At 74.3% G+C, this 56661-nt stretch carries 49 protein-coding genes, 1 tRNA gene and 1 pseudogene (1 of these 51 only partly in view); 37 read left to right on the forward strand and 14 right to left on the reverse strand.

Annotated features, from left to right (window positions below; translation table 11 throughout):
* Window positions 1-89: 89 nt before the first annotated feature.
* Window positions 90-257 (reverse strand): hypothetical protein, encoded by a 168-nt coding sequence (locus ACFPZN_RS30540; protein WP_378285712.1) that lies wholly within the window; start codon window positions 255-257, stop codon window positions 90-92.
* Window positions 258-580: 323 nt separating this feature from the next.
* Between ACFPZN_RS30540 and ACFPZN_RS30545 the strand changes: the two genes are divergently transcribed.
* The 5 genes from ACFPZN_RS30545 to ACFPZN_RS30565 are packed head-to-tail and all read left to right on the forward strand — an operon-like array spanning window position 581 to window position 5156.
* Entirely contained in the window at window positions 581-1363 is a 783-nt protein-coding gene (locus ACFPZN_RS30545; RefSeq protein ID WP_378285713.1) for an ABC transporter ATP-binding protein, read from the forward strand.
* Window positions 1350-2039 carry an ABC transporter ATP-binding protein gene (locus ACFPZN_RS30550; RefSeq protein ID WP_378285714.1) on the forward strand — a complete coding sequence of 230 codons (690 nt, stop codon included), beginning with the start codon at window positions 1350-1352 and terminating at the stop codon, window positions 2037-2039. The genes ACFPZN_RS30545 and ACFPZN_RS30550 overlap by 14 nt, the downstream gene beginning before the upstream one ends.
* 13 nt (window positions 2040-2052) lie before the next feature.
* A complete protein-coding gene (locus ACFPZN_RS30555; RefSeq protein WP_378285715.1) occupies window positions 2053-3291 on the forward strand; it encodes an ABC transporter substrate-binding protein in 1239 nt (412 codons plus the stop codon).
* 9 nt (window positions 3292-3300) lie between these two features.
* Window positions 3301-4164 carry a branched-chain amino acid ABC transporter permease gene (locus tag ACFPZN_RS30560; RefSeq protein WP_378285716.1) on the forward strand — a complete coding sequence of 288 codons (864 nt, stop codon included), beginning with the start codon at window positions 3301-3303 and terminating at the stop codon, window positions 4162-4164.
* Window positions 4161-5156, forward strand: coding sequence for a branched-chain amino acid ABC transporter permease (locus tag ACFPZN_RS30565; protein WP_378285717.1), 996 nt, complete (start codon window positions 4161-4163; stop codon window positions 5154-5156). Before ACFPZN_RS30560 ends, ACFPZN_RS30565 begins: the two co-directional genes overlap by 4 nt.
* A 53-nt stretch (window positions 5157-5209) precedes the next feature.
* Here the strand turns inward: ACFPZN_RS30565 and ACFPZN_RS30570 are convergent, their stop codons facing one another.
* Complete coding sequence (locus ACFPZN_RS30570; protein WP_378285718.1) at window positions 5210-7090, reverse strand: helix-turn-helix domain-containing protein; 1881 nt, start codon at window positions 7088-7090, stop codon at window positions 5210-5212.
* A gap of 11 nt (window positions 7091-7101) precedes the next feature.
* Window positions 7102-7875, reverse strand: coding sequence for a 3-hydroxybutyrate dehydrogenase (locus ACFPZN_RS30575; RefSeq protein ID WP_378285719.1), 774 nt, complete (start codon window positions 7873-7875; stop codon window positions 7102-7104).
* A 146-nt stretch (window positions 7876-8021) separates the two neighbouring features.
* On the opposite strand from ACFPZN_RS30575, the gene ACFPZN_RS30580 reads away from it, so the two are divergent.
* The 3 genes from ACFPZN_RS30580 (at window position 8022) to ACFPZN_RS30590 (ending at window position 10233) form a co-directional block, all read left to right on the forward strand.
* Window positions 8022-8972, forward strand: coding sequence for an alpha/beta fold hydrolase (locus ACFPZN_RS30580; protein WP_378285720.1), 951 nt, complete (start codon window positions 8022-8024; stop codon window positions 8970-8972).
* A gap of 29 nt (window positions 8973-9001) precedes the next feature.
* Window positions 9002-9721, forward strand: coding sequence for a helix-turn-helix transcriptional regulator (locus ACFPZN_RS30585; RefSeq protein ID WP_378285721.1), 720 nt, complete (start codon window positions 9002-9004; stop codon window positions 9719-9721).
* A gap of 125 nt (window positions 9722-9846) precedes the next feature.
* Window positions 9847-10233, forward strand: a complete 387-nt coding sequence (locus ACFPZN_RS30590; RefSeq protein WP_378285722.1) for a VOC family protein — start codon at window positions 9847-9849, stop codon at window positions 10231-10233.
* Window positions 10234-10274: 41 nt separating this feature from the next.
* On the opposite strand, the gene ACFPZN_RS30595 is transcribed toward ACFPZN_RS30590, so the two are convergent.
* On the reverse strand, window positions 10275-11024 hold the full coding sequence (locus ACFPZN_RS30595) for a hypothetical protein (protein WP_378285723.1): 750 nt from the start codon (window positions 11022-11024) through the stop codon (window positions 10275-10277).
* Window positions 11025-11547: 523 nt separating this feature from the next.
* Complete coding sequence (gene aceE, locus ACFPZN_RS30600; protein WP_378285724.1) at window positions 11548-14331, reverse strand: pyruvate dehydrogenase (acetyl-transferring), homodimeric type; 2784 nt, start codon at window positions 14329-14331, stop codon at window positions 11548-11550.
* A gap of 334 nt (window positions 14332-14665) precedes the next feature.
* On the opposite strand from aceE, the gene ACFPZN_RS30605 reads away from it, so the two are divergent.
* The 6 genes from ACFPZN_RS30605 (at window position 14666) to ACFPZN_RS30630 (ending at window position 18319) form a co-directional block, all read left to right on the forward strand.
* Window positions 14666-14890 carry a DUF1918 domain-containing protein gene (locus tag ACFPZN_RS30605; RefSeq protein ID WP_378285725.1) on the forward strand — a complete coding sequence of 75 codons (225 nt, stop codon included), beginning with the start codon at window positions 14666-14668 and terminating at the stop codon, window positions 14888-14890.
* A 92-nt stretch (window positions 14891-14982) separates the two neighbouring features.
* Entirely contained in the window at window positions 14983-15390 is a 408-nt protein-coding gene (locus tag ACFPZN_RS30610; protein ID WP_378285726.1) for a secondary thiamine-phosphate synthase enzyme YjbQ, read from the forward strand.
* 205 nt (window positions 15391-15595) lie between these two features.
* Window positions 15596-16024: a DUF3052 domain-containing protein gene (locus ACFPZN_RS30615; RefSeq protein WP_378285727.1), complete on the forward strand. Its 429-nt coding sequence runs from the start codon at window positions 15596-15598 to the stop codon at window positions 16022-16024.
* 113 nt (window positions 16025-16137) lie between these two features.
* Window positions 16138-16596, forward strand: a complete 459-nt coding sequence (locus ACFPZN_RS30620) for a peroxiredoxin (RefSeq protein WP_378285728.1) — start codon at window positions 16138-16140, stop codon at window positions 16594-16596.
* Window positions 16597-16706: 110 nt separating this feature from the next.
* Window positions 16707-17069, forward strand: coding sequence for a hypothetical protein (locus ACFPZN_RS30625; RefSeq protein ID WP_378285729.1), 363 nt, complete (start codon window positions 16707-16709; stop codon window positions 17067-17069).
* 131 nt (window positions 17070-17200) lie between these two features.
* The gene (locus ACFPZN_RS30630) at window positions 17201-18319 is read left to right on the forward strand and encodes a potassium channel family protein (RefSeq protein ID WP_378285730.1); all 1119 of its coding nucleotides are present in this window, start codon (window positions 17201-17203) and stop codon (window positions 18317-18319) included.
* Window positions 18320-18573: 254 nt separating this feature from the next.
* Here ACFPZN_RS30630 and ACFPZN_RS30635 read toward each other — a convergent pair whose 3' ends face one another.
* Complete coding sequence (locus ACFPZN_RS30635; RefSeq protein ID WP_378285731.1) at window positions 18574-19548, reverse strand: phosphoribulokinase; 975 nt, start codon at window positions 19546-19548, stop codon at window positions 18574-18576.
* A 183-nt stretch (window positions 19549-19731) separates the two neighbouring features.
* On the opposite strand from ACFPZN_RS30635, the gene ACFPZN_RS30640 reads away from it, so the two are divergent.
* Together ACFPZN_RS30640 and ACFPZN_RS30645 are read left to right on the forward strand one after the other, a co-directional pair.
* Window positions 19732-20388: a response regulator gene (locus ACFPZN_RS30640; protein ID WP_378285732.1), complete on the forward strand. Its 657-nt coding sequence runs from the start codon at window positions 19732-19734 to the stop codon at window positions 20386-20388.
* The gene (locus ACFPZN_RS30645; RefSeq protein ID WP_378285733.1) at window positions 20385-21566 is read left to right on the forward strand and encodes a sensor histidine kinase; all 1182 of its coding nucleotides are present in this window, start codon (window positions 20385-20387) and stop codon (window positions 21564-21566) included. The genes ACFPZN_RS30640 and ACFPZN_RS30645 overlap by 4 nt, the downstream gene beginning before the upstream one ends.
* Here ACFPZN_RS30645 and ACFPZN_RS30650 read toward each other — a convergent pair.
* The gene (locus tag ACFPZN_RS30650; protein WP_378285734.1) at window positions 21563-22780 is read right to left on the reverse strand and encodes a saccharopine dehydrogenase family protein; all 1218 of its coding nucleotides are present in this window, start codon (window positions 22778-22780) and stop codon (window positions 21563-21565) included. The two genes, ACFPZN_RS30645 and ACFPZN_RS30650, sit on opposite strands and share 4 nt — an antisense overlap.
* A gap of 136 nt (window positions 22781-22916) precedes the next feature.
* Between ACFPZN_RS30650 and ACFPZN_RS30655 the strand changes: the two genes are divergently transcribed.
* Window positions 22917-23093, forward strand: a complete 177-nt coding sequence (locus tag ACFPZN_RS30655; RefSeq protein WP_378285735.1) for a hypothetical protein — start codon at window positions 22917-22919, stop codon at window positions 23091-23093.
* On the opposite strand, the gene ACFPZN_RS30660 is transcribed toward ACFPZN_RS30655, so the two are convergent.
* A complete protein-coding gene (locus ACFPZN_RS30660; RefSeq protein ID WP_378285736.1) occupies window positions 23090-23980 on the reverse strand; it encodes a LysR family transcriptional regulator in 891 nt (296 codons plus the stop codon). The genes ACFPZN_RS30655 and ACFPZN_RS30660 overlap by 4 nt on opposite strands.
* A gap of 123 nt (window positions 23981-24103) precedes the next feature.
* Between ACFPZN_RS30660 and ACFPZN_RS30665 the strand changes: the two genes are divergently transcribed.
* The 5 genes from ACFPZN_RS30665 (at window position 24104) to ACFPZN_RS30685 (ending at window position 28000) form a co-directional block, all read left to right on the forward strand.
* Window positions 24104-25537 carry a form I ribulose bisphosphate carboxylase large subunit gene (locus ACFPZN_RS30665; protein WP_378285737.1) on the forward strand — a complete coding sequence of 478 codons (1434 nt, stop codon included), beginning with the start codon at window positions 24104-24106 and terminating at the stop codon, window positions 25535-25537.
* Window positions 25537-25956 carry a ribulose bisphosphate carboxylase small subunit gene (locus ACFPZN_RS30670; protein ID WP_378285738.1) on the forward strand — a complete coding sequence of 140 codons (420 nt, stop codon included), beginning with the start codon at window positions 25537-25539 and terminating at the stop codon, window positions 25954-25956. Before ACFPZN_RS30665 ends, ACFPZN_RS30670 begins: the two co-directional genes overlap by 1 nt.
* Entirely contained in the window at window positions 25953-26891 is a 939-nt protein-coding gene (gene cbbX / locus ACFPZN_RS30675) for a CbbX protein (protein ID WP_378285739.1), read from the forward strand. The genes ACFPZN_RS30670 and cbbX overlap by 4 nt, the downstream gene beginning before the upstream one ends.
* Window positions 26892-26964: 73 nt before the next feature.
* On the forward strand, window positions 26965-27876 hold the full coding sequence (locus ACFPZN_RS30680; protein WP_378285740.1) for a proteasome assembly chaperone family protein: 912 nt from the start codon (window positions 26965-26967) through the stop codon (window positions 27874-27876).
* A 52-nt stretch (window positions 27877-27928) separates the two neighbouring features.
* A tRNA-Val gene (locus ACFPZN_RS30685) sits at window positions 27929-28000 on the forward strand.
* A 55-nt stretch (window positions 28001-28055) separates the two neighbouring features.
* On the opposite strand, the gene ACFPZN_RS30690 is transcribed toward ACFPZN_RS30685, so the two are convergent.
* Complete coding sequence (locus ACFPZN_RS30690) at window positions 28056-28694, reverse strand: hypothetical protein (RefSeq protein ID WP_378285741.1); 639 nt, start codon at window positions 28692-28694, stop codon at window positions 28056-28058.
* A 284-nt stretch (window positions 28695-28978) separates the two neighbouring features.
* On the opposite strand from ACFPZN_RS30690, the gene glnII reads away from it, so the two are divergent.
* Window positions 28979-29992 (forward strand): glutamine synthetase, encoded by a 1014-nt coding sequence (glnII, locus tag ACFPZN_RS30695; RefSeq protein ID WP_378285742.1) that lies wholly within the window; start codon window positions 28979-28981, stop codon window positions 29990-29992.
* Between the two features lie 80 nt (window positions 29993-30072).
* Here the strand turns inward: glnII and ACFPZN_RS30700 are convergent, their stop codons facing one another.
* Complete coding sequence (locus ACFPZN_RS30700; RefSeq protein ID WP_378285743.1) at window positions 30073-30444, reverse strand: DUF2203 domain-containing protein; 372 nt, start codon at window positions 30442-30444, stop codon at window positions 30073-30075.
* Between the two features lie 164 nt (window positions 30445-30608).
* Here ACFPZN_RS30700 and ACFPZN_RS30705 point away from each other — a divergent pair, with 164 nt between their 5' ends.
* Window positions 30609-30851 (forward strand): hypothetical protein, encoded by a 243-nt coding sequence (locus ACFPZN_RS30705; RefSeq protein WP_378285744.1) that lies wholly within the window; start codon window positions 30609-30611, stop codon window positions 30849-30851.
* Window positions 30852-30916: 65 nt separating this feature from the next.
* The gene (locus ACFPZN_RS30710) at window positions 30917-31528 is read left to right on the forward strand and encodes a hypothetical protein (protein ID WP_378285746.1); all 612 of its coding nucleotides are present in this window, start codon (window positions 30917-30919) and stop codon (window positions 31526-31528) included.
* Here the strand turns inward: ACFPZN_RS30710 and ACFPZN_RS30715 are convergent.
* Together ACFPZN_RS30715 and ACFPZN_RS30720 are read right to left on the reverse strand one after the other, a co-directional pair.
* Window positions 31525-31968, reverse strand: a complete 444-nt coding sequence (locus tag ACFPZN_RS30715; RefSeq protein ID WP_378285747.1) for a universal stress protein — start codon at window positions 31966-31968, stop codon at window positions 31525-31527. The genes ACFPZN_RS30710 and ACFPZN_RS30715 overlap by 4 nt on opposite strands.
* A 9-nt stretch (window positions 31969-31977) precedes the next feature.
* Window positions 31978-33738, reverse strand: a complete 1761-nt coding sequence (locus ACFPZN_RS30720) for a RelA/SpoT family protein (protein WP_378285748.1) — start codon at window positions 33736-33738, stop codon at window positions 31978-31980.
* Between the two features lie 266 nt (window positions 33739-34004).
* Between ACFPZN_RS30720 and ACFPZN_RS30725 the strand changes: the two genes are divergently transcribed.
* The 9 genes from ACFPZN_RS30725 (at window position 34005) to ACFPZN_RS30765 (ending at window position 53632) form a co-directional block, all read left to right on the forward strand.
* Window positions 34005-34970, forward strand: a complete 966-nt coding sequence (locus tag ACFPZN_RS30725) for an alpha/beta hydrolase (RefSeq protein WP_378285749.1) — start codon at window positions 34005-34007, stop codon at window positions 34968-34970.
* A gap of 227 nt (window positions 34971-35197) precedes the next feature.
* Window positions 35198-42757 carry an SDR family NAD(P)-dependent oxidoreductase gene (locus tag ACFPZN_RS30730; RefSeq protein WP_378285750.1) on the forward strand — a complete coding sequence of 2520 codons (7560 nt, stop codon included), beginning with the start codon at window positions 35198-35200 and terminating at the stop codon, window positions 42755-42757.
* Window positions 42758-42806: 49 nt separating this feature from the next.
* The gene (locus ACFPZN_RS30735; RefSeq protein ID WP_378285751.1) at window positions 42807-47504 is read left to right on the forward strand and encodes a beta-ketoacyl synthase N-terminal-like domain-containing protein; all 4698 of its coding nucleotides are present in this window, start codon (window positions 42807-42809) and stop codon (window positions 47502-47504) included.
* Window positions 47501-47803: an acyl carrier protein gene (locus tag ACFPZN_RS30740; RefSeq protein ID WP_378285752.1), complete on the forward strand. Its 303-nt coding sequence runs from the start codon at window positions 47501-47503 to the stop codon at window positions 47801-47803. Before ACFPZN_RS30735 ends, ACFPZN_RS30740 begins: the two co-directional genes overlap by 4 nt.
* A 4-nt stretch (window positions 47804-47807) precedes the next feature.
* Entirely contained in the window at window positions 47808-48545 is a 738-nt protein-coding gene (locus ACFPZN_RS30745) for an alpha/beta fold hydrolase (protein WP_378285753.1), read from the forward strand.
* The gene (locus ACFPZN_RS30750; RefSeq protein WP_378285754.1) at window positions 48533-49459 is read left to right on the forward strand and encodes an alpha/beta fold hydrolase; all 927 of its coding nucleotides are present in this window, start codon (window positions 48533-48535) and stop codon (window positions 49457-49459) included. Before ACFPZN_RS30745 ends, ACFPZN_RS30750 begins: the two co-directional genes overlap by 13 nt.
* Window positions 49456-50709, forward strand: a complete 1254-nt coding sequence (locus ACFPZN_RS30755; RefSeq protein WP_378285756.1) for a glycosyltransferase — start codon at window positions 49456-49458, stop codon at window positions 50707-50709. Before ACFPZN_RS30750 ends, ACFPZN_RS30755 begins: the two co-directional genes overlap by 4 nt.
* Window positions 50706-52643, forward strand: a complete 1938-nt coding sequence (locus ACFPZN_RS30760; protein ID WP_378285757.1) for a class I SAM-dependent methyltransferase — start codon at window positions 50706-50708, stop codon at window positions 52641-52643. The genes ACFPZN_RS30755 and ACFPZN_RS30760 overlap by 4 nt, the downstream gene beginning before the upstream one ends.
* A gap of 8 nt (window positions 52644-52651) precedes the next feature.
* Entirely contained in the window at window positions 52652-53632 is a 981-nt protein-coding gene (locus tag ACFPZN_RS30765) for a hypothetical protein (RefSeq protein ID WP_378285758.1), read from the forward strand.
* On the opposite strand, the gene ACFPZN_RS30770 is transcribed toward ACFPZN_RS30765, so the two are convergent.
* Together ACFPZN_RS30770 and ACFPZN_RS30775 are read right to left on the reverse strand one after the other, a co-directional pair.
* Window positions 53616-54014, reverse strand: a complete 399-nt coding sequence (locus ACFPZN_RS30770; RefSeq protein WP_378285759.1) for a hypothetical protein — start codon at window positions 54012-54014, stop codon at window positions 53616-53618. The genes ACFPZN_RS30765 and ACFPZN_RS30770 overlap by 17 nt on opposite strands.
* Before the next feature lie 67 nt (window positions 54015-54081).
* Window positions 54082-54405 carry a DUF6191 domain-containing protein gene (locus tag ACFPZN_RS30775; RefSeq protein ID WP_378285760.1) on the reverse strand — a complete coding sequence of 108 codons (324 nt, stop codon included), beginning with the start codon at window positions 54403-54405 and terminating at the stop codon, window positions 54082-54084.
* Window positions 54406-54697: 292 nt separating this feature from the next.
* Between ACFPZN_RS30775 and ACFPZN_RS30780 the strand changes: the two are divergent.
* From ACFPZN_RS30780 to ACFPZN_RS30790, 3 genes and pseudogenes are all read left to right on the forward strand, one after another.
* A pseudogene (locus ACFPZN_RS30780) lies at window positions 54698-55489 on the forward strand (Nif3-like dinuclear metal center hexameric protein); the annotation flags it as partial.
* A gap of 173 nt (window positions 55490-55662) precedes the next feature.
* The gene (locus ACFPZN_RS30785; RefSeq protein ID WP_378285761.1) at window positions 55663-56406 is read left to right on the forward strand and encodes a zinc ribbon domain-containing protein; all 744 of its coding nucleotides are present in this window, start codon (window positions 55663-55665) and stop codon (window positions 56404-56406) included.
* Window positions 56403-56661 carry the start of a bifunctional RNase H/acid phosphatase gene (locus ACFPZN_RS30790; protein WP_378285763.1) on the forward strand. The gene runs 857 nt beyond the window's last position, so only the first 259 of its 1116 coding nucleotides appear in the window; the start codon lies at window positions 56403-56405; the stop codon falls past the right edge of the window. The genes ACFPZN_RS30785 and ACFPZN_RS30790 overlap by 4 nt, the downstream gene beginning before the upstream one ends.

A 56661-nucleotide genomic window follows, 5' to 3' on the forward strand; every position in this document is an offset into this window, starting at 1 on the left:
CGAACCCGGCGTCCCAGATTGCGCTACTGAAAGTACAGGGACCAGCACAAACCGTCAAGCCGGATCACTTGGATTGCCCGCATGTTCACTTAACCGACCTCACAGGCGAACAGTTCGCACCCCTTGGCCAGCACCCAGTCGGAGATGGTCACGTCGCCGCCGGCGGCGTGCGCGGACGCGGCGGCGGCCGGTGGGAAGGGCGCCAGGACGGCGGTCAGCGCCGCGGCTGCGGCGGTCGTTCCGCGGAGGGTGGGCATTCGACGCTCCCGGGGGGTGGGGGATCCCGCCATCGTTCAGGACCGGCCACCGGCCCGGCCACGTGTGCGGGCGCCACTCTCGGCGCGGCCGCTGTGGGCGGCGCCCCCATGCCGGTGCGGGCACCCCCGCCGCACCGTCCACATGCCCGCAGGTCACGGCATGGGCGCCCAGGACGCCCGGGATGTGGTGTGGCTCACATCCGTATCGAGCCGTCCGAATGTGTGGACCGGTCACATGGCCGGGTCACCTTGCGCGACCTAGCGTTCACGGTCACGGCGTCCCGGATGTGGTCCGGGTCACCTCACGGACCCGAGGAGGGCGCATGGCAGAGGAACGCGGGGACGCCCCGGCCCCCGTTCTGGCGGCGCGGGGACTGGTCAGGGAGTTCCGGGGGTTCCGCGCCGTGGACGGCGTGGACCTCGACGTCGCGGAAGGCGACGTGCACGCGCTCGTGGGCCCGAACGGCGCCGGCAAGACCACGCTGTTCAACCTGCTCACCGGCTTTCTGCGGCCCACCTCGGGCAGCGTCGTCCTGGAGGGCCGGCGCGAGCTGGCCGGGCGCGCCCCCGAGGCGATCGCGCGCCTGGGCGTGGCCCGCTCGTTCCAGATCACCAGCCTGTTCGCGGAGATGACGCCGCGCCGGCACGTGGAGCTGGCACTGGCGAGCGGCACCGGACTCGGCTGGCGGTTCTGGCGCTCGGACAAGGCGCTGGGCCGGTTCGCCGCGCGCGCTTCCGAGCTCCTCGACCAGGTGGGGCTGGACGAGCACGGCGACATCCCCGCCGGGTCCCTCTCGTACGGGCGCAAGCGCGCGCTGGAGCTGGCCCTCGCACTGGCACTCGACCCCAAGGTGCTGCTCCTGGACGAGCCGACCGCCGGAATGGGCGTGGAGGACGTCGACCGCACCATCGAGCTCGTCCGCCGGATCCGCACCGGCCGCACCGTCGTCCTGGTCGAGCACAACATGAACGTCGTCGCCAGCCTCGCCGACAAGGTGACCGTGCTCCAGCACGGCGCCGTCCTGGCCGAGGGGCCCTACGCCGAGATCCGCCACGACCCGCGCGTCATCACCGCCTACCTCGGAGACTCCCATGCTGCGCGTTGACGGACTGTCGTCCTGGTACGGCGAGGCGCAGGCGCTGCGCGAGGTGTCGCTGGAGGTCGGCAAAGGCGAGATCGTCACGCTGGTCGGCCGCAACGGCGCGGGCAAGACCACGCTGCTGCGCTGCCTGATGGGCCTGCACCCCGCGTCCGGCACGGTCTCCTTCCTGGACGAGGACATCACCGCGCTCGGCCCGCACCGCAGGGCCCGGCGCGGCCTCGGCTACGTCCCCGACGACCGCGGCATCTACGCCACCCTCTCCGTGGAGGAGAACCTGCTCCTGCCGCCGGAGACGGGGCCGGAGCCGTGGTCTCTGGAGCGGGTGTACGAGGCGTTCCCCCGCCTGCGTGAACGCCGCCGCTTCCCCGGCACCAAACTCTCCGGCGGCGAGCAGCAGATGCTCGCCCTCGCCCGGGTGCTGCGCATGGGCGCCCGGCTGCTGCTGTGCGACGAGCCCACCGAGGGCCTGTCGCCGCTGATCGTCGCCCAGATCGGCGACATCCTGCGCGAGGTCAAGGCCGCCGGGGTCACCGTCCTGCTGATCGAGCAGAACGTCCACTTCGCCGCCACCGTCGCCGACCGCCACTACCTGCTCGCCGAGGGCCGGATCGTCGAGTCGCTGGACAACGACGAGGTCCGCGAGCGCGAACACGAGCTGCTCGACTATCTCGGAATCTAAGAGGAGAACCCCGATGAGACTCATGGGCTGGGGCGGCCTCGCCGCCGCGGGAGTGCTGCTGGCCGGCTGCGCGGGGGGACCGGGCGGCGGCGGAGGGAAGATCAGCGACGGCAAGGTGGTGCTGGCCGTGCTCAACGACCAGACCGCCATCTACGCCGACCTGTCCGGCCGCAACAGCATCGAGGCCGTGCGGATGGCCGTCGCCGACTACAAGGCCAAGTACGGGGACAAGGCCGCGGCCAAGGAGGTCGAGGTCGTCTCCGCCGACCACCAGAACAAGCCCGACGTCGCCAACACCAAGGCCCAGGAGCTGTACGACCGGCAGCGCGCCGACATGATCCTGGACGTGCCGACCTCCTCGGCCGCGCTCGCCGTCGCCAACGTCGCCAAGAACAAGAAGAAGATCTTCATCGACGTGGGCGCCGCGACGACCGAGCTGGAAGGCAAGCAGTGCAACAAGTACACCTTCCACTACGGCTACAACTCCTACATGCTGGCGCACGGCACCGGCACGGCCGTCACCCGGGACGGCGCCAAGAACTGGTACATCGTCTACCCGGACTACGCGTTCGGGCAGGACATGAACAAGACGTTCACCGCGGCCGTGCAGGCGGCGGGCGGCCAGGTGGTCAAGGCCGATCCGGCGCCGTTCCCCAACGACAACTTCTCGACCTTCCTCCTCAAGGCGCCGGGCCTCAACCCCAAGCCGCAGGTGCTCGGCACCATGCAGGCCGGCGGTGACCTCGTCAACCTGGTGAAGCAGTACAACGAGTACAAGCTCAAGGACAAGGGCGTGCAGCTCGCCGCGGGCCTGATGTTCCTCACCGACATCCACTCCCTCGGCCCCGACGCCATGGCCGGGACCCGCTTCACCGACGCCTGGTACTGGAACGCCAACCCGCAGAACCGCGCCTGGGCCGACAAGTTCCAGGCCAAGACGGGCAAGCGTCCCACCTCCGTGCACGCCGCCAACTACTCGGCCGCCCTCCAGTACCTGGAGGCCGTGCAGCGCGGCGGCACCGACGCCTCCGACGACGTCGTCAAGCAGCTCGAGGGCCGCAAGGTCGAGGACGTCTTCGCCCGCAACGGCACCATCCGCGCCCAGGACCACCTGCTCCTGCACGACGCCTACCTCGCGCAGGTGAAGCCGTCCAGCGAGGTCAAGGAGCCCTGGGACTACCAGCGGATCCTCAAGACCATCCCGGCGTCGGAGGCGTTCCAGCCGCAGCCCGACCCGGCCTGCAAGCTGTAGGCGGCCGGCATGCTCCAGCAGGCGTTCAACGGGCTGGTGGGCGGGGCGTTCTACGCCCTGCTCGCCCTCGGCCTCGCCGTCATCTTCGGCATGCTCGGCGTCGTCAACTTCGCCCACGGCGCGTTCTACATGCTCGGCGCCTTCGGGGCGTTCGTGCTCCTCGACTCCTTCGGCGTGAACTTCTGGCTCGCCCTGCTGCTGGTCCCGGTCGTGCTGGGGGTCGTGGGGGTCGTCCTGGAGAGGCTGTTCATCCGGCGGCTCACGCCCCTGGACCCCCTCTACAACTTCCTGTTCACCTTCGGGCTGGCGCTGATCCTGCAGGACCTGGTCAAGCGGCAGTACGGCGTGCAATCCCAGCCCTACCCCCGCCCGTCCGCGCTGAGCGGCTCGATCGACCTGGTGGCCTTCAGCTACCCCGCGTACCAGGTGTTCGTGCTGGCCGTGTCGGCCGTGGTGTGCGGCGCGGTCTGGGTCGTCCTCACCCGCACCCGGGTCGGGATGATCGTCCGCGCCGCCACCGAGCGGCCCGAGCTCACCCGCGCCCTCGGCATCGACGTCGGCCGCTGGGTCACCCCCGTCTTCGGCTTCGGGATCGCCCTGGCCGGGTTCGCCGGGGTGCTGGCCGCGCCGATGCGCGCGGTCAACCCGCTGATGGGCGCCGACCTGATCATCACCGTGTTCGCGGTCGTGGTCATCGGCGGGCTCGGCTCGGTGTTCGGCTCGGTCGCCGCCGGCTTCGCCGTCGGGCTGGTGTCGGCGCTGGGCAACCTGTACGTCCCCGCGCTCTCCCAGACGCTGGTGTTCATCCTCATGGCCGTCGTCCTGCTGTGGCGCCCGGCCGGCCTGTTCGGACGCGAGGAGGCGTTCCGTTGATCCTCTCCAAGCTTGCCGGACGCCCGGTCCTGCTGGCCCTCGGCCTCTTCGCCGCCCTCGCCCTCCCCTGGATGGTGTATCCGCCGGTCGCCCTGGACATCGCCTGCTGGGCGCTGTTCGCCGCGGCCGTGGACCTGCTGCTCGGCTTCACCGGGCTGCTGTCGTTCGGGCACGCCGCCTTCTGGGGCGGGTCGGCGTACTGCACCGGCCTCATCGCCCTGCACTCCGGCCTGCCGTTCCCGCTGGCCATCCTTGGCGGCGCCGTGTTCGCCGCCCTGCTCGCGGTTCCGATCGGCTTCCTCTCGGTACGGCTGAGCGGCATCTACTTCGCCATGGTCACCCTGGCCTTCGCCCAGATGCTGTACTTCGTCGCCAACCAGTGGCGGGACGTCACCGGGGGAGAGAACGGCCTGCAGGGCATCCCGCGTGAGTTCTTCGGGCTCGACCTGTCCGACCCGTTCTTCTTCTACTACGCGGGCCTGCCCTTCGTGCTGTTCGGGCTCTTCGCGGCCTGGCGCATCGTCCGGTCACCGTTCGGGCGCGTCCTGGTGTCCATCCGCGACAACCCCGCGCGCGCCCGCGCCCTCGGCTACCCCGTGGACCGCTACAAGCTGCTCGCCTTCGTCCTGTCCGCCGCCCTGTCCGGCATAGCCGGAGGACTGTTCGCCATCAGCCACGGCTTCGCCTCCCTGCAGGAGGTCTACTGGACGACCTCGGGCCAGGCCGTGATGATGGTCGTCCTGGGCGGCATCGGCACCCTGTGGGGAGCGGTGGTGGGGGCGGCCCTGATCGTCCAGCTGCACGACTACCTCGCCACCGCGGGCTTCCAGGAGATCGGCATCGTCACCGGCTCCATCTTCATCGCCGTCGTGCTCCTCTTCCGCCGGGGCATCTGGGGCACCGCCCGCCACCTCCTGACCACCCGCCCGTCCCGCCGCCGCCCCGAAGCCCCCTCCACCCCCGAACGCACGACGGTGGACGCCCGAACCTGACCGCCGAACCCCTACCTGACGACGGGCCCGCTACCGGCGGGCCCGTCGTCTGCCTAGCGGCGGAGGCGGTGGAGGCGCAGGGCCAGCTGGATCTCCAGGGTGCGGTCGGGGGCCTGCCAGTCGTCGCCGAGGAGGCGGGCCACGCGGTCGAGGCGCTGGGTGACGGTGTTGACGTGGATGTGCAGGCGCTCGGCGGTCTTCGACAGGCTGCAGCCGGTGCCGAAGTAGTCCTCCAGGGTGCGGACGAGGGTGGTGCCGCGGCGGGCGTCGTACTCCAGGACCGGGCCCAGGGCGCCGGTGAGGAAGCCGCCGACGTCGCGGCCCTCGCCGATCAGCAGGCCCACGAAGCCCAGCTCGGTCGCGCCCGCGCCGTCGCCGGTGCGGCCCAGCGCCAGCAGCGCCTCCGCGCAGCGCTGCGCCTCGGCGTGCGCGGAGACGATCGCGTCCGGGGCGCGGACCGGGCCGGCGGCGCCGACCGTGGCCGGGGCGTTCAGCGACGCGCCCAGCTCCTTGGCGACCCGGCGGGCCGCGTCCCCGGGACGGTCCCCCGGCAGCAGCAGCACGATCTCCTCGCCGCGCGCCGCCGCCAGGCCGCGCGCCACGGCGGCGTGCGAGGACGCCCAGAACGCCGCGCGCCCGCGGTGCTCGGGTGAGGCGCAGCGGGCCGACAGCACCACGTGCGGCGCCTCGAGATCCACGTTCACCCGGTGCGCACGGGCCTTCAGCGCCTCGGTGTCGGTGGCCCGCCCGGCCAGCAGGTCGTCCAGCAGCTCGCCGCGCACCCGCCCCTCGGCCTCGGTCACGCTGCGCCGCAGCAGCATCAGCAGCGCCGTGACCAGCGCGGCGCGCTCCAGGATGCGCTGGTCGGCGTCGGAGACCTCCTCGCGGGTGCGCAGCACCAGCGTGCCCAGCACCTCGTCGCCGGTGGAGACCGACGCGATCCACAGGTCGCCGCGCCGGACCGTGCGGCCCTGCGCGCGGGCCGAGTACGCGGCGGCCAGCACCCCCGACAGCTCGTCGCCGTCCAGCGGCGCCGGGGCGCCGGAGGTGGCCAGGGAGCGGCCCTCGGCGTCCAGGACGTGCAGAGTGCCGCCGAGGATCTCGGTGACGACCGCCGCCACGTCCTCGGCGCCGCCGCCCCGCACCACCAGCGCGGTCATCCGGTCGTGCGCCTGCGCGGCCCGCTCCACCGCCGCGCTGCGCGCCTGCACGACCTCGTTGGCCGCGCTCAGCTCCTCCAGCGCCGTCCGGGTCTCCTCCAGCAGGCGGGCGTTGTCGATCGCGACGGCGGCGTGCGCGGCCAGCGAGCCGAGCAGCACCGCCTCCTCCGGGTCGAACGGGCGCTCGCTGCGGTTGGCCGCGTACAGCACGCCGATCACCCGGCTGCCCAGCCGCATCGGCACGCCGAGGATCGCCACCAGCGCCTCCTCGGCCACCGCGTCGTCGATGAAGTCGCGGTGCCGGAACTGCGGGTCGTGCAGGTAGTGGGCGCTGGTGTAGGGCATCGCGGTCTGCGCGACGAGCCCGCCCAGGCCCGCGCCCATCGGCAGCCGCAGCCGCCGGAACGCCGCCGACACCGACCCGTCGGTCACCCGCATGTAGGTGTCGCCGCGCTCGTCGTCGTTCAGCGTCATGTAGGCGATGTCGGCGTTCAGGAGGCGCCGGGCGCGGCGGACGATCGCCTCCAGGACCGCGTCGTGGTCGCGCAGCCCGGCCAGGTCGCCGGCGGTGTCGAACAGCGCGGCCAGCTCGGCCTCCCGCCGCGCGTGCCGGCGCATGATGGTGCGCACCCGGAGGGCGGCGAGCTTGGCGGCCTCCAGTTCGGCCAGGGCCTCGGGCGCCGCGCCGGCCGCGCGCGCCTCCACCAGCGGCCCCTCGAACTCGACGGGGGACGCCTCCCGGGCCAGCAGTTCGAGGAAGACGGTGCAGGTCATGCGGGACATTGTCAATGCGCGGTCCACCCCCCGTCGAGCGACAGCGACGCCCCGGTGATCATCGCGGCGGGCGGCGCGCACAGGTAGGCGACCAGTTCCGCCACCTCGTCGGGCTCGATCAGCCGCTTCACCGCGGCCTTGGCCAGCAGCACCTCGGCGGTCACGGCCTCCGCCGACATCCCGTGCACCCGCGCCTGGTCCTCGATCTGCCCCTCCACCAGCGGGGTCCGGACGTAGGCGGGGCACACGCAGTTGGACGTGACCCCGTGCTCGGCGCCCTCCAGCGCGATCACCTTGGACAGCCCTTCGAGGGCGTGCTTGGCCGCCACGTACGCCGCCTTGTACGGCGAGGCCCGCAGCCCGTGCACCGAGGAGATGTTGACGATCCGCCCCCAGCCCCGCCCGTACATGCCCGGCAGGCTCGCCCGGACCAGCCGGAACGGCGCCTCCACCATCGTCCGCATGATCCGCGAGAAGACCTCCGGCGGGAACTCCTCCAGCGGCGCCACATGCTGGAACCCGGCGTTGTTGACCAGGATGTCGGCGCCGCAGTCGCGGCCCAGCGCCTCGGCCGCGTCCAGGTCGGCCAGATCGGCGGCCCGGGCGGTGCCGCCGATCTTGGCGGCGGCCTCCGCCGCGGCGTCCGACCTTATGTCGGCCACCACCACATGGGCCCCGGCGGACGCGAGACGGCGCGCGCAGGCCAGTCCGATACCGCCCGCGGCGCCGGTGACCAGGGCGGTGCGCCCGGAGAGGTCCGGGCGGGCATCCGTGTGGGGTGTCATGCGCCGAACTTACGGAGCGTGAGCCCGCCCACCTATGGAGTGGATCGACACAATCCGGCCCTGTCCCATGTGGGTCGCCGCCGCGTCGGGCGGGGGCGCTAGCGTCGGAGGCTCATCGATCGTCCGCGAACGCGGAGGTGTCCCCCATGACCGAGATCGCCCACCGTTTCGTCGAGTCCACCAGCGGCCTGCGGATGCACGTCGCGGAGGCCGGGTCCGGGCCGCTGGTCCTGCTCCTGCACGGCTTCCCCGAATGCTGGTACTCGTGGCGCCACCAGCTCGTCGCGCTGGCCGAGGCCGGCTACCACGCGGTGGCCCCCGACCAGCGCGGCTACGCCCGCACGGGCGGCCCCGCCGACCCCGCGCAGTACACGATGCACCACCTGGTCGGCGACGTGGTCGGCCTGATCGACGCGCTCGGCGAGGAGCAGGCGGTCGTCGCCGGACACGACTGGGGCGCGCCCGTCGCCTGGGCCGCCGCGCAGTTCCGTCCCGAACGGGTCCGCGGCGTCATCGGCATGTCGGTGCCGCACCGGCCGCGCAGCTCCCGGCCGCCGGTGCAGGCGATGCGGGAGGCGTTCGGCGACGGCTTCTACATGGTCTACTTCCAGCAGCCCGGCGTGCCCGAGGCGGAGTTCGACCAGGACCGGAGCGCGATGTTCCGGCGGATGGCGGCCACCGAGCCCGGCGAGCCGAGCGGGCTGCCGGTCGTCCCGGACGGCGGCGGGTTCCTCGACGCGAGCCGCGAGCCGAAGGAGCTCCCGGACTGGCTCACCGAGGAGGACATCGCCACCTACGTGCGGGAGTACGAGACCGCGGGCTTCACCGGGCCCCTCAACTGGTACCGCAACCTCGACCGCAACTGGGAGCTCACCGCCGCCTGGCACCGCGCCCCGGTCACCCCGCCCGCGCTCTTCATCGCCGGCGACCGCGACCCGGTGGTGGTGGGCGGCGCGCGGAGGGCGGTCGACCGGCTCGCCGACTTCGTCCCGAACCTCCGCGACACGGTGTGGCTGGCCGGATGCGGCCACTGGACGCAGCAGGAGCGCCCCGGCGAGGTGAACGAGGCCGTGATCGGCTTCCTGCGCGGCCTCTGAATGTCGGAGGCGCGGCGTACGGTCGCCGGGTGAACCGTACCGACCGGCTGTACGCCTTGGTGGAGGAGCTGCGGGCCCGGGCGCCGCGCCGGGTCAGCGCGCGCGAGCTGGCCGCCCGCTACGAGGTGAGCGTGCGGACGATCGAGCGCGACATCGGCGCGCTGCAGGAGGCCGGCGTGCCGATCTTCGCCGACGTGGGCCGCAACGGCGGCTACACCCTCGACAAGAGCCGCACGCTGCCGCCGCTCAACTTCACCCCCGCCGAGGCCGTCGCGATCGCGATCGTGCTGGGCCGGGCGGGCGGCTCGCCGTTCGCCCGGTCCGCCCGCACCGCGCTGCACAAGATCGTCACCGCGATGTCGGCGGCCGACGGCGCGACCGCGCGCGAGCTGGCGGGCCGGATCCGGTTCCTGGCCGACCCCTCCGCCGCCGAGCCCGGCGCCCGGCCCGCGACCGTGCCCGCCGTCCTGGAGGAGGCGATGTCGGCCCGCCGGGTGGTGCGGCTGACCTACGTCGACCGCGACGGCGCCGAGACCGAGCGGGAGGTCGAGCCGGTCGCCTTCACCGGCGCGTCCAGGGGCTGGTACCTGTTCGGCTGGTGCCGGTTGCGCGACGACTCCCGGGTGTTCCGGATCGACCGGGTGCGGCGGGCGTGGCTGCTCGACGAGGTCGCCCCCGAGCGCCGTCTGGAGGACTGCGGCGGAGGCTCGCCGCCCGACTACGTGATGCGGCCCCTGGAGTTCGTCTGACCCCGGAAACGGGACTCGTTCGAAAATCTGTTCGGAAACGCCGACATGGGGTTGTCGCGCCCCTCCCGGATCGTGGTGCCCGCGCCGCACGACGCGGACGCGCGACCCACGACACGGAGGCAGTGATGGCCATGGAGGCCCCCGCGTACGACACCGTCAGCTGGTTCCAGATCGGCACCGACGACTCCGAGGGAGCCCAGAGCTTCTACGGCGGCCTGTTCGGCTGGAAGTTCACCCTCGACCCGGACTCCGACGGCTACGACCTGATCGGCTACCCGGGCTCCACGGCCCCCAGCGGCGGCATCGCCCACACCGCCGGCGGCGCCGAGAACCACGCGATGTTCCTGGTGCTGGTCAAGGACGTGAAGGCCGCCTGCGCCCAGGCGGAGAAACTCGGCGGCAAGGTCGCGGTGGAGCCCACGACCGCCGCCAGCGGCCTGGTCTTCGCCTACCTGCACGACCCGGCCGGCAACCGCTTCGGCGTGTTCACGCCCCCGCCCGTCCCCGCCTGACCGGCTCACCGGCGGACGCTCCTCCGCGCCGGGGCGGCCGATCAGCCGGCGCGCCGGTCGGCGCTTGTGAGGGCTCCCCTCGCGTGTGCGCGCTTGCGGCGGAGGCTCTTGTGGAAGAGGGGGTCGGCGCCGACCACGTCCAGCTCCGGGTGCCGCGGGGCGGGGCCGCCGTCGCGGAGCAGGCCGGTCAGCGAATCGACCAGCGACCAGCCGTGGCGGTGGACGTCCCGGTCGGAGGCGATCCACTCCCCGGCGGCGCTGATCACGTCGCCGGTGTGCAGCAGCAGCGCCGCGGGCCCGCTGACCAGCAGCGCCCGCCCGGGCTCGGCCAAGGCGAGACCGCCGTGCGGAGGCCCGGGGCGCCCGTCCGCCGGATCGCGGGGCGGAGGCGGGCGGAGGGTGACGGGACGGCCGGCGGGCAGCCGCCGCCTGACCCCCGGCCAGGCCGACGGCCGCAGCCCGAGGTCCGAACGCACGATCACCAGATCGGCCGAACCCTCGGGCGGGCCGTACCACGGGATCCCCTCGGGCCGCGCCCCGCCGACGGGCAGGTGCACGAGGCTGCGCGGACTGATCGCGGCCATCCGGAACCAGGCGCCCAGATGCAGCAGCCCGGCCCGCGAGCCCACGATCAGCCCGAGGTTGCCGGACGACGGCGGGCAGACCCACAGCCCGTGCGGAGCCCCGCGCGGCTCCAGCACCCGGCACGGGCCGCGCGACCCGGGCACCGCACGCGCCAGCGCCCGCAACCGCATGCGCCCCTCGCCCGGCGCCCCCGCACTGGTGGTCATCGGCCCATGCAACCGCGCGCCCACCCGCCACGCCACCCGGTTCCCCCAACACCCTGAGAAGCCCCCAACCACCGGGACCCTCAACCCCCGGGACCGCCCCAGGCTCAGGGGCAGTTCGGGGCTCCGCAACCGCTCCAAGACTCCGCGACTGTCCCAAGGCTCCGCGACCGCCTCAGGTTCCGGGGCCGCTCCCAGGCTCCGGGGCCGCTCCCAAGCTCCGGAACCGTCCCAAGGCTCCGGGGCCGCCTAAGGCTTTGGGGCCGCTCCAAGGCTCCGGGGCGGCTCCCAGGCTCTGGGGGCGCTCCCAGGGGCCCTGGGGGGCTGGCAGCGTCCCGTGGAGGTCCCAGAGACGAGGGTGGGGGCTTCCGGGACCGTTGGGGAGCCCCGGAAGCCCCCATGCGCGGGGTCTGACGGCCCGCCGCCGGAGTGCGGGAAGGTTCCCGCGTCGCGGCGTCATCACGGCCTACACCTCCGTGATCACGGCCGCCCGGCGGTGCGCGGGCTCAGCGGTGCGCGGGTCGGGTCAGGCGTCACCGCCGGTGTTGCTCTCGGCCGAGCCCACGCCGCCCGCGAACACGGTGCTGACGTCGGCGTTCAGCTGGTAGCGCTCGATCGCCTGCTGCAGCCTCTCCGGCTTGACCTCGCCCTGCCGGGCCAGCCGGGTGAGCACGGCCAGCGTGATCGACGCCGCGTCCACGTGGAACGCCCGGCGCGCGGCGGCGCGGGTGTCGGAGAACCCGAACCCGTCGGTGCCGAGCGAGGAGTAGTCCGCGGTCACCCACGGCGCGATCTGGTCCGGTACGGCCCGCATGAAGTCCGACACCGCCACGATCGGGCCGGGCGCGTTCTCCAGGGCGCGGGTGACGTACGGGACGCGCTCCTCGGCGTCGGGGTGCAGCAGGTTCCACTCGTCGCACGCCTGGGCCTCGCGGGCCAGCTCGTTCCACGAGGTGGCCGACCACACGTCGGCGGCCACGCCCCACTCCTCGGCCAGCTGCCGCTGCGCCTCCAGGGCCCAGCGGCCCGCCACGCCGGAGGCCATGATCTGGGCCTTGGGCGCCTGGCCGTTCTCGGTCTCGGGGGCCGGACGCAGCCGGTAGAGCCCCTTGAGGAGGCCCTGCACGTCGAGGCCCTCCGGCTCGGGGGTCTGCTGGTACGGCTCGTTGTAGATCGTCAGGTAGTAGAAGATGCTCTCGCCCTGCGGGTGCTCCTCGGACGAGCCGTACATCCGGCGCAGCGCGTCCTGCACGATGTGCGCCAGCTCGAACGCCCAGGTCGGGTCGTAGTGCACGCACGCCGGGTTGGTGGCCGCGATGAGCGGCGAGTGCCCGTCGGCGTGCTGGAGGCCCTCACCGGTGAGGGTGGTGCGGCCCGCGGTGGCGCCGAGCAGGAAGCCGCGGCCCATCTGGTCGCCGAGCGCCCACATCTGGTCGCCGGTCCGCTGGAACCCGAACATCGAGTAGAAGATGTAGACCGGGATCATGTGCTCGCCGTGCGTGGCGTACGCGGTGCCCGCGGCGATGGCCGAGGCCATCGAGCCGGCCTCGCTGATGCCCTCGTGCAGCATCTGGCCCTGCTCGGACTCCTTGTAGGCGAGCAGCAGCTTGCGGTCGACGCCCTCGTAGGTCTGCCCGTGCGGGGCGTAGATCTTGGACGTGGGGAACAGCGAGTCCATGCCGAACGTCCGGTACTCGTCCGGAGCGATCGGGACGAACCGGGCGCCGATGTTCTCGTCCTTGATCAGGTCCTTGAGCAGCCGGACGAACGCCATGGTGGTGGCGACGTTCTGCTTGCCCGAGCCCTTCTTCAGCTCCGCGTACACCGGGTCGCCGGGCAGTTTGAGCGCCTTGGCCCGCACCACCCGCTTGGGCAGGAACCCGCCCAGCGCGGCGCGTCGCTCGCGCATGTACTCGATCTCGTCGGAGTCCTCGCCCGGGTGGTAGTACGGCGGCAGCGGCTGCTCCAGCGCCGAGTCCGGGATGTCGAGGTAGAGCCGGTCGCGGAACTCCTTCAGCTCGGCCTTGGTGAGCTTCTTCATCTGGTGGGTGGCGTTGCGGGCCTCGAAGTCGGGGCCCAGCGTCCAGCCCTTGATGGTGTGGGCGAGGATGACGGTCGGCTGGCCGACGTGCTCGCGGGCGGCCTTGAACGCCGCGTACACCTTGCGGTAGTCGTGCCCGCCGCGCGAGAGCTTGCGCAGGTCGTCGTCGGACAGGTGCTCGACCATCTTGCGCAGCCGCGGGTCGTCGCCGAAGAAGTGGTCGCGGATGTAGGCGCCGGACTCGACGGTGTAGGTCTGGAACTGGCCGTCGGGCGTGGTGTTCATCTTGTTGACCAGCACGCCGTCGGCGTCCTGGGCCAGCAGCGGGTCCCAGTCGCGGCCCCACACCACCTTGATCACGTTCCAGCCGGCGCCGCGGAAGTACGACTCCAGCTCCTGGATGATCTTGCCGTTGCCGCGCACCGGGCCGTCGAGCTGCTGCAGGTTGCAGTTGACGACGAAGGTGAGGTTGTCCAGCTCCTCGCGGGCGGCCAGGCCGATGGCGCCCAGCGACTCGGGCTCGCCCATCTCGCCGTCGCCCAGGAACGCCCACACGTGCGACCGCGAGGTGTCCTTGATCTTGCGGTTGTAGAGGTAGCGGTTGAAGCGGGCCTGGTAGATCGAGTCGATCGCGGTGAGGCCCATGGACACCGTGGGGAACTCCCAGAAGTCCGGCATCAGCCGCGGGTGCGGGTAGGACGACAGCCCGCCGCCCGGATGGGACATCTCCTGCCGGAAGCCGTCCAGCTTGTCCTGCGGGAGGCGGCCCTCCAGGTAGGCGCGGGCGTAGATGCCCGGGGCGGCGTGGCCCTGGAGGAAGACCTGGTCGCCGGACTCGCCGTGGTCCTTGCCGCGGAAGAAGTGGTTGAAGCCGACCTCGTAGAGGGAGGCGGCCGAGGCGTAGGTGGCGATGTGGCCGCCGACGCCCAGTTCGGGGCGGTTGGCGCGGGACACCATGATCGCCGCGTTCCACCGGATGTAGGCCCGGATCCGCCGTTCGATGTGCTCGTCGCCGGGGAACCAGGGCTCCCTCTCCGGCGGGATGGTGTTGATGAAATCGGTGCTGCGCAGGCCGGGCACCCCGACCTGTTGCTCGCGGGCACGCTCCAGCAGCCTGAGCATCACATAGCGTGCCCGGCTGCGGCCCTCGGTCTTGATCACCGTGTCGAGCGACTCCAGCCACTCCCGGGTCTCGTCCGGGTTGATGTCCGGCAGCTGGCTCGGCAGCCCGTCACTGATGATCGAATAGCGTTGACGTCCGGAAGCCACGGGGTCCCCTCTGCGCTTACCGTCTTCTCTGGTGAGCCCGGCGCCCGCCCGGTGAGCCGGCGGCGGCCTCGTGCACGGCTGTCGGCCGTGGTGGATCGTGATCCCATCGTCGCCGTTTATTTCGGCTAACGCATCTCTACCAACCAGTAACCATTGTGGCCGGTCACCGGGAGTGCCCGGACCGTGAACGCGCAGCTCGGACCGGGTTTGACGGCCCCCTCGACGAGGCACGGAAGACGTACGAAGCTGGAACCGTACGCGCTGGGAACAGCGGACGGCGCCATGCCCGGAGCGGTCGCGGAACCGGCCGCGGCCGCACGCGCCTGGGGGAGTGATGAACGCATCGATCGGAGATCGGCTGCACGTGCACGGCAACACCGTCGGACAGCCCGACAGGTCCGGTGAGATCGTCGAGGTCCGCGGCCCGTCGGGCGGACCGCCCTACATGGTCCGTTTCGACGACGGCCACACCTGCCTGGTCTTCCCGGGGCCCGACGCGGTCGTCGAGGGGCCCCATGAGCACCGTGCCGGGGAGCGCGCCCGCGAGGGCGCCCGGTGAGCCGGTAGGGCCCCGGAGCCCGCCGGGGCGCCGCTCGCGCTCGCGGGCCCGCCTCCGCGCGACCACGGCCCGGATGGGGTACACCTGGAGGCATGGAGAGCACCGTGGTCCAGGTGGCCACCGGGAAGCGGGAGGTCGTGCACGACATCACGGGCGAGTGCGAGCGTTTCGCCGCCTCGCGGGGCGGCGACGGGCTGCTGCACGTCTTCGTGCCGCACGCCACCGCCGGCATCGCGATCATCGAGCTGGGGGCGGGCAGCGACGACGACCTGCTGGCGGCGCTGGGCGATCTGCTGCCGGCCGACGACCGCTGGCGGCACGCGCACGGCTCCCGGGGCCACGGCCGGTCGCACGTGATGCCCGCGCTGGTCCCGCCGTACGCAACGGTGCCCGTGCTGGGCGGACGGCTCGCCCTGGGCACGTGGCAGTCGGTGGCTCTGGTGGATCTGAATCTCGACAACCCCGACCGTCAGGTACGGTTGACGTTTCTCGCGGGATGAGCCCGCGTTGTTACGCTCGGCAGGTGTCCATTGACCACCGAAGCCGTAATCGGTCCCATGAGGCCACCAAAAGCCGGGCAGACACTTGCGCTGGGGCCGTCTACTTGTGTGGACTGTCCCGCAAAACCCGAACCAGTGCGGAGGGGTCGCCACCAGGGCGGCACGGAATCGCAACTGGCGGACTACCGACCATGGGAGGACTTTCGTGAGCGCGACCGCGGGTCAGGCGCAGTCTGAGCGCAGCCTGGCCGAACGGCTCGGCCTCAAGGCGGGCCAGGTGGTGCAGGAGATCGGCTTCGATGACGACGTCGACGAGGAGCTCCGCAACTCCGTCGAGGCCGTCACCGGGAACGAGCTGGTCGATGAAGACTACGAGGACGTGGTCGACGTCGTGCTGCTGTGGTGGCGTGAAGAGGACGGTGACCTCTTCGACGAGCTCACCAACGCGATGGTGCCCCTGACCGGTGGCGGCCACATCTGGCTCCTGACGCCCAAGGCGGGCCGGGACGGCCACGTGGAGCCGAGCGACATCGGCGAGGCCGCCCAGACGGCGGGTCTGGCCCAGACCAGCAGCGTCAGCGCCGCCAGGGAGTGGTCGGGCACCCGCCTGGTCGCCCCCAAGGGCCACAAGTGAATTCTTGAGGTCCTTGCCGCCCGCCGCCCCGACGGGGCGGGATGGCAGACTGGCCCCCGTAGGACGAACTCCACCCCCGCAGGCGAGCGGGGGAATCGACCCGCGGGAGAGGCATGGCGGTTGAGGTAGGCGACGTCGCACCGGACTTCGAGCTGAAGGACCAGCACGGCACCCCGGTGAAGCTGTCGGATTTCCGGGGCCGGAAGAACGTGGTCCTGGTGTTCTATCCGCTTGCGTTCAGCGGCGTCTGCACGGGTGAGCTCTGCGCGATCCGCGACGAGCTGCCCACGCTCGGCGGGGACGACGTCCAGGTGCTCGCGGTGTCGGTCGACTCGATGTTCGCGCTGCGCGCCTGGTCCGACCAGGAGAAGTACCAGTTCCCGCTGCTGGCGGACTTCTGGCCGCACGGCGGCACCGCGCAGGCGTACGGGGTCTTCGACGAGGAGAAGGGGCTGGCGCTGCGCGGCACCTTCGTCATCGACACCGGGGGCGTCGTGCGCTGGAAGGTCGTCAACGCCATTCCCGACGCGCGGGACCTCGACGAGTACCGCAAGGCGCTCGCCGGACTCTGAGTGATTCCGGGCCGGCCCGCCTGACCGCCCGTGCCCGCCGCGCGCCCTTGTCCGGGCGCCCGGCGGGCAGGCGGCGGCGGGCCTCCGGCCCCCGCACCCCTGGAGGTGTGATGCCCTGCTTCCGATGCGGGGCGCGGCAGACCGACCCCGTGCGCGGCGCGAGCCCGTGGAAGCGCGGGGTCCGCGCCGACCGGCAGGTGCTGATCTGCCCCGGCTGCCAGGCCGCCCACGACGGCTCGGCCCCGCTCGACCACTGCGACGCGTGCGGATCGGTGGCGCTGGGCTGCCGGCTCGGCGAGATCGAGTGCCGCGACTGCGGCCACACCCGCGAGGCGGTACGGGACGACGCGGCGGGCGAGGCGTCGCCCGCCGGCGATCTCGTGCCCTCGGGCGCCCATCCGGCCGATACCGGCCTGTCGGAGGAGGTGGCCGCGGCGCTGACCCGCTTCTTCAAGCGGTCGCCGGGCGCCTGAGAGCCCGAGGCCGGGCGATTCGGGCGATCGGTGGGGTCCGGCCGGTGTCGGCCGTTCTGGGGGTTGACGTCTTATTTGTCGGGTGCCACGCTGCGACGCACATCCGCGAGCGAGCGACGGGGGGTCCGACGATGCCGTTCCTCGTCATGCGCGTGGTCCACCGGATCGCCGCCCGGGCCTGGCGCGCGCCCGCCCTGGTGCTGCTGGCGGCCGCGGTGCTCGGCTGGCTGCTCATCGCCGCGTTCGAGAAGCCCGGCGCCGAGATCAGGGACCCGCCGCACTACCTCTGGTACTTCTTCGTCAGCGGCACCACCACCGGCTACGGCGACCTGTACCCGGAGACCGCCGGCGGCCGGATCGGCGGCGCGGTCGTCATCGTGGCCGGGCTGACCGCCGGGCTGATGCTGTTCGCGGAGCTGACCCTCTGGATGGCGAAGGGCAGGACGATGAAGGCCAACGGGCGGGCCCGGCTGCACCACCGCCGGCACATCGTGATCATCGGCTACGAGCGGGACGGGCTGCGCGCGATCATCGGCCAGCTGCGCGCCGATTCCGAGTACGCCAAGACCCCGGTGGCCACCGTCTTCTGGCAGGAGCAACTGCCGGGCGACAACCCCGACCCCGAGCTGTACGACGTCGTGCTCTTCGACGACACCGCCTACGAGCGGGCCCGGCTGGAGGACGCCCGGACCGTCCTGGTCGCGGGGCGCAACGACGACGAGACCGTCCGGGTGATGCTCGGCGTCAACGCCTACCTGCGGCGGCACGGCGGCGCGCCGGTCCATCTGCTGGCCGGGGTGCACGACGGCGGGCGCCGCGCGGAGATCACCGAGGCGCTGGATCTGATCGGCGGCGGGATCGAGCCGGTGGACCTGGACGATCCCGCGGTGGTCGCGGTCGCGATCCGCAATCCCGGGATCGCCTCGATCTACCACAACCTGGCCAGCACGCTGGACACCGACTCGACGCTGTTCCGGGTGGACGTGCCCGAGGGGGCGGGCGAGTGGCCCCGGCTGGAGCTGGCGATCTTCCTGCTGCGGCGGGGCAGCACGCTGCTGGCCGTGGGGGACTCGCACCGGCCCAACGCCAGGTTCCGGCTGGCCGCCGAGCCCGGGGACACCGTCCGGGGCGGGCAGTCGCTGGCGGTGGTGGCGCCGGACCGGCCGGAGATCCCCTGGCACGAGCTGTCCGAGGGGACGGTCGTGGGCGCCGTACAGGCCATACAGGCCATACAGGCCATACAGGATTGAGCGCCGGGAGACGGGTTCCGAGGGGGTGAGCCAGGAGGGCACCTCTGGCGCCCACCGAGGTGTCCTCCTGGCTCGCCGCGGTCGCGCGGCCCGGAAGGGCAGGACCGGGGCCTCCCCGCGCGTCCGCGGAATCGGGGATCCGGACGCTCCCCGTGCGGGGAGTCCGGGCGCCGGGCGGTGGCGGGTCGCCGCCGTGGACGGCGTGGAGCCGGCGTTTCACCACCGCCCGGCGGGTCTTCGGGCCGCGGGCGCCGTCAGGCGGCCTGGCGGCGGTCGGCGTCGAGCAGGTGGTAGAGGAGCAGCAGCTGGGTGATGGCGAGGGGGTCGCTGGTGCCGTTCTCGCCGAAGCGCCCGAGCGCGCCGGGGTCCAGGGCGCCGTTGCCGGCGCGGGGTCCGAGCCGTTCCCAGATGGCCTTCTTGACCACCTGCGACTCGTCGGGGGAGACGTAGCCGTGGACGTGCAGGGCGTCCACGGGGCGGCCGTCGGTGTCGCGGTGGAGCCGCAGGTGCATGGCGGTCTCGCCGCCGCCCGGGTCGGCCTCGCCGACGACCCCGCCGAGCTCGGGGTGGTCGATGGTGGGACGCAGCAGCAGCTCGGCCGAGAGCGGCGTGTCCGGCGGGTCGTGCCGTTCGGCGACGGGCGCGAACCGGACGACGATGTCGGCCCACCTGCGCTGGGGACGGATGTAGGCGGCGCTCTCGGGCTCCCGCCGGGCCAGTTCGGCCGCGACCTGCTCAGGGGTGTAGCCGCGCTTCTCGCAGTCGCGGCGCACCTTCCACGCGTGCCGCAGCCGTTCGGGCGGGTCCAGGTAGACGGTGATGTCGAAGCAGGCGCGGGCCAGCCGGGTGTGCAGCGGCAGCAGCCCCTCCACGATCACGAAGTCGCGGGGCTCCACCAGTTCGGGGCGCACCAGAGCCCCGGTCGCGTGGTCGTACACGGGTTTGAGGATCGGCTCGCCCATGGACAGCAGTTGCAGGTGCTGCTCCATGATGTCGACGTGGTTGCAGTCGGGGTGCAGCGCCGTGAAGGGCTTGTCCCTGCGCTCGGCCCGGTCGTAGCGGTGGTAGTCGTCCACGCAGACCGCGGTCATCCGGTCCGCCCCGAGACACTGCACGAGCCCCCTGGTCAGTGTCGTCTTGCCCGCGGCGCTGTCCCCGGCGATGGCGAGCATGACCGGGCGCCGGCCCGACCCGCGCGCCCGGAGCATGTGCACGATCCGATGGGGCACCTGTGTCCTCCGTCCGGCGGGGTTCGCGTTGTCGTGAAGGACGCTAGGGCGGCCGCCGGGCTGGTGCGTCCCCCAATCAGGTGAGTCCGGGGGTGAGACGCCGGCACAGTCTGCCCGGCTACCTGTCGACTACTGGCCGGAGGGGCCTACTGGCGAGTAGCTTCCGGTTGTTATCGTGCCGGAATGGGCCCCCCTGTGCGCGTCGTCCTCGTCGACGACCACGAGATGATCCTCGCCGGCCTGCAGGCGATGCTGGCCGGTTTCGCGGGACGCGTGCGCGTCGTCGGGCAGGCCGGCACCTCCGACGAGGCCACCCGGCTGGTCACCGGCCTCCGTCCCGACGTGGTCCTGCTGGACGTGCGGCTCGGCCAGGAGAGCGGGCTGGACCTGTGCCGGGTGATCACCACCCGGGTGCCCGAGGCCCGGGTGGTGTTCCTGTCGGTGTACGACGACGAGCAGTACGTCTTCGAGGCCCTGCGCGCCGGCGCCGGCGGCTACCTGCTCAAGCGGGTGGACGGCTCGGAGCTGGTCCGCCGCCTGGAGGAGGTCACCCAGGGGGAGACCGTCGTCGACCCGACCCTGGCGGGCCGGATGGCGGTCACCGCCGCCCGCCTCACCCGCGGCGAGTTCTGGCCCGGCGCCAACCGGGGCCTCACCCAGCGCGAGAGCGAGGTGCTGTCGCTGCTGGTCGGCGGGCTGTCGAACAAGGCGATCGCCTCGCGGCTGGTGCTCAGCGAGGAGACGGTCAAGAGCCATCTGCGGGCGCTGTACCGCAAGCTGGAGGTGACCGACCGGTCGGCGGCGATCGCCGTCGCCCTGCGCGAGGGGTTGTTCCGGTGACCGCCGCCGGGGCGGAGGCGGGCGCCGCCGTGCCGGGGCCGCTGGAACTGCTGGCCGGGCGCGGGCGCGACCTGCTGGTGCGGATCGTGACCGTCGCCTGCTCCGACCGCGCCCTGCCGGAGATGGCCGCGGAACTGGCCGGGCTGGTCGTGCGCTCGTCCCGCGAGCTGGCGTTCTGCGACGTGTACGTCCTCGACGAGGACGAGCGGGCCCTCCGGGGGCCGGGCGGGCCGCCGGTGCCGCTGGGGGAGGGCGACGTCGGCTGGGCCGCCGCGCACGGCCGCACCCGCGTGCACGCCGACGGCCGGGGCGTGGCGGTGCCCGTGCACAGCGGCCGGTCCACGATCGCGGTGGTGGACGTGCGGTCCGCCGGGCGCTGCCTGCCCGAGGACGTGGTGCTGGTGACCGCGCTGGCCGAGCTGTTCGCGCCGGTGCTGTGCTCGTGCCGCCGGCTGCGCGCCGCGCAGGAGCGCGAGCACGCCGCCGAGCGGTTCGCGGAACGGGCCGTGGAGGTCCAGGAGGCCGAGCGGTCGCGGCTCAGCCGGGAGATCCACGACGGCATCGCGCAGCGGCTCGCCGGGCTGGGCTTCCACCTGTCGGCGGCCGAGGGCGCGCTGCCCGACCACCATCCCGAGGCGCGCCGGCAGATCCGGCACGCGCGGGAGCTGTGCGAGCTGGCCGCCGCCGAGACCCGCGCCGCGATCGGCGGGCTGCGGCCGCCGGTGCTGGACGACCTCGGCCTGTCCGCGGCGCTGGCCACCCTCGCCCGGGAGGTCGGCGGCCCGCCGCCGCGCGGCGACGGGCTGGACGTGACCGTGGCCGTGTCGGGGGAGCTGGAGGACGCGCTGCCCGACCACGTCCAGACCGCGCTGTACCGGATCGCGCAGGAGGCCGTCGGCAACTGCGTGCGGCACGCGTCCGCGTCCTACGTGGACCTGCTGCTGGAGCACGACCGCGAGCGGGTGCGGCTGGTGGTCAAGGACGACGGCGTCGGTTTCTCGATCCAGGACGTGTACGCCTCGCGCGGCGGCGGCCGGGGGCCGGGCCGCCGTCCCGATTCCTACGGGCTGCGCGGCATGGCCGAGCGCGCCGAGCTGCTGGGCGGACGGGTGATCGTCAGCAGCCGCAGGGGCGTCGGCACGACCGTCGAGGCCGTGATCCCGGTGCCGCGCTCCTAACGGGCCGGGGGTTCCAGGACGCGGAAGGTCAGCCCGGCGCGGTCGAGCCGTCCGATGAGCGCGTCGCCCATGGCGACGGCGGTGGTGACCTGCCCGGAGGTCGCGGGAAGGTCGTCGTGGGCCAGGCACAGCGCCGACTCGGCCAGCATCTTGGCCGTCTCGCCGTAGCCGGGGTCGCCGCCCGCGACCTCGGTGACGACCCGTTCGCCGCCGCCCTCGCCGGCGAACTTCACGCTGAACCAGTTCCGCGCGCGCCGTTCCGCCGAGGGGCCCTCGCCGGGCGCGGTGGCCAGCCGCAGCAGCAGCGACCGGGTGGGCGGCAGCTGCGCCAGCCCGATGACGGCGCCGAGCCCGCCGGCCAGGCCCGCGGCGGTGGCCAGGTGTTTGACGGCGACGTACTGGCCGTAGCTGAAGTCGGGGCCGTAGCGGTCGAGCGCGGCGGCCGAGCGCGCCACGATCCGCGGGTCCAGGGTCGACATCGGCAGCGTCCAGCCGTCCCCGACGCGGGTGCGCGGGACGGGCCGCGCGGAGACCCGGATCCGGCGGCCCTCCGGCCGGGGCTCGATCCGGCGCCGCTCGCGCTCGGCCCGCAGCATGCCGGGGACGTCCGAGAAGATCCCGATCGCCGAGTGCAGGGTGCCGCCGGACACCTGGGCGCTGGCCCGCACGAAGCCCTCCACGTGCAGCGGCACGCCCTCGGGCAGCCGCTGGACGGTGTAGTACACGCCGAGGTCGTAGGGGATGGAGTCGAAGCCGCAGGCGTGCACGATCCTGGCCCCGGTGCGCCGCGCCTCCTCGTGGTGGAGGACGTACATCCGGTCCACGAACGTGGGCTCGCCGGTCAGGTCGAGGTAGTCGGTGCCGGCCCGCGCGCACGCGGCCACCAGCGGCCCGCCGTGCTTCTCGTACGGGCCGACGGTGCTGATCACGACGCGGGCGGCGCGGGCGACGGCGTCCAGGGAGGCGGAGTCGGTGCTGTCGGCGTGCAGCAGCGGCAGGTCCTTGAGGGCCGGGTCGATCGCGGCGAGCCGCGCGCGGACCGCCTCCAGCTTGCCGGGGTTGCGTCCGGCCAGCGCCCAGCGGGTGGCCGGGCCGGCGTTCGCGGCCAGGTACTCGGCGGTCAGCCCGCCGGTGAAGCCGGTGGCGCCGAACAGGACGATGTCGTAGGGGCGGTCGGGGTCGTAGGGGCGGTGGGGCGAGCCGTCGGCGGTCATGGCAACCTCTCCTTGCGTCGGACTGAATCCGATTCTGTCGCGGTCGCCGTACCCGTGGGGTCCCCGCCACGCGCATGTGGGGCATTCCGCCCAAGCCCGCATACGATGTCCGACGGGCGGGGCAGGGGAGGGCGACGTGACGATTGGCGCCGCGGCGATGGGCATCGCCGCTCTGGTGCTGCTGGGCTGGGCGCGCTTCCTGCCGGCCGGGCCGGGCTCGGCGGCGCGCTGGAGCCGGACCGGAGTGATCATGATCGCGGGCAGCCTGCTGCTGCTCGCCCTGGCCGTCTGGATGGCCTCCTCGGCCGGTTAGCGGTTCTCCGGCGGGGTTCCCTCTGGAGCGGTCCAGCCGGGGGCGTCCAGCAGATGCCGGACGAACAGCAGCGTCGTCGGCGTGGGCTCCGGGCCGCAGACCGCGTGCCACGGCCGGTCCAGCGGCATCCCCGGCGCGTCCACCACGACCAGCCGGCCCGCCGCCAGCTCGGCGCCCACCGCGTCCCGCGACACCAGGGCCACGCCCAGCCCGGCCGCCGCCCCCGCGACCACCGCGCCGTTCGACCCCAGCACCAGGCTCGGCGGGTCCACTCCGCGCTCGGCCAGATACGCCTCCGCCGTGACCCGCGTGCCCGACCCCGGCTCCCGCATCACCCACGGCGTCACGGCCTCCGCGAACCCCGCCGCCAGCTCCGGCGCCGCCACCACCACCAGCTCGTTGGGACGGCGCGCCAGCACGGTCGCCGCCGCCCCCGCCGGAGGACGCCCGGCCAGCACCAGATCCGCCTCGTGCGCCCCCAGGCTGCCCCACACCCGCCGGCTGGGCCCCACCTCCAGCGCCAGCTCCACCCCCGGCCACCGTCCCCGGAAACCCGCCAGCAGACCCGGCAGGACCTGGTCGGCGGCGGTCGTCACGGCCGCCAGCCGCAGCGTGCCGCGCCCCGGATCGGCCGCCCCGCGCGCCGCCGCCCGGCCCTGGTCGAGCAGCCCCAGGACCCGGCGGGCGTACGCGGCGTACACCGTCCCCGCCTCGGTCAGGGCGACCCCGCGCCCCACCCGCCGCACGAGCGGGACGCCCAGGTCCCGTCCCAGCGCCGCCACCGAGGCCGACACCGCCGACTCGGTCACGTACAGCCGCCGCGCCGCCTCCCGCACCGACCCGGTGTCGGCCAGCGCCACGAACGTCCGCAGCCGCGCCTCCGTCACCCCGCCCGACCTCCTCGATCAACTGATCACTTGATGATGACCGCAGAACACTTGATGGACATCGCAAGTATGGGCGCGGCACCCTCGAACCGCCAAGCGACCGGCGAACCAAGGAGCGGACGAATGAGCGCGGGCAGATGGTCGGCGGGCGTGATCCCGTACGCGGAGATGGGCTACTGGCGCCCGGACTACCAGCCGAAGGACAGCGACATCCTGGCCGCCTTCCGGATCACGCCGCAGCCCGGCGTGCCCCCGGAGGAGGCGGGCGCGGCCGTCGCGGGCGAGTCGTCCACCGCCACCTGGACGGTGGTGTGGACCGACCGGCTCACCTCGTACGAGAACTACCAGGCCAAGTGCTACCGGGTGGAGCCCGTCCCCGGCCAGGAGAACCAGTTCATCGCCTACATCGCCTACGACCTCGACCTGTTCGAGGAGGGGTCGATCGCCAACCTCACCTCGTCCATCATCGGGAACGTCTTCGGCTTCAAGGCCCTCAAGGCGCTGCGCCTGGAGGACATGCGGATCCCGACGCACTACGTCAAGACCTTCCAGGGCCCGGCGCACGGCATCGTCATGGAGCGCGAACATCTCGGGAAGTTCGGCCGCCCCCTGCTCGGCGCCACCGTCAAGCCCAAACTCGGCCTGTCGGCCCGCAACTACGGCCGCGTCGTGTACGAGGCCCTGCGCGGCGGCCTCGACTTCACCAAGGACGACGAGAACATCAACTCCCAGCCCTTCATGCGCTGGCGCGACCGCTACCTCTACTGCATGGAGGGCGTCACCAAGGCGCAGGCCGCCACCGGCGAGGTCAAGGGCCACTACCTCAACGTCACCGCCGGGACGATGGAGGCGATGTACGAGCGCGCCGAGTTCGCCAAGGAACTCGGCAGCGTCATCGTCATGATCGACCTGACCATCGGCTACACCGCCATCCAGTCGATGGCGCACTGGGCCCGCGCCAACGGCGTCCTGCTGCACCTGCACCGCGCCGGGCACTCCACCTACACCCGGCAGAAGAACCACGGCGTCAGCTTCCGCGTCATCGCCAAGTGGATGCGGCTGGCCGGCGTCGACCACATCCACGCCGGGACGGTCGTCGGCAAGCTGGAGGGCGACCCCAACAGCGTCGCCGGCTTCTACGACACCCTCCGCCGCGACACGATCGCCGCCGACCCGGTCAAGGGCCTCTACTTCGACCAGGAATGGGCCTCGCTGCCCGGCTGCATGCCGGTCGCGTCCGGCGGCATCCACGCCGGGCAGATGCACCAGCTCCTGCACTACCTGGACGAGGACGTCATCCTGCAGTTCGGCGGCGGCACCATCGGCCACCCCATGGGCATCGCCGCGGGCGCCGCCGCCAACCGCGTCGCCCTCGAAGCGATGATCAAGGCCCGGAACGAGGGCCGCGACTACCTCGCCGAGGGCCCCGACATCCTCCGCGCCGCCGCCAAGCACAGCCGCGAACTCGACGTCGCCCTCGCCACCTGGGGCGACATCACCTTCACCTACGAATCCACCGACACCCCGGACGTCCTCGACACTCCTGTGAGTCTGTAATGCGTATCACCCAAGGCACCTTCTCCTACCTGCCCGACCTCACCGACGAGGAGATCACCGCACAGGTCGCCTACGCCCTGCGCAACGGCTGGCCCTGCTCGATCGAGTTCACCGACGACCCCCACCCGCGCAACTCCTACTGGGAGATGTGGGGCCTGCCGATGTTCGACCTCACCGACCCCGCCGGCGTCCTCTACGAGGTCAACGAATGCCGCAGGGCCTACCCCGGCCACTACATCCGCCTCAACGCCTACGACGCCCGCTACGGCAGGCAGACCACGGCCCTGTCGTTCATCGTCCAGCGGCCCGCCGAAGAACCCGGCTTCCGCCTGGACCGCGAGGAGACCTCGGACCGCCGGGTGCGCGTCCGCGTCCACCCCTACGCCCTCGACCGCCCCCAGGGCGAACGGTACCGATGAGCGAACGCCCCGGATTCGGCATGCGCCCGTCCGAGAACGGCGGCGAGGAGGCCCCCGAACCCCTCCCGCCCGACGCCGTGGTCGACCTGGCCCGCGAACGCGCCGACTCCCACATCGACGGGGTCCTGGACGCCCTGGACTCCGAACTGGTCGGCCTGGCCCCGGTCAAGACCCGCATCCGGGAGATCGCCGCGCTGCTCCTGGTCGACCGCGTCCGCGCCCGCTTCGGCATCGACTCGGGCCGCCCCAACCTCCACATGTGCTTCACCGGGAGCCCCGGCACCGGCAAGACCACCGTCGCCACCCGGCTCGCCGAACTCCTCCACCGCCTCGGCTACGTCCGCCAGGGCCACCTGGTCTCGGTCACCCGCGACGACCTGGTCGGCCAGTACGTCGGCCACACCGCCCCCAAGACCAAGGAGGTCCTCAAACGCGCCATGGGCGGCGTCCTGTTCATCGACGAGGCCTACTACCTCTACCGGGCCGAGAACGAGCGCGACTACGGCCAGGAGGCCATCGAGATCCTCCTCCAGATCATGGAGAACCGGCGGGACGACCTGGTCGTCGTCCTGGCCGGCTACAAGGACCGGATGGACGCCTTCTTCTCGTCCAACCCCGGCATGAGCTCCCGCATCGCCCACCACATCGACTTCCCCGACTACGAGCCCGCCGAACTGGAGGAGATCGGCCGCCTCATGACCCGCCGCGAGGGGTACCGCCTCGCCCCCGACACCGAACCCGTCTTCCGCGACTATCTCGAACGCCGCCGCGCCCAGCCCCGCTTCGCCAACGCCCGCTCCGTCCGCAACGCCATCGAACGGGCCCGCCTCCGGCACGCGAACCGCCTGATGGCGGGGGGCGGCGAGGTCTCCCGGGACGACCTGACCACCCTGCGCCCCGAGGACTTCCGGGCCAGCCGCGTCTTCGCCCGCTAGCCCCCGCAGGAATCTGGCGGCAGATCGCAGGCTTTAGTCTTGAGACTGTCGACATGAACATGTGGGGGAGACGGTGCTAAACCCTGAGGATCTGTACGAGCTTGACGCCGACCTGCCGGAGATGGCGGGGCCGGTGCTGCTGCACAGCCTCGACGGCTTCGTGGACGCGGGCTCCACGGGTCAGCTGGTCCGCGAGCACCTCCTGGACTCCCTGGAGCACCGCGTGGTGGCCCGGTTCGACGTGGACTCGCTGATCGACTACCGGGCCCGCCGCCCGCTGATGACCTACGACCGCGACCACTGGTCCTCCTACGACGCCCCGGAGCTGGTCGTCCACCTGCTGAGGGACGAGGTCGGCAGCCCCTTCCTCTTCCTGACCGGCCCCGAGCCCGACCGGCTCTGGGAGGGCTTCACCGCCGCGGTCCGCGTCCTGGTGGAGCGCCTGGGCGTCAGCCTGGTCGTCGGCTTCCACGGCATCCCGATGGGCGTTCCGCACACCCGCCCGGTCGGGATGACCTCGCACGCCACCCGACCCGAGCTGATCACCAAGAACTCGTGGTTCGACAAGGTCCAGGTCCCCGGCAGCGCCGCCGGGCTGCTGGAGTACCGGCTGGGCGAGTCCGGCCACGACGCCCTCGGCTTCGCCGTGCACGTCCCGCACTACCTCGCCCAGTCCGCCTACCCGGCCGCGGGCCTGGCCGCCCTGGAGGCCGTGGTCTCCGCCACCGGCCTGGTCGTGCCCACCGACGCCCTGCGCAAGGCCGCCACCAAGACCGACGCCGAGATCGCCGAGCAGGTCGCCGGCAACGACGAGGTGGAGAAGGTCGTCCGGGCCCTGGAGCAGCAGTACGACGCCTTCGCCGGAGCCGCCGAGCGGGAGAACCTGCTGGCCGAATCCCAGGACATGCCGACCGCCGAGGAACTGGCCGCCCAGTTCGAACGCTTCCTCGCCGAACAGGACGGTCCCGACTCGTCCCAACCCTAGAATTCCGTTTCGCGCCCGCCCCCCGCGACCGGGTACGCTTGCCCGGTCACGGGGGCGCGTAGCTCAGGGGTAGAGCACTCGCCTTACAAGCGAGGAGTCGGCGGTTCGAAACCGTCCGCGCCCACATGCCGGGTCGCTGTGGTCGGCGCTTTCGCGCCCTCCCGGCGGCCCGTGGCCTTTTACGGGACGGGCGGGGGCAGGGGGCTGGTGCGGAGCAGGGTCGTGGCCTTGGTTAGGGCGGGGTACGGGTCCGCGGCGGACGGCGGGGTCTCGTCGGTCCATTCCCAGGGGGAGCCGTCGCCGGAGGGGGCGGCCGGGGCCCAGCGGCAGAAGGATGCGCCGCGGAAGGTGCTGTGGCCGACGACGAGGCGGCCGTCGTAACGCCGGGACGGCTGCGCCTCGTTCAATTCCTGAAGGGCGTCGAGCACCTCGCCGCAACGGCTCAGCATGGTCTTGACGGCGGCGGTCGACTCTTCCTTGTCCATGTAGACGCCGCCCCAGCCGGTCTGGGCGAAGACGGCGAGCGGCCCCATGACGAGGTGATAGCTGATGGCGTAGGAGTTCGCGCCGTGGCCCGCGTGCGAAACGGCCATGTAGTCCTCGACCCGGCCGCTGAGCGCTTCGAGCACGTAGTCCTGGAACATGTACATGCCCATCGGGTCGATGTCGCGCGTGGCGTACACCCACTCTCCGCGCTTCTCGACCAGGGACTCCATTTGCGCCGGGACGGGCGGCGCCCCGAGCCCGGCCTCGTCGAAGAGGCGGCGCATCTCGTCGACGCCGCCCTCCTGCCGCTCGGAAGAGGCCCTGCGCTTCACGCTCGCTCCTTTCGCCGGTGGGGCAATCCTGCCGCATTCGGGAACGGTGCGCGGGACCGTTGATCGGATCGTGGTGCTGGAGGCGGACAGGGCCGGCGAGATGTACCGTGATCTCGTCGTCGCGCAGGTCTCCGCCGACCGAAATCCGGCGATGTGAGCAGGCTCTCACCCTTGTCCGGGCAGGTCAGCGCCGGTTTAACATGCCGTTCACATAAGGGCAACAGGTCCGAAATGGCAGATTGTCAGCCTCGTCAGGGCCGATACCTGGACGAGAGGGACCGACGTTGAGCTACAAGGCCGAGTACATCTGGATCGACGGCACCGAGCCCACCGCGCGGCTCCGTTCCAAGACCAGGATCCTGGCGGACGGTGCCGACCTGCCGGACTGGGGTTTCGACGGCTCCAGCACCAACCAGGCACCGGGTGACAACTCGGACTGCGTGCTCAAGCCCGTCTTCACCTGCCCCGACCCCATCCGCGGCGGCGACCACAAGCTCGTCCTCTGCGAGGTCTTCCTGGTCGACGGCACCCCGCACCCGACCAACACCCGCGCCGGGCTGCGCCCCGTGGCCGAGAAGTACGCCGCCCAGGACTCCTGGTACGGCATCGAGCAGGAGTACACCTTCTTCAAGGACGGCCGCCCGCTCGGCTTCCCCGAGCGCGGCTTCCCCGCCCCCCAGGGCATGTACTACTGCGGCGTCGGCGACGACGAGGTGCACGGCCGCGACATCGTCGAGCGCCACCTCGACGCCTGCCTCGACGCCGGCCTCAAGGTCTCCGGCATCAACGCCGAGGTCATGCCCGGCCAGTGGGAGTTCCAGATCGGCCCCGCCGGCCCCGTCGAGGTCGCCGACCACCTGTGGGTCGCCCGCTGGCTCCTCTACCGCGTCGCCGAGGACTTCGGCGTCGCCGCCACCCTCGACCCCAAGCCCGTCGAAGGCGACTGGAACGGCGCCGGCGCCCACACCAACTTCTCCACCAAGGCGATGCGCGAGGGCTACGACGCCATCATCACCGCCTGTGAGGCCCTCGGCACCAAGGTCCAGGAGCACGTCGCCGGCTACGGCGCCGGCGTCGAGCGCCGCCTGACCGGCATGCACGAGACCGCCCCCTGGAGCGAGTACAGCTACGGCGTCTCCAACCGCGGCGCCTCGGTCCGGATCCCCTGGCAGGTCGAGGTGGAGAAGAAGGGCTACATCGAGGACCGCCGCCCCAACGCCAACGTCGACCCCTACGTCGTCACGCGGCTGATCACCGGCACCTGCTGCGAGGCCCTGGAGAAGGCCGGCCAGGTCTGACACGAGCCCGGCCGCGCCGAGCGCGGCCGACGAGCCGAGGGGATCCCGGGGCGGGGCGCTTCCGGGGTCCCCTCGTTCCATTAGGTCAGGGGGCGGCGGCCGGCCAGGCCCAGGTCCGTGCGGTGGTACCAGGCCAGTTCGGGGTCGCCTTCCAGCCAGCAGAGACGGACCGAGCGGCCGTCCAGGACGGCCGGGAAGTCGATGAGGAAGGGCGCCAGGCCCTTGACCTCGATGCCCTGGTCGGTGAACCAGGCGATCTCCTCGTCGAGCCTCGCCTCGGCGGCCTTCACCTCGGGGATGCCGCCGCGTTCGGACGCGCCGCGGGTGCGCAGGTCCAGGGTCAGTTCGGCGAGGTCGGCGCGGAGGCGCACGATCTCGGCCGCGTGCTCCTTCACCTCGGGGATCAGGGCGCGTGCCTCGGTGACGGTGAACTCCCGTTCCGCGGTGTCCATGATCTCTCCAGAGGTCGGTGTCGTGTCGCCCGCAACGTTACCCAGGTGTGGCGGAACTGCCGCCGCCTTATCGGTGTTTTTCCCGATAAGGCAGGACCGTTCCAGGGGAGAATGGTGAACGGCAAGGGCGGGGGAGGCGCTCCCTGCCCGGAGGGAGGCACGCGATGTCGACCACTCTGACCGAGCCCGAACGGGCGAGGGCACTGTTCGCATCGCCGCTCCAGGAGTCGGGGCGGCCCACGCCGCAGCAGATCAGGGCCGTCGTGGAGGCGGCGCCGGTGGCGGCGGACTGCCTGGGGTGCGTGGCGCAGGAGGCGGGCGACCATCCCGAGGTCTACCTGCTCAGGATGCGCTGGGCGCTGCACGCGGTCGCCCAGGCATATGCGACCGAGACCGCCGGAGGGTGACAAAAACTCCACAAACCTCTGAAGTCACGTGGAGTCTCCCCGAGGGGACCGGGTAGCACTCGGGCATGGGGGAGACGCCGTTCGAGCCGTTCTTCCACGGCCCGCGGGGACGTGGCAACCGGCGCGGATCGCCGTTGCAGCGGTCGTTCCGCTGCCGTGCGGCGCTTCCTGGGGTGGTCGCCCCGATGGCCCGGTACGAGGAGTTCGTCCGGCTGCACGAGGCGTTCTCGGCCCGGCCGCGGGTGCACGCCCGGCGGCTGTGGCTGTGCGGGGCCGGGACGGCGATGGTCGTGTCGGCGCTGATGTTCGGGGGCGTGGCCCTCGTGCGCGGCGGGCTGGGGATCGACGCGCCGGTGTTCGTGGGGGCGCGGGCGAGTACGGAGACCGCGGCGCTGGCGTACGGGGCGTCGGCGTTGATCGCGACGGTGCAGGCGACGGCGCTGCTGCACGTGCTGCTCGCGGTGGCGGAGCGGCCGGTCCGGGCCTTCGCGTGCCTGGGCGCGATGGCGGTGACGCTGCTGACGCTCCTCCCGTTGACGCTGCGGATTCCGGCGCCGTCCGCGTGGGCCACCGCCGGTCTGAACCTGGTCGGGGGCGTCGCCCTGGTGGTGCTGCTGGCGGCCGTCGCGCGGGCCTGCGTGACGTGGCCGCCCGAGCGCCGCCGCAGACGTCTCTAGGGGACGACGGTGACCGGCCAGCGGCCGGCGCGGACGAGCCGTACCGCGACCGAGCCGATCAGCCGGTGCCCGGCCTGCATGGACGCGCCCACGATGACCATGTCGGCGCGGTTGTCGTCGGCGATCCGGGCCAGCACCGTGGCGGCGTCGCCGCGCTCCTGCACCAGCTCGTGCCGGACGGCGGGACCGCGCTCGATGGCCTGCTGGAGTTCGTCGCGGATCTCCCGGGCGATCTCGTCGGCCGCCTCCAGCAGCGCCGTCGCGCCGCCCGGGGTGAGCGTGGAGATCGAGGAGACCGGTGACACGTGCACCAGGATCAGCCGGGAGTCGTTGCGGCGGGCCAGGCCCCAGGCGTAGGCGCCGGCGCGCATCGAGGTGTCGGAGCCGTCGACGCCCGCCACGATCACCCTGGGGCCGTCTGTACCGAGCTCGAACGTCACCCGGCCAGCCTAGCGGCCGGTGAAGCGGGCGAGCAGGTCGTCCAGGTCGAGCACGCCGGTGGCCAGCGCCGCGTACATGTGGTCGACCTCGGCGTGGCCCAGTTCCCGGGCGATCCGCAGCGAGTCGCCGTGCGCCTCGGCGGCCAGCAGGTCGACCTGGTGTCCGGCGAGGGCCTGGAGGAGTTCGCGCCGCCCGGCGGCGGCGGCCTCCTCGGCGAGGCGGCGGTCCAGCGAGCGGCGGATGTGGACGCGGGCCGGGGCGGTCACCGCGAAGCGCAGCCAGTCCTCGGACGGGCCGCCGCCCGGTTCGGTGAGCACCTCGACCACGTTGCCGCTGCGCAGTTCGGCCGACAGCGCGGTCAGCCGGCCGTTGACCAGCGCCCCGATGCACAGGTCGCCGGTCTCGGGGCCGAGCGCGTAGGCCAGGTCGAGCGCGGTGGCCCCGGCGGGCAGCGCCACCACCTCGCCGGACGGGGTGAACACCGCGACGTCGCCGGGCGCCAGATCGGCGCGCAGGCTGTCGAGGAACGCCGCCGAGGGCGCGTCGGACTGCCAGGCCAGCAGCCGGCTCAGCCACACCAGATCGCGCCGCTCGGCGGTGGCCGCGCCCGTCCCGGCCTCGCGGATGTGGGCGACGATGCCGTACTCGGCGACCGGGTGCATGGCCCGGCTGCGGATGATGACGTCCAGCAGGTCGCCGTCCGGGCTGATCACCCGGGTGTGCAGCGACTGGTACATGTTGAACTTGGGCAGCGCGATGAAGTCCTTGACCCGCCCGGGGATCGGGTGCAGCGCCGAGTGCACCGCGCCGAGCGCCACGTAGCAGTCGCGCTCGCCGCCGTCGACCAGCAGCAGGAGCCGGGCGGCGTCGCACGGCCGCAGCCCGGCCAGGTCGCCCTCGCGCTCGCGGTGCACGGCGTACAGGTGGCGGGGCCGGATCGAGAACCGCCCGGTGATCCCCTGCTCGGCCAGCGCGGGGCGCAGCAGGCCCAGGGCGGGCCCGAACGCGGGTTCGGCGGCGCGCAGCGCGGACCGCACGGCCCGGTCGGCGGCCAGGTGGGCGTCCGGGTCGCGGGCGGCGAACGCCAGGTCGTCCATCTCCCGCTTGAGCATGTGGATGCCCAGCCGCTCGGCGAACGGCACCAGCAGCTCCTGGGACGCCTTGGCGTACCGGCCGCGCTTGTGCTCGGGCTGGAAGCCCAGCGTGCGCAGGTTGTGCAGGCGGTCCGCCAGCTTGATCACCAGGACCCGCAGGTCGGCGGCGGCGGCCAGCACGATCTTGCGGAACGTCTCGGCCTCGGCCTGGTCGCCCCAGCGCTCGCCGTCGAGCTTGGTCACCCCGTCCACCAGCACCGCGACCTCCTCGCCGAAGTCGGAGCGGAGCTGGCCCAGGGTGTAGGGGGTGTCCTCCACGGTGTCGTGCAGCAGCGCCGCCACCAGCGTGGCGGTGTCCATGCCCAGTTCGGCCAGGATGATCGTCACGGCGAGGGGGTGGGTGATGTAGGGCGCCCCGGACTTGCGGAGCTGGCCGCGGTGCAGGCGCTCGGCGACCTCGTACCCGCGCAGCAGCTCGGTCTCGTCCCGGCCCGGCGAGACGGCGCGCAGGACGGCCAGCAGCGGCGCCACGGCGGGCTGCGCGGCGGGGGCGGCCATGCGGTCGCGGCCCCGCTGCGGGACGCGGAAGCCGGTACGGGCGCGCGGGGAGGCGGCGCCGGGAGCCGGCGGGCTCCCCGGCGGAGTGATCGAACCTGCCTGGTTGAGGGTCGTCATCACGCACCCCGCTCGGCGGCCTGGCCCGCGGCGGGACGCTACGGGCCGTGACTGGCATTATGCGCGATGTCGCCGCGCCCGCGCGAGTGCGCGGCCGCTCGAATGCGGAATTTGCCTTCCCGGCGGTTCGTCGAGGCGAATTAACACGGGCTTCACAGCGCCGTGATCGCGGCTCCGGGACGCGGTGTGAGAATGCGGTCAGGAAGCCGGGGCGGGGCCCGCCGCCTGCTCCGCCCCGGCCCGTCGAACGGAGCTGGGACCTCGCGATGATCGTGTCACCCGGGAGCCTGCGGACCGCCGCGTCCAACCTCGCCCGCAAGCTGGTGTACGGGCATGTCGCCGATCTGCGCCCGACGCCCGCGCGGACGGTCGGGGCCGGGCCGCGCACCACGCCGGTGTACCGCTACCGCGGGCTCGAGGGGGTGGTGGCGGCCGGGCCGCCGGTGCTGCTGGTGCCGTCCCCGGCGGCGCCCGCGCGGTGCTTCGACCTGCGGCGGGGCTGCAGTCTGGCCGAGCACGCGGTGAACGCGGGGCGCCTCTGCTACCTGCTCGACCACGGCGCCGCGGAGTGGGCAGGGGAGGTGCTGCCGGAGGCGATCCGCACGGTCAGCCGGGACGCCTCGGGGCAGCCCGTGCAACTGGTCGGCTGGTGCCTGGGCGGGCTCTTCTCGCTCCTGGCCGCGGCCGATCCGGACCTGCCCGTCGCCTCCGTCGCGATGATCGCCACCCCGTCACGGGTGGTCGAACCGGGTCCGGTGCGCGCCGCGCGGCGGGTGAAACGCGATTACCGGACATTGGCCAATCTCGACAAGACCGAATATCTGGCGCAGGCCGAAGCCCTCGACCATTTCCACGCTTTGGCGGAGGCGGGTTCCGGGCGTCCCGCCCAGGAGGTGTATTCGGCCCTTCTGGGGGATGACGGCGAAATCGGGATCGCCCTGGACGCCGTCCGGGTGCCGGTTCTGGCCGTCGCGGGACGCGCCGACGCGCTGGCGCCGGTCACCGCCGTCCGGCCGTTCGCGCGGCTGCTGCCGAACGCGCCCGAGGTCCGCTTCGCGGCCGTGCCCGGCGGCCATCTGGGCGCGCTGACCGGGCTCGCGGCCAGGACGACCACATGGGCGCGGCTTGACCGCTGGCTGGACGAGGGCATCGTGCGCCACGGCATCCGCCCCCATCCGCGCCGCGCGCACGCGCGGCGCGCGAGCCGCCGGGGGCCCGCCACCGCCCTGTGAAACCTTCCCTGAGAGGCCGGGTGATCGTCGGTCACCCGGTTTCCTTGGGTCAAGGGAGTCTCCAGGAATCCTTTCCAGTCCCTGTGGTCGGCCGTGCGCCGGTGTGTCGGTTTCGTGGTCACGGTGTGACCGACCGTAGTGTGTCTCGGCGTTGAGGCAGCCAGGGTTTCGAGCCGCGCGCCCGCAGGTGGGCTGCCGGGCGCACGGGACGGTCGGGGGGCTTGTGCATGACGGCTGAGGGTGGCGCGGGCGGGATCATCGGCATCTCCCCGTTCGGACGGCCGGCGCCCCATCTCACGGTGGCGGTGGCCCGGGCCGGCGCGATCGGGGTCCTGGACCTCGGGACCGACCGCGCCGCCGCGCTGGCCGCGCTGGCCGACGTGGGCCGCTGGTGGCGGGGGGCGTTCGGCGTCCGCGTGCCCGCCGGGTGCGGCGTGCGGCCCCGCGACCTCCCGGACGCCGTGGACACGGTCCTGATCGACTTTCCCGCGCTGCGGCCGGAGGCGCCGCGTCCCGCCGAGGTCGAGGCCCCCGCGCCCGCCGAGTCCACGATGCCCATGCCGGCGGTGTCTCCGGACCCGGCCGCCGACGTGTACCAGGACGAGGACGACGGCGGCTGGACGGTCCGGACCATCCCGCCGCCCCCGCCCGCGAGCGACCGCGGTGCGCATGGCGAGTACGAGTTCCGCCCCGTCGAGGGCGGAGAAGGCGATGACGACGACGCCGAAGGGCTGATCGACCCCCGCGCGTTCGCGGCGGGCGGGCGCCGGAGGCTGCTGATCGAGGTCGTGAACCCGGAGGAGGCGACCGAGGCCGTCCGCAGGCTGGGCCCCCTCGCGGCCGCCCGGCCCGGGCACGGCCTGGTCGCGCGGGGCTGCGAGGGCGGCGGCCGGGTCGGTGAGCTGTCCACGTTCGTGCTGCTCCAGCGGCTGCTCGGGGACGCCAGGATCGGGCTGCCGGTGTGGGCGGCCGGCGGGATCGGCCCGCACACCGCCGCGGCCGCGGTCGCGGGCGGCGCCGCCGGCGTGGTCCTGGACTCCCAGCTGGCGCTCGTCCGGGAGACGGACCTGCCGGCCGACGTCGCCGCCGCGGTGGCGGCGATGGACGGCTCGGAGACGCGGATCGTCGAGGGGCACCGCGTGTACGCCCGCCCCGACCTGCCCCGCATCGAACTGGCCGGGCTCGACCTCGCCGGGATGAACGCCAGGATGGGCGCGACCGGGCTGCGGTCGCGGCTGCTGCCGGTGGGCCAGGACGGCGCGCTCGCCCGCCCGCTGGCCGAGCGCCACCGGACGGCGGGCGGCGTGGTGCAGGCCGTCCGCGCGCAGATCGCCGCGGGCATCCGCGCCGCCGTGCGCACCGAGCCGCTGGCCTCCCGCGGCGCGTCCGGTCCGGGGGCCGAGGAGGCGTCCGGTGCCGGGACGGGCCGCGAGTACCCGGTGGCGCAGGGCCCGATGACGCGGGTGAGCGACCGGTCGGCGTTCGCGGCGGCCGTCGCGCAGGACGGCGGCCTGCCGTTCCTCGCGCTCGCGCTGATGAGCGGCGACGAGACCCGCGACCTGCTGCGCGACACCGCCGAGAGGCTGGGCGAGCGGCCCTGGGGCGTGGGCGTGCTCGGGTTCGCGCCGCCCGAGGTGCGGGAGGCCCAGCTCGCCGCCGTCCGGGCGGTGCGCCCCCCGTACGCGCTGGTCGCCGGTGGCCGTCCCGCCCAGGTCGAGCCCCTGGAGTCGGTCGGGATCCGCACGTACCTGCACGTCCCCTCGCCGGGGCTGCTGGACCGCTTCCTGGCCGAGGGCGCGCGCAGGTTCGTGTTCGAGGGCAGCGAGTGCGGCGGGCACGTCGGGCCGCGCGCGAGCTTCCCGCTGTGGGAGGCGCAGGTCCAGCGGCTGCTGGCGTACTGCGACGCGCACGAGGGCGCGGCCGCCGGGCTGTCGGTGATGTTCGCGGGCGGGATCCATGACGAGCGTTCGGCGGCGATGGTGGCCGCGCTGGCCGGGCCGCTGGCCGAGCGCGGCGTCGGGATCCGCCTCCTGATGGGGACGGCGTACCTGTTCACCTACGAGGCGGTCGCCGCCGGGGCGATCACCCCGGGGTTCCAGCGGGCCGCGATCGAGTGCGACGGCACCGCGCTGCTGGAGACCTCGCCGGGGCACGCGACCCGGTGCGCCCGCACCCCCTACGTCGCGGCGTTCGAGGAGCGGCGGCGCCTGCTGGAGGAGGCGGGGACGCCCCGCCAGGAGGTGTGGCGGCTGCTGGAGGAGCTCAACCTCGGCCGGCTGCGGATCGCCAGCAAGGGCCTGCGCCGCGAGCCCGGCCGCGGGCCGCTGGCCGGGGCGGGCGGCGCCGCCGAGCCGGGCGGCCTGGTACCGGTCGGCGCGGACGAGCAGCGCGCCGAGGGCATGTTCATGCTGGGGCAGGCCGCGGCGCTGCGCTGGTCGACAACCAGCATCACCGGCCTGCACGAGCAGGTCAGTACTGGGGCGACGTTCTTCCTGGCCACGCGCGCTGCCACGCTCGGTCTCGCCGGGGCGGGCGCGGAGTCCGCGCGGGCCCGCGGCGCCGCCGGCGCCGCCGAGGCCGCGACGGGCGCTTCCGGTGCCTCCGCCGAGGGGGCGGCCGGGGAGCCGATGGACATCGCGATCGTCGGCATCGGCTGCGTGTTCCCGGGCGCCGCCGACAGCGCGGCGTTCTGGGCCAACGTCGTCCGCGGCGTGGACTCGATCTCCGAGGTGCCGCCCGACCGGTGGGACCCGGACGTCTACTTCGACCCGGCGGCGCTGCGCGAGGACGCGGGCGCGGGCGCCAAGACCCCGTCCAAGTGGGGCGGGTTCATCCCGGACGTCCCGTTCGACGCGCTCGCCTACGGCATCCCGCCCGCGTCGCTCGGCAGCGTCGAGCCGATGCAGCTGCTGGGCCTGGAGGTCGCCGCGCGGGCGCTGCGCGACGCCGGTTACGCCGACCGGCCGTTCGACCGCTCGCGCACCTCGGTGTTCTTCGGCGCGGAGGCGGGCACCGACCTGGGCAACGCCTACGGCGCCCGGGCGCTGCTGCCGATGTACTACGGCCAGGTGCCGCCCGGCCTGGACGAGCAGCTCCCGCGGCTCACCGAGGACTCCTGCCCGGGCGTCCTCACCAACGTGATCGCCGGGCGGATCGCCAACCGGCTGGACCTGGGCGGCGCCAACTACACCGTGGACGCCGCGTGCGCCGCGTCCCTGGCCGCGCTCGACGCCGCGTGCAAGGAGCTGGTCGCCGGCGGCAGCGACATGGTCCTGTGCGGCGGCGCCGACCTGCACAACGGCATCTACGACTACCTGCTCTTCTCCGCCGTGCGGGCGCTGTCGCCGCGCGGGCGGTGCGCGCCGTTCGACGCCGCCGCCGACGGGATCGCGCTCGGCGAGGGCGTGGGCTGCGTGGCGCTGAAGCGGCTGGCCGACGCCGAGCGCGACGGCGACCGGATCTACGCGGTGATCAAGTCGGTGGCGGCCGCCAGCGACGGCCGCTCGGCCGGGATCACCGCGCCCCGCGCGGAGGGCCAGCGGCGGGCGCTGGAGCGCGCGTACCGGCGCGCGGGGGTGTCGCCGTCCCGCGTCGGGCTGGTGGAGGCGCACGGCACCGGCACCGAGGTCGGCGACCGGGTCGAGCTGGCCACGCTCACCGAGACGTTCACGGGGGCCGGGGCGCGGCCGGGCGGGACGGCGCTGGGCTCGGTCAAGTCCCAGATCGGCCACACCAAGTGCGCCGCGGGCCTGGCGGGCCTGATCAAGACCGCGTACGCGCTGCACACCGGCGTCCTGCCCGGCACCCTGCACCTGGAGCGGCCCAACCCGTCCTGGGACGCGGCGACCAGCCCGTTCGCGTTCGGGCGGACGACGCGGCCGTGGGCGGCGGCGCCGGGCGAGCGGTACGCGGGGCTGAGCGCCTTCGGGTTCGGCGGCGCCAACTTCCACGCCGTCCTGGCCGGGTACGACGGGGCGCCGGAGCCGGTGTCCGGGGTCGCCGAGTGGCCCGCCGAGCTCTTCCTGATCCGCGGCGCGGACCAGGCCGAGGCCGGCGCCGAACTGGACCGGCTCGAGGCGCTGCTGACCGACGGGACGGCATCGGCCTCCGGCGGGGGGCAGGGGCGGGTGCGGCTGCGCGACCTGGCCCGCACGTTCGCCGAGCGCGAGGGCCCGGTGCGCGCGGCGCTGGTCGCCACCGGCCCGGACGACCTGCGCGACAAGATCGCCGCCGCGCGGGAGTTCCGCGCCGCCCCCGGCGTGCGCGTGGCCGACGAGGACGGCGCGGTGGCCGGCGGCCGGGTCGCCTTCCTCTACCCGGGGCAGGGCAGCCAGCGGCCGCACATGCTCGCCGACCTGTTCGTGACCTTCCCGCGCCTGCAGCGGCTGCTGCGGCTGGCCGGGGGCCGCTACGCCGGCGCGATGTTCCCGCCCGCCGCGTTCACCCCGGAGGAGGCGGAGCGGCAGCGCCTGGCGCTCACCGACACACGGGTCGCGCAGCCCGCCCTGGGCATCGCCGGGCTGGCCGTCCACCGGCTCCTCACCGCGCTGGGCGTGCGGCCGGACCTGGCCGCCGGGCACAGCTACGGCGAGCTGGTCGCGCTGTGCGCCGCCGGGGTGTTCGGTGAGGAGGACCTGATCGGGCTGAGCGCCGCCCGCGCCGAGGCCATCCTGGCCGCGGCCGGGGTCAGGGTCGGGACCGGCGCGGGCGGGGACGCGGGCGCCATGGCCGCCGTCGCCGCCCGCCTGGAGGACGTCCGCGCCGCCCTGGACGGCGTCGGCGAGGTCGTCGTCGCCAACCACAACGCGCCCCGCCAGGTGGTGATCTCCGGATCGTCGCCGGGGATCGAGCAGGCCCTGGCGGCTCTGGGCGAGCGGGGGATCGCGGGCAGGCGGCTGCCGGTCGCGTGCGCCTTCCACAGCCCGCTGGTCGCGGGGGCGGCCGCCGCGCTGCGCGCCGAGCTGCACTCCCGCGACCTGCGCTCGCCCGCCTACCCGGTGTGGTCCAACTCCGGCGCCGCGCCGTACGACACCGACCCGGACCGGCTGCGCGCCACCCTCGCCGGGCAGGTCGCGGTGCCGGTCCGGTTCGTCGAGCAGATCGAGGCGATGTACGCGGCGGGCGCCCGGATCTTCGTCGAGGCCGGGCCGGGGCGCGTCCTGACCCAGCTCACCGGCAAGATCCTCGGCGACCGGCCGCACACCGCCGTGGCCGTCGACGTCCCCGGCGAGGAGGGGGTCGAGCGGCTGCTGACGGCGCTGGCCGACCTGGCCGTGGCGGGGGTGCCGGTGGACCCGCTGCCGCTGTTCGCCGGGCGGGACGCGCGGCCGCTGCCGTCCGCTGGCGCGGTTCCCAGCACGGGCCGCAGCACGGGCCCCGGCACGGGGCCCGGCTGGATCGTGAACGGACATCTCGTACGCACCGCCGACGGCGGCCATCTGGACAACGGGCTGCGCCCCGCCGAGCGGATCGCGCCGCCGCTCGCGGGCGTGCCGCAGGGGGAGACCATGGATTCCGGACAGAACGTTTCCGCGCCGCCGCAGCCGGGCGGGGCGCGCACCGCTTCCGTGCCCCCTCCGTCCCCGGCGCCCTCGGTCCCCGCGGCGTCCTCGGCGCCCTCAGGGGCCTCGGAGGAGGCCGCGGAGGGCGAGGCGGCGGTGCTGGAGTTCCTGCGGTCCGGACGGGAGATCATCGCGGCCCAGCGCGAGGTCGTGCTCAACTACCTGGCCGGCGAGCAGCGGCCCGGGGGCGGGGCCGTGCCGCGGCCGCCGCTGCCGGCCCGGTCCCGCGCGCCGCGGCCCCTGCCCGTGCCGGTCCCGGGACCGCGCCGGGCGATGCCGGGCGAGGCCGTGAGCGCCTCCTCCGGCGCCGGCACGACCGGCGCGAACGGCGCGGAGCCCGAGCCGGAGGCCCGGCCCGCGGCGCCGGGCCCCGCCGACATCCGCAGCGGAGCGAGGAATGTCGGCGAAGCCGTTGCCGGGGGGTCTGGGGGGGCGTCCCCCCAGAATGATGCCGACATCCGGTCGACGGTCCTGGAGGTGATCGGTTCCCGCACCGGCTATCCGGAGGGGATGCTGGCCGTGGAGCTGGACCTGGAGGCCGATCTGTCGATCGACTCCATCAAGCGGACCGAGATCATCGGCGAGCTGGCCGAGCGGGTCGGGCTGGCCCCGGCCGGGACGCGGCTGGACGAGACCGTCGCCGAGCGCCTCGCCCGCATCAAGACCATCGCCGAGCTGGTCGCCTGGATCGGCGAGCGCCTGGCGGGCAGGACCGACCCCGCCCCGGACCCCGTCCAGGAATCCGCCCCGCCCCCCGCCGCCGTGGAGGGGACGGCGACGCTGCGGCACGTCGTGCGCATGACCGAGCTCCCCGAGCCGCCGCCGGGCTTCCCGGACGCCGCCGGGCGGTTCGCGGGCCGCACCTTCGTGATCGTCGACGACGGGTGCGGGATCGCGCTCGAACTCGCCGCGCTGCTGGAGGACCAGGGCGCCCACGTGCGCACCCCGAGGGAGCCGGACGGCCCCTGCGACGGCCTGATCCACCTGGGCTCGCTCCAGCCGGGCGGCGGGCCGGTGCTGCCGGGGGCCTACGCCCCGATCCGGGCGGCGCTGGTGGGCGGCCTGCGCTGGCTGGTGCTGGCGGGCGGGACGGGCGGCACGTTCGCCCGCCGCTACGACGGCGGCGACGCGGGCGACCCGACTCCGGGCACCGGGCTGCGCGGCCTGGCCCGGACCCTGGCACGGGAGTTCCCCGAGACGCTGGTGCGCGCCCTGGACGTCAACACCAAGGAGACGCCGCGCGCTATCGCGCTGCGCGTCCTGGCGGAGATGGCCGACGCGGAGGCACCCGTGGACGTCGGCCACGACGGCGAGGTACGGCGCACGCTCACCGTCGTCCCCGCCGAGCTGCCGCTCCCCGCCGCGGCCCTCGGGCCCGACGGGCGGCCCGCGCTCGGCCTGGACGCGAACAGCGTCGTGCTGCTGACCGGGGGAGCGCGCGGCATCACCGCGAAGGTGGCCCTGGAGCTGGCCCGCACGACCGGCTGCCACATCGAGCTCGCGGGCCGTACGCCGCTGCCCGGCGCCGAGCCGGCCGGGCCCCCGCCCGCGGAAGCGCACGACGAGGCGGCGCTGCGCCGCTTCCTGGTGGCGCGGGGCGGGAACCGCACCCCCGCCGAGATCGAGGCGGAGATCCGCCGGATCCTCGCCGCCCGCGAGGTGGCCGCGACGCTGGAGGCGCTGCGCGAGCACGCCGCCTCCGTCCGCTACCAGACCCTGGACGTGCGGGAGGCCCAGGCCGTCCGGGCCCTGGTGGAGGACGTCTACGCCCGCCACGGCCGCCTCGACGGGGTAGTCCACGGCGCGGGGCTGGTGGATGACCGGCTGGTCCGCCACAAGGATCCGGCCTCCTTCGACCGGGTGTACCGGACCAAGGTCGACGGCGCGTCCGCGCTGGCCGCCTCCGTCCGCCCGGATCTCGGCTTCTTCGTGGTGTTCGGCAGCGTCTCGGGCGTCCGCGGCAACCGCGGCCAGGCCGACTACGCCGCCGCCAACGACGCCTGCGACACGTTGGCCCACGCCTGGCGCACCCGGTTGCGCGGCCGGGTGCTGGTGGCCGACTGGGGCCCGTGGGCGGGCGGCGGGATGGTCACGCCCGAGCTGGCCCGCGAGTACTCCCGCCGGGGCGTGCCGCTGATCGATCCGGACGCGGGCGTGGCCGCGCTGCTGCGCGAGATCGTCCACGGCGACGAGGTCCAGGTCGTCTTCACGGGGGTGCCGTCATGAACCGTGCCCGAGCGAACGGGAAGGCCGCGGTGGCGGCCAGGTGGGGCCCATGAGCGGCGGCGGGAGCCCCGCCGGCCGCGGGGCCGGGGCGGGGGCCGCCGAGCCGATCGCGATCGTCGGACTCGGGGCGATCTTCCCCGGGGCCGGGACGGCCGCCGCGTTCTGGCGCAACGTCCAGAACGGCGTGGACGCGATCCGCGACGTGCCCCCCAACCGCTGGGACCCCGACGTTTACTACGACCCGGGCGCCTACGACCGGCCGCCCGAGAGCGACCGCTTCTACTGCCGCCGGGGCGGGTTCATCGACGACCTCGCCACGTTCGATCCCGCCCGGTTCGGGATCATGCCGGCCGCGGTGGCCGGGATGGAGCCCGACCAGCTGTTGGCGCTGCGCACCGCCGCCGAGGCGATCGCGGACGCGGGCGGCGAGGAGCGGCTGCCGGACCGGGAGCGGATCGGCGTGGTCATCGGCCGCGGCGGCTATCTGACCCCGGGCGTGGCCCGGTTCGACCAGCTGGTGAGCGTGTCGCACCAGGTCACCGGGGTGCTGGCCGAGCTGCTGCCGGAGCTGGGCGGGGACCGGCTGGCCGAGATCGGCGCCGCGTTCCGGGCCCGGCTCGGCCGGGCCGAGGACTCCGGCGGGCTGGTGCCCAGCTTCGCCGCGTCCCGCATCGCCAACCGGTTCGACCTGCGCGGCCCCGCCTACACGCTGGACGCGGCGTGCGCGTCCTCGCTGCTGGCGGTGGAGCACGCGGTGCGGGCGCTGCGGTCCGGGCAGTGCGACGCGATGCTGGCGGGGGCCGTGCACCACGCGCACCACGTCACGGTGTGGAGCGTGTTCAGCCGGCTGCGGGCGCTGAGCCGGGGCGAGCGGATCCGCCCGTTCGACCGGGCGGCCGACGGCACGCTGCTGGCCGAGGGCACCGGGATGGTGCTGCTGAAGCGGCTGGCCGACGCCGAGCGCGACGGCGACCGGGTGCACGCGGTGATCCGCGGCGTCGGGTCCTCCAGCGACGGCCGGGCCGGCGGGATCATGAGCCCGCAGGTGGACGGGCAGGTGCTCGCGGTGGAGCGGGCCTGGCGGGACGCCGGTCTGGACCCGGCCGAGCCCGGCGCGGCCGGGCTGGTCGAGGCGCACGGCACCGCGACCCCGGCGGGGGACGAGGCGGAGCTGGCCACGCTGCGGCGCGTCTTCGGGACCGCGCCGGCGGGCCCGGGGGCCGGCGGCGGGCCGCCGCTGTGGCTGGGCACGGTCAAGTCGATGATCGGGCACGCGATGCCCGCCGCCGGGATGGCCGGGCTGATCAAGGCGGCGTGCGCCGTGCGGGACGCGGTGCTGCCGCCGACGCTGAACATCGAGGAGCCGCACGCCGCCCTGGCCGGGACCCGGCTGCGGCCCGTCCGGGAGCTGGCGGAGTGGGAGCCCGCGGTGGAGGGGATGCCGCGCCGCGCCGTCGTGAACGCCTTCGGGTTCGGCGGCGCCAACGCGCACGTGGTGCTGGAGGAGCCGCCCGCGTCGTCGGCGTCCCCGGCCTCAGGGCGTGGCCTGCGGAGGGTCTTCGCGGCGGGCGGCGCCGGGCGGTTCGGCGGCCAAGGCGTCGGGACGGGCGCCGAGGCGGGCGCCGAGGCGGTGCTGCGGCTGTCGGCCTCGTCCCCGGACGCCCTCAACGACCTGCTCTCCCTCCCGGACGAGGAGCTCATGGCGCGCGGCGAGTCCCCCGCCGGAGGCGGCGCGGGCGTGTGCCGGGTCGCGATCGTCGAGCCCACCGCGCGCAAGCTCGACCTGGCCCGCGCGGTCGTCGCCCGCGGCACCCCGTGGCGGGGGCGCAGCGACATCTGGTTCACGCCGCGGCCGATGCTCGGCGGCGACCCCGGCACGGGCCCCGGCACGGGCGCGGGGACGGGCGCGGGGACGGGCGCGGGCCGCACGGCGTTCCTGTTCCCCGGCTTCGAGCCCGCCTTCGAGCCCCGGATCGACGACATCGCCGCGCACTTCGGACTGGAGCCGCCGCGGCTGACCGGCCGCTCCGACGCGCTCGGCCACGCCGCCGACGTGATCGCCGCCGGCCGGCTGCTGGCCGCCGCGCTGGCCCGGCTCGGCATCGAGCCGGACGTGGCCGCCGGGCACAGCCTCGGCGAGTGGACCGCGATGATCGTGTCCGGGATGTACCCGCCGGAGGCCGTGAACTCCTTCATCGCCGCGCTCGACGACGAACCGCCGCTGCGGATGCCGGACGCGGCGTACGCGGCGCTCGGCTGCGGCGCGCACCGCGCCCAGGAGGTCCTCGGCGGCCGCGGCGACGTGGTCGTCAGCCACGACAACTGCCCGCACCAGTCGGTGATCTGCGGGCCCCCGGTGGCGGTCCGGGAGGTGCTCGGACGGCTCGCCGCCGAGGGCGTCCTCGGGCAGGAGCTGCCGTTCCGGTCCGGGTTCCACACCCCGATGGCGCGGGTCCACCTGGAGGCGGCGCGGCGCTCGTTCCGGGCGCTGCCGATCCGGGAGCCGCGGTACCCGCTGTGGTCGGCGACGACGGTGGCGCCGTTCCCGTCCGACCCGGCGGAGGTGCGCGAGCTGGTCATCCGGCATCTGCTGGAGCCGGTCCGGTTCAGCGAGCTGATCGAGGAGCTGTACGGCTGGGGCGTCCGGGCGTTCGTGCAGGTCGGGCCGGGCAGCCTGACCGGGTTCGTCGGCGACCGGCTGGGCGGCCGCGATCATCTGGCACTGGCGGTGAACGTGCCCAAGCGCGACGGGATGGCGCAGCTGCGCCGGGTGGTGGCCGCGCTCTGGGCCGAGGGCTACGGGTCGGCCGGTGCCGGGACGGCGCCGTTCCCGGGCGCCGGCGACGCGGGCGGCCACCAGGGGCCCACGGGCATCAGGCTCGACCTGGGCACCCCGCTGGTCCGGCTGGACGGGGCCGTCCCGCCGCTGGTGCCGGCCTGGCCGGGCGGGGACGGCGGCTGGCCCGAGCTGCCCGCGCGCGACCCGGTGATGGCCGAGCTGGACGCGCTGCTGCGGGAGGCCACGGCCACCGCGCAGAGCGTGGTGGACGCGCTGGGCCCGGCCGGCGGCGCCGACGCCGAGGCCGTCGCCGGCCAGGACATCGGGATCGACTCCGAGTTCGATCCGGGCTTCGACGGGAGCGTCGCCGGCGGCGGCGTCCCCGGCCTCGACCGGGACTTCGGCGCCGGACCGCGGACACGCGCCGCCGGGGCGGCCGGGCCGGTGCGGGAGCCGGAGGTCACGGAGCTGACGACCTCCCGCACCTTCTCGCTGGAGGCGATGCCGTACCTCACCGACCACTGCGTGATCCAGCAGCCCGCGGGCTGGCCGGAGATGTCGGACCGGTTCCCGGTCGTCCCGCTGACCACCCTCCTGGAGGTGATGGCCGAGACCGCCCGGGAGCTGCTGCCCGAGCTGGTGGTCGTCGGGTTCGAGGACGTGCGGGCGCTGCGCTGGGTGGTGGCCTGCCCGCCGACGACCGCCGACATCCGGGCGCAGCTCGTCCGGGACGAGGGCTTCCGGGCGGCCGGGCCGCGCCGGGTGCGGGTGTCGGTGCAGGGACACGCCGACGGGACCGTGCTGCTCGCCGAGCGGTACCCGGCCGTCCCGCTGCGGACCCTGGACGACCGCAGCCCGCTGGACGGGGAGGGCCCGCCGCCGGTGACGGCCGCGCAACTCTACGACGAGCGGTGGATGTTCCACGGGCCGCTGTTCCAGGGCGTCTCGGAGATCTGCTCGATGGCCGGCGACGGGCTGCGCGGCGTGCTGGCCGCGTCCGCCACGCCGGGCGCGCTGCTGGACAGCGCCGGGCAGCTGTGCGGCCACTGGATCCAGGTGTACGGGGAGAAGGATCAGACCGTCTTCCCGATCGGCATCGGCCGGGTGTCCTTCTACGGCCCGCCGCCGCCCGCCGGGGAGCGGCTGGACACCACCGTCTGGAACCGGTCGATGTCGGAGACCATCGTCAAGTACGACGTCGAGATGACCCGGTCCGCGGGCGGGGCGGTCTGGGGGCGGATCGAGGCGTGGACGACGCGCCGCTTCACCACCGACGAGGCGACCTGGCGGATGAAGTTCACCCCGGAGGTGTCGGGGGTGGGCGACCCGCGGCCGGGCGGCTGGTGCCTGGCCCGCCGGCACTGGGACGGCTCGTCCGCCCGCGACCTGCTGATGCGGCAGTACCTCGGCGCCGCCGAGCGCGAGGTGTACCACCGGCTGCGGCCGCGCGAGCGCGGGCCGTGGCTGCTGGGCCGGATCGCGATCAAGGACGCGGTGCGGTACTGGCTGTGGGAGCGGGGGCACGGGCCGCTGTTCCCGGCCGAGCTGACCGTGCACGAGGACCTGGGCGCGGCCGGCGGCCCGGGGGAGGGCCGGCCGATCGTGACGGGGCCGTTCGAGACGGACCTGACGGTGGCGGTCGCGAGCACGGCCGAGCTGGGCGCGGCGCTGGTGCGGCCCGCTCCCGAGCCCGCCGGGATCGCGGTCGTGCCGGTCGGCGATCCGGAAGACGGCCCGGGGGACGGCCCGGGGGACGGCGCCGCCGGCGGTTCGGAGGCGATGCGCCGCGCGGCACGGGCGGCCGGTCTCGCCGCCGGCCGGGTGGCGGAGGTGGAGTCGTGCCTGCTGGACGGGCACGCCGTGGCCTGGACGGTCGCGGCGCCCGACGACGGTGGCGGGGACGAGGGCGGCCGGGAGGACGGCCGCGACGGAACGGGCAACGGGGAAACGGGGGAGCAGAGAGCATGACACGCGCGGACGGCGTCCTCTCCGAGGTCGTCCAGATGCTGGTCGACGTGGTCGGCGACGACTTCCTGCTGGAGGGCGACGTGGGACCGGAGACCACGCTGAACGAGGACCTGGCGCTGGAGAGCATCGAGTTCGTCGCGCTGGCCGAGCGGCTGCGGCGCCGCTTCGGCGACCGTGCCGACCTGGCCTCGCTCGTCGCCGGCATGGATCTGGACCAGATCATGCGGATGACGGTCGGCGACCTGGTGCGCCACATCGAGTCGCGGCCGGAGTCCCCGGCCGCGACCGCCGGGGTCTGAACCGTTGGCCCCCTTCGTGCACGCGCGGGGCGTGCGTTTCCACGTCGTGGACCTGGGTGCGGGACGGCCCGGAGCCGGCCCGCGGACGGCCGAGCCGCTGGTGATGCTGCACGGGCTGTTCACCGGCAGCGCCGCGTCCTGGTTCTTCACGGTCGCCCCCGCGCTCGCCCGCACCCGCCCCGTGCGGCTTCCCGACATGCGGGGGCACGGGCTCAGCGAGCGCACCCCGACCGGCTACGACACCGCGACCCTGGCCGCCGACCTGGCGGCGCTGACCGCCGGCCTGCCGCCGTTCGCGCTCGCCGGGCACAGCTACGGCGCGGCGGTCGCCGTGCGGTTCGCGCGGGCCCACCCGGGCCGGGTGACCCGGCTGGCGCTGATCGACCCGCCGTTCGCCGGGGCGTGCGGCGGCGTCCCGGCCCCGGCCCTGCTCGCGCGCGAGCCGGGACGGCGCAGCGGCGTGCGCGCCCTGCTGGAGCAGACGAGCGTACTGGCCGATCTGGCCGCCGAACCGGCCGTGACGGCCGCCGATCTGGGCGCCCTGGAGGGCGTGCCGGTACTGGCCGTCGCGGGCGAGGACTCGCCGTTCCGCGCGGCCTGCGACCTGGTCGGCCAGGCACTGCCCGCGGCCCGCTGCCACGTCCTGCCGGGTGGTCACGACCTGCACCTCACCGCGCGGCACCGGCTGGGGCCGCTGCTCGAAGCCTTCCTGGCCGAGGAGCCCAGCCCATGCCTGAACTGATCGCGCGCGGGAACCGCTTCCACGTCCAGACGCTCGACCCCGCCGGCCCGGCCGGGCGTGGCGCGCCGGTCGTGGTGTTCGTCCACGGCCTGGTCATGGACAACCTGTCGAGCTTCTACTACACGCTGGCCGCCCCGGTCGCCGAGTCCGGGGCGAGGACCGTCCTGTACGACCTGCGCGGGCACGGGCGGTCCGGGCGCACCCCGACCGGGTACGGGATGGCGGACGCGGTCGCCGACCTGTTCGCCGTGCTCGACGCCCTCGGGGAGCGGCGCCCGGTGCACCTGGTCGCCAACAGCTTCGGCGGCGTGATCGCGCTCAACGCGGCGCTGGCCCGGCCCGGGCGCGTCGCCGGGCTGGTGCTGGTCGAGGCGTACGGGCCGTCCGAGCGCCCCGCCGAGTGGACCGAGTCCATGCTCAACACCCTCGGCAGGTCGGCGCTGGTGCTGGAGCACGAACGGCTCGCCGACCAGCTGCTGTCGATCGGCTGGCGGCGGCACGGGCGGCAGGCCGCCACCGCGGACGCGCTGGTCAACGGCACCAGCCTGCTGGAGGACCTGGCAGCCGTGGAACCGGTCCCGCCGGGTGCGCTCGCCGCGCTGTCCTGCCCGGTGCTCGCGGTGTACGGGGAGCACTCCGATGTGGGCGAGGCCGGTCGGCTGCTGCTGGCCTCCGTACCCGACTGCACGTTGCACACCCTGGCGGGCCACGCGCACAGCGTGCTGAGCGAAGGCACCGCCGAGCTTCTGGAGGTCATGTTGCCCTGGCTGTCCGACCATGCGGGTACGAGGAGCCCCGCCGGCGCCCATCGCGGGCTTGCACGTTCCGGCGCCCGCACTGCGTCCACGCGTTCCGGTTTCGCCGGTTCCGGTGTCCTCCGGGCGGCCGTCCTGAGCGGGGGTGCGGTCTGGTGAGCGGGCGCAGGGTGAAGGTGCCCTCGCTGCTGGGCGAGGACGGCTCGGTGGCCCGGCCCCCGGCCGCGGCCGGGGAGGGCGGGGCGCGGCGGCGCTTCCTGTTCGCGGTCCCGCCGCTGACCGGCCACGTCAACCCCACCGTGGCGGTGGGCGCGGAGCTGGTCCGGCGCGGCCACAAGGTCGCCTGGGTGGGCCAGCGGGCCTTCCTCGAACCGCTGCTGCGCCGCGGCTCGATGATCTTCACCGCGGAGGACGAGGCGTTCGCGGCCCGCCTGGAGGAGGCCCGCCGGGAGTGGCTCGGCCTGCGCGGCCCGGCGGCGCTGCGGTTCCTGTGGGAGGAGTTCATCGTCCCGCTGGGGCACGCGATGATGCCCGGGGTGGAGAACGCGATCAAGCGGTTCCACCCGGACGTGGTGATCGGCGACCAGCAGGTGCTGGCGGCCCCGGTCGCGGCCCGGCGGCGCGGCCTGCCGTGGGCCACCTCGGCCACGACGTCGGCCGAGTTCACCCGGCCGCTGGCGGGCATGCCGCTGGTGGAGGAGTGGGTCCGGGACCTGATCGGGGAGTTCCAGCTCGACCACGGCATCGATGACCTGCTGGACCTGCGCTTCTCCGACCATCTGGTGCTGGCGTTCACCACGGGCGCGCTGATCGGGGACGTCTCGTTCTTCCCCGGGCACTTCGCGTTCGTCGGGCCCGCGCTGCGCCGTCCGGCGGCGGGCGACTTCCCGTGGCAGTGGCTGGACGAGGGCGGCGGCCGTCCGGCGGTGCTGGTCTCGCTGGGCACCATCGACGGGCCGGCCGGGGAGCGGTTCTTCCGGGTCGCCGCCGAGGCGGTGCGGAGCCTGGACGTGCGCGCGGTGTTCGTGGCGCCGCCCGCGACGCTGCCCGACCCGCCGCCGAACGTGCTGGTGCGCGAGCACGTCCCGCAGCTGTCGCTGCTGAAGCGGATGTCGGCGGTGGTCTCGCACGGCGGGCACAACACCGTCTGCGAGACGCTGGCGCAGGGCCTGCCGCTGGTGGTCGCGCCGATCCGGGCGGACCAGCCGGTTGTGGCGCGGCAGGTGGTGGGCGCGGGCGCGGGCATCACCGTGCGGTACGGCCGGGTCGGGCCGGGCGAGCTGCGGGCCGCGCTGGGCTCGGTGCTGGAGAACGCCGCCTACCGGGAGGCGGCGGCCCGGGTCGCCGAGTCGTTCGCGGCGGCCGGTGGCGCCGCGCACGCGGCCGACCGCCTGGAGAAGCTGGCGTGATCCTGGACGCGGCCGCCGCCACCGCCGCGGCCGTCACGGGCGCGCCCAGGGCCTTGCTGCCCCTGGCGGTCGGCTCGGGGGTGCTGCTGAACGCGGTGCGCCTGCGCAGGCGGATCATCTGCCTGCGCAGAGTCGCCCCGGCCGGACGGTACGAGCCGTTGCGCTGGGCGGCCGGTGGGCGCGGGGCGGAGGGGCCGTACGGGCCGTACGAGATGCTCACCGCGGAGAAGGCCGTGCTGAGCGGCCAGGCGAGGAGGGCCGCGTTCGCTCATGCGCGGGCACGCGAGCTTCAGGTCCTCGACCTGATTCCCTCGGATCTGCCCGTGCAGAGGGCCCTGGACTTCGCCCGTGGCTTCGACCCCAGGAAGTACCGGGACGACCCCCTCGCCGTGGGGTGCGGCGTAGGGTTCGCCACGGTCGTGGCAGGCGATGTGCTGGAACGCGCAGGACTCCCGCCCGGTCCGCTGGAGCCGGGTGAGTACGGGGCCGCCACCGCACGGCTGCGGCAGTGCGCGCAGCCGCGCCGCCAGGGGAAGGGCTTCGCGGCGGACCTGGCGGTCGTTGCGGGGCACACCACCCCGCGCGCGCCCGCCTGCGCCGCACGGAGGGCCTGGTTGCGCGGTCTCGGCGTCTCGCCGTGGGGCATCCTGGGCGGATCGGCGCTCGGCTACGCCATGGTGTGGCTCGCCCTGGCCGCCGACATCGCCTGGGGGATGCTCGCCGTCGCGGCCTACTGCCTCGTCCCGTACGTGGTCTTCGCCAAGACGGCGCTGGCGCCGCGCGATCTGCACCGGTCGGCGTTGCTGCGCCTGGTGCAGACGCCCTGGAGCTGGTGGCAGACCCTGCGCGCACCCGTGACCGCATGGGAGTGGGACCGGGTGGAGGGCGAGACCCAAGCCCGCGCCCACTACCGGGACGACCTGACCGAGGGGATCGAGCGCTTCTTCGACCCTCGCAGGGACGACTGCCCGTGGTGCGGGTCGTGGTCGCTGGAAGAGCATGTGACGAGCCGGGACGTGGTCCAGGCCAAGCCGGGACGCTTCACCCTCGACCGCTGCGCCGAATGCGGCCACATCTTCCAGAACCCGCGGCTCAACCAGGCGGGCCTGGAGTTCTACTACCGGGACGCGTACGGCGGCCTGGGAGCGGCGGCCAGCGAGCGGCTCTTCGCCATGCAGGGGCCCGCCTACCAAGCGCGCGCGGAACTGGCCGCCGTGCACCTGGGCCCGCGTACGTGGCTGGACGTGGGAACAGGGCACGGCCATTTCTGCCGTACCGCGAGGCAGGTCCTCCCCGAGACCGAGTTCGACGGTCTCGACCTGGGAGCGGGCGTGGACGAGGGCGCGCGGCGGGGCTGGCTGCGGCGCGCCTTCCGGGGCTGCTTCCCCGACCTGGTGGACGACCTCGCCGGGCGCTACGACATCGTCAGCATGCACCACTACCTGGAGCACACGCCCGACCCGTTCGGCGAGCTGGACGCCGCCGTGAAGGTCCTCGGGCCGGGCGGGCACCTGCTGATCGAGCTGCCCGACCCCGAATGCCGTACCGCCCGGCTGCTGGGCCGCCGCTGGGGCTCCTGGCTGCAACCCCAGCACCTGCACATGATCCCGATCGGAAACCTGGAACGGGCCCTGGCCGCGCGCGGCATGCACGTGGTGGCCCGAGAGCGGCGTGGCGCGAGGCAGCCTCACGACCTGGCGTTCTCGGTGCTGACCGCGCTCACGGCGCTCGCCCCGGACCCGTCCCGTCCCTGGGCCCCGCCAGGGGGAGGCCACCGCATCACCCGTCTCGCCAAGCGCGCGCTGCGCGTGGCCGGGCTGGCCTGCGCCGGGCCACTGCTGGCCCTGGCCGTGCTGCTGGAGCGGCTGCTGCTTCCACTGATTCCGGGGACGAGCAACGCCTACCGCCTACTGGCGCGAAAGGACGAAGGCTGATCAGCACCATGGAAACCCGGGCCGTCGCCGAACCGGCCGCCCCGGACATCAGGATCACCGCGTACGTGTTCGAGCGGATCTTCGGGAGGCCGCCAGGCAGCGTGCGGCATGCGCCCGGCGCGCTCACCCTCCTGAGCAGCGGCCCCGGCCCTCAAGGGCCCGGCCCTGGGGAACGCAGCCTGACCGTGGCCGTTCCCTGGGGCGCGATCGTCGCCGTAGGAGAAGGCCCGCTCGACCTCTACTCCATGAACCACCACGCCGACCGCCATACGGAAGGCGAGCCGCCCGCGTGGGCGGTCCCAGCGCTCAGGGCCCTGGAGGCCCACGACGTACCGGCGGCCCAGATGGTGGTGAACCGCGAGCTGCCCGCGCAGACCGGCCTTCTCCAGGGGGCCGAGACCTTCTGCGCCGTGTCCCAGGCCCTCCAGGACATCAACGGGCATCAGGCCCCGTCCCCGCCGTCCGTACCCGACGGCGACCCCGCCTACCTGACGGGCCTGCGCGCCCGCTCAGGGCACGCCCTGCTCCTGAGGGGCGACCACGGTGTGGAGCAGATCCCCTGCGATCTGGCAGGGGAGGGCCTGCGCTTCCTCATCATCGAGACCGGCGCCAACGAAGAACCCCCGGAGGCGCGCTGCCATCCACTCCTCGTGGAAACGGCCGCCGCCGCGCTCAGGGGCCGCGATCTGGAGGCGTTCGGCGCCCTCCTGGACCGCGGGCACGCGCGGGGAGAACCGTCCCTCGACCGTGCCCTGGACACGGCGCGCGAGGCCGGGGCACTGGGGGGCATGGTCGTCGGCCGGTGCGCCGTGGCGCTGGTGCCCGTCACCGCCGTCCGCCGCGTGCGGAAGAACGTGAAGGCGGGCCTCGCGGGCTCGACCCGCCGCCCGCCCCGCTTCCTCACCACCGTCCCGGCGGGACGCGCGGACCACGGACACGCGGACCACGAGGAGGGGAGCGCCGCTGAGCCGGTCAGAGCTTCGGTGTGAAGGGGCGGCGGTAGTCGGGATCGTCGGGCCGGGCCAGCCCGCGCAGGGCCGTCTCGACCAGCTCGATCCCCTGGAGCAGCGCGACCAGCCGCCCGCCCTCGCGGCGGTAGGTGTCGAGCACGGCCTCGATCCCGTGCGGCGGGACGAGGTCGCCGAGATCGACCCGGGCCGTGCGGAAGCCCTCCCGCGCCGCCTCCACGGAGGAGTTCACATGGTGCCGGGCCATCCTGGCCAGCGCGATCGGGTAGCGCCGCAGCACCCCGTACCGGCGGTACTCGGGCGGCACGAGTTCGAGCAGCCAGGCCAGCGCGGTGTCCTCGAAGCGCTCGGTGCCCGGAGGGTGGACCTGCGACGGCCAGCCGGGCGGGACGTACGTGCTCACACCGTCACGATAACCCAGGATCGAACATTCGTTCGATGCGACATGGACAGACGTTCCTTACCGGGCGCTACTGGGCCTGTCCGGGCTCGGGCCGGCCGGGCGCAGGGGACCGCCGGATGCGGATCTTGCCGGACTGCAGGTCGTCGCGGGCGGCGGTGTCGCCGGCCTGTTCATGGTCGTCCTGGCGGCGCGTCTTCTGCGCCTCCTGCTCCTCCATCTTGACCTTCTTGGAGCCCTCGAACGCGGACGCCAGGTCCTCGAACATGCCGCCGCCGAAGCCGGCGCCGGTCTCGCCGTCCCCGCGGATCGCGCCCATCAGGGACGTCTTGCCGGTGCCCTCCTGGGGCCAGTCGACGATCTCCGGCTCGGCGGCCGGCTTCGCCGTGCCCATGGCACGGCCCTTGACGCGCTTGCGGCGACGGAAGGGTGACCTCACAGGAACTCCAACGCGATGAGTCTCCGAATTTATCCCGCCCTCTGGTGGCGGCGGACGGGAGAGCAGGCGAAGCCTCCCCTCCACGGGATTCCGAGGATCGCCCGGGTCCCGGGGAGAACCCACACGATAGCCGGTGGCGCCCGATATCCGTCCTCACCGCCCGGGCGCCCGGGAAACCGCGCGGCGCGCCGTTCCGACCCACGTGGGCGACTCGGCTGGAGCGGTCCGAGCCGGTAGCCTGCGGGACGTGCGCCTATCCCATGTCATCGAGGTCCTGGAGGAGCTCTATCCCCCGTCGTGGGCCGAGCGGTGGGACGCCGTCGGGCTCGTCTGCGGCGACCCCGGCCAGGAGGTCGGCCGCGTGCTGTTCGCCGTCGACCCGGTCGCGGCGGTGGCGGACGAGGCCCTGGAGTGGGGCGCGGATCTGGTCATCACCCACCATCCGCTGCTGCTGCGCGGGGTCACCAGCGTCGCCGCCACCACACCCAAGGGGCGGCTCGTCCACCGGATGATCCGGAACGGGGTGGCGCTCTACACCGCCCACACCAACGCCGACGTGGCCGATCCCGGGGTCTCCGACGCCCTGGCCCGGGCGGTCGGGGTGACCGGGCCATTGCGCCCGCTGGCGCCCGACGCCGACGACCCGCGCCGCGGCCTCGGCCGGATCGGGGAGCTGCCCGAGCCGATGCCGCTGAGCGACTTCACGGCGCGCGCGGCGGCCGGGCTGCCCGCCACGGCCTGGGGGGTGCGGCCGGCCGGCGACCCGGCGCGCACCGTCCGCACCGTCGCGGTCTGCGGCGGCGCGGGCGACTCGCTGCTGGACGCCGCGCGCGCCGCCGGGGTGGACGTCTACCTCACCGCCGACCTGCGGCACCATCCGGCGTCGGAGTTCGCCGAGCACGACGGCCCCGCGCTGGTCGACGCCGCGCACTGGGCCACCGAATGGCCCTGGCTGGCCGACGCCGAGCGGCGCCTCACCGAGGCCTGGGCGGGCGGGCCGGAGACCCGGGTGTCCACGATCGTCACCGACGCGTGGCGCCTGCACGGCGCCTCTCCGGTGCCGGACGCCCGGCCCTCCGGAGCCGAGCCCGCGGCCGGCGTCCCGCTGGGCGCGGGCCCCCAGACCCCAGGGGCCGCGCCCGAACTCACCACCACTCCGGGGGTGGACCCCCGGACACCCGGGGCTGCGCCCGGAGTCAGCGAAGGAGCAAAGTGAAAGCCGCACCGCAAGCCCAGCTTCGCCTGATCGACCTGCAGGAGCTCGACAGCACGCTGGACCGGCTGGCGCACCGCCGCCGGACGCTGCCCGAGCTGGCCGAGGTCGACCGGCTGGAGGGCCGGCTGACCGAGTTGCGCGACGCCATCGTCGCGGCCGAGACCGAGGTCGGGGACCTCGACCGGGAGCAGAAGAAGGCCGAGCAGGACGTCGACCAGGTCCGGGCCCGGGCGGAGCGCGACCAGAAGCGGCTCGACTCCGGCCAGGTGACCTCGGCCAAGGACCTCAGCGGCCTGCAGACCGAGATCGCCTCCCTCCAGCGCCGCCAGTCCGACCTGGAGGAGGTCGTGCTGGAGATCATGGAGCGCCGGGAGGAGGCCGAGGGCCGGGTCACCGGGCTGCGCACCGAGCGCACCGGGGCCCAGGCCGAGCGCGACACCCTCGCCCAGCGCCGCGACACCGCGCAGAAGGAGATCGACGAGGAGGCCGGGAGCACCACCGCGGCCCGCGCCGCGGTCGCCAAGGACGTCCCCGAGGACCTGCTGACGCTGTACGGGAAGCTGCGCGGCCAGTTCGGCGGCGTCGGCGCCGCCAAGCTCTACCGGGGCGCCTGCCAGGGCTGCCACCTGGCCCTCAACACCGTCGACATCAACCGGATCCGCACCGCCGCGCAGGACGAGGTGATCCGCTGCGAGGAGTGCCGCCGCATCCTCGTCCGCACCCCAGAGTCGGGCCTGTGAGCCGCAGGCTCGTCGTCGAGGCCGACGGCGGCTCCCGGGGCAACCCGGGGCCCGCCGGGTACGGCGCGCTGGTCCGCGACGCCCTCACCGGCGAGGTGCTGGCCGAGGTCGCCGAGTCCATCGGGCACGCCACCAACAACGTGGCCGAGTACCGCGGCCTGATCGCCGGGCTGCGCGCCGCCGCCGGCGTCGACCCGTCCGCCCGCGCCGAGGTGCGGATGGACTCCAAGCTGGTCGTCGAGCAGATGTCCGGCC

Origin of the sequence: Actinomadura rugatobispora (assembly GCF_042656285.1) — a bacterium.
Classification (GTDB): Bacteria; Actinomycetota; Actinomycetes; order Streptosporangiales; family Streptosporangiaceae; genus Spirillospora; species Spirillospora rugatobispora.

Excerpts from the sequence above, each read along its gene's own strand:
- ACFPZN_RS30540 (WP_378285712.1), bottom strand. The coding sequence starts at position 257 with ATGCCCACCCTCCGCGGAACGACCGCCGCAGCCGCGGCGCTGACCGCC.
- ACFPZN_RS30545 (WP_378285713.1), top strand. The coding sequence starts at position 581 with ATGGCAGAGGAACGCGGGGACGCCCCGGCCCCCGTTCTGGCGGCGCGG.
- ACFPZN_RS30550 (WP_378285714.1), top strand. The coding sequence starts at position 1,350 with ATGCTGCGCGTTGACGGACTGTCGTCCTGGTACGGCGAGGCGCAGGCG.
- ACFPZN_RS30555 (WP_378285715.1), top strand. The coding sequence starts at position 2,053 with ATGAGACTCATGGGCTGGGGCGGCCTCGCCGCCGCGGGAGTGCTGCTG.
- ACFPZN_RS30560 (WP_378285716.1), top strand. The coding sequence starts at position 3,301 with ATGCTCCAGCAGGCGTTCAACGGGCTGGTGGGCGGGGCGTTCTACGCC.
- ACFPZN_RS30570 (WP_378285718.1), bottom strand. The coding sequence starts at position 7,090 with ATGACCTGCACCGTCTTCCTCGAACTGCTGGCCCGGGAGGCGTCCCCC.
- ACFPZN_RS30575 (WP_378285719.1), bottom strand. The coding sequence starts at position 7,875 with ATGACACCCCACACGGATGCCCGCCCGGACCTCTCCGGGCGCACCGCC.
- ACFPZN_RS30580 (WP_378285720.1), top strand. The coding sequence starts at position 8,022 with ATGACCGAGATCGCCCACCGTTTCGTCGAGTCCACCAGCGGCCTGCGG.
- ACFPZN_RS30590 (WP_378285722.1), top strand. The coding sequence starts at position 9,847 with ATGGCCATGGAGGCCCCCGCGTACGACACCGTCAGCTGGTTCCAGATC.
- ACFPZN_RS30595 (WP_378285723.1), bottom strand. The coding sequence starts at position 11,024 with ATGACCACCAGTGCGGGGGCGCCGGGCGAGGGGCGCATGCGGTTGCGG.
- ACFPZN_RS30605 (WP_378285725.1), top strand. The coding sequence starts at position 14,666 with ATGAACGCATCGATCGGAGATCGGCTGCACGTGCACGGCAACACCGTC.
- ACFPZN_RS30610 (WP_378285726.1), top strand. The coding sequence starts at position 14,983 with ATGGAGAGCACCGTGGTCCAGGTGGCCACCGGGAAGCGGGAGGTCGTG.
- ACFPZN_RS30620 (WP_378285728.1), top strand. The coding sequence starts at position 16,138 with ATGGCGGTTGAGGTAGGCGACGTCGCACCGGACTTCGAGCTGAAGGAC.
- ACFPZN_RS30625 (WP_378285729.1), top strand. The coding sequence starts at position 16,707 with ATGCCCTGCTTCCGATGCGGGGCGCGGCAGACCGACCCCGTGCGCGGC.
- ACFPZN_RS30630 (WP_378285730.1), top strand. The coding sequence starts at position 17,201 with ATGCCGTTCCTCGTCATGCGCGTGGTCCACCGGATCGCCGCCCGGGCC.
- ACFPZN_RS30640 (WP_378285732.1), top strand. The coding sequence starts at position 19,732 with ATGGGCCCCCCTGTGCGCGTCGTCCTCGTCGACGACCACGAGATGATC.
- ACFPZN_RS30650 (WP_378285734.1), bottom strand. The coding sequence starts at position 22,780 with ATGACCGCCGACGGCTCGCCCCACCGCCCCTACGACCCCGACCGCCCC.
- ACFPZN_RS30665 (WP_378285737.1), top strand. The coding sequence starts at position 24,104 with ATGAGCGCGGGCAGATGGTCGGCGGGCGTGATCCCGTACGCGGAGATG.
- ACFPZN_RS30670 (WP_378285738.1), top strand. The coding sequence starts at position 25,537 with ATGCGTATCACCCAAGGCACCTTCTCCTACCTGCCCGACCTCACCGAC.
- cbbX (WP_378285739.1), top strand. The coding sequence starts at position 25,953 with ATGAGCGAACGCCCCGGATTCGGCATGCGCCCGTCCGAGAACGGCGGC.
- ACFPZN_RS30700 (WP_378285743.1), bottom strand. The coding sequence starts at position 30,444 with ATGGACACCGCGGAACGGGAGTTCACCGTCACCGAGGCACGCGCCCTG.
- ACFPZN_RS30705 (WP_378285744.1), top strand. The coding sequence starts at position 30,609 with ATGTCGACCACTCTGACCGAGCCCGAACGGGCGAGGGCACTGTTCGCA.
- ACFPZN_RS30710 (WP_378285746.1), top strand. The coding sequence starts at position 30,917 with ATGGGGGAGACGCCGTTCGAGCCGTTCTTCCACGGCCCGCGGGGACGT.
- ACFPZN_RS30720 (WP_378285748.1), bottom strand. The coding sequence starts at position 33,738 with ATGACGACCCTCAACCAGGCAGGTTCGATCACTCCGCCGGGGAGCCCG.
- ACFPZN_RS30725 (WP_378285749.1), top strand. The coding sequence starts at position 34,005 with ATGATCGTGTCACCCGGGAGCCTGCGGACCGCCGCGTCCAACCTCGCC.
- ACFPZN_RS30730 (WP_378285750.1), top strand. The coding sequence starts at position 35,198 with ATGACGGCTGAGGGTGGCGCGGGCGGGATCATCGGCATCTCCCCGTTC.
- ACFPZN_RS30735 (WP_378285751.1), top strand. The coding sequence starts at position 42,807 with ATGAGCGGCGGCGGGAGCCCCGCCGGCCGCGGGGCCGGGGCGGGGGCC.
- ACFPZN_RS30740 (WP_378285752.1), top strand. The coding sequence starts at position 47,501 with ATGACACGCGCGGACGGCGTCCTCTCCGAGGTCGTCCAGATGCTGGTC.
- ACFPZN_RS30750 (WP_378285754.1), top strand. The coding sequence starts at position 48,533 with ATGCCTGAACTGATCGCGCGCGGGAACCGCTTCCACGTCCAGACGCTC.
- ACFPZN_RS30765 (WP_378285758.1), top strand. The coding sequence starts at position 52,652 with ATGGAAACCCGGGCCGTCGCCGAACCGGCCGCCCCGGACATCAGGATC.
- ACFPZN_RS30775 (WP_378285760.1), bottom strand. The coding sequence starts at position 54,405 with ATGGGCACGGCGAAGCCGGCCGCCGAGCCGGAGATCGTCGACTGGCCC.